Source organism: Mesorhizobium sp. WSM4898 (assembly GCF_029625845.1).
Classification (GTDB): Bacteria; Pseudomonadota; Alphaproteobacteria; order Rhizobiales; family Rhizobiaceae; genus Mesorhizobium.
The window spans coordinates 1-54,452 of record NZ_JARTVQ010000002.1 but is presented as its reverse complement, the minus strand read 5'-3'; the positions used below and the strand labels follow the sequence as shown (position 1 = coordinate 54,452).

The following is a 54,452-nucleotide window of genomic DNA, read 5'->3' as shown; positions in this document are numbered from 1 at the left end:
GCCGGGCGGCCGTCCGCCAGTTTCGGAATGACAAGGCCGAGATGAAATCTCATGATGCCGCGAAAGGGGCCGCGGTGGGGCGGGATGTGCTTGCGCGGCGCCAGGAATGAAACAGCCGCCGATTTGACCTCGGGGCACTCCGACAGCAACCGGCTGAGGGTAGGCATCTTCCCAAGGTTTTCCGGGATCGTCATGTCGTAAGCCTTGAGCACGAACATGCGCCAATCGAGGCCGTCATTGGCCGAAATCTCGGCCTGTTCCGGCATGATGTCGTGAAAACGCGGCACCCGGTTCAGTTGCACCGACAGCGCTTCATCGCGAATACTCTGCCAGACGGCCGCGAACTTTGTGGCGTTGGGAAAATGCGTGGAGGCATCAAGAATCGCCGGTGCATCTATGCGTTTTTCATAGATACGACGCACCAGATCGCTTCCAAGATCGTAGACGTTCGACATCGCATCGCCTCGACCATGTTATAATATAGTGCACGATTGCTTTCAGCTATGGGTCACGGAGATTTGTTCCGAGGCGTCAGCCAGACGTTCGGTTTTGTATCACGCGTCTTGGATGTCATCTGCGGACCAGTCGTGACGCCTCGATGACTTCGGGCGTCGTGCTGTCGATCGTGGCGTCTCAGCGCCAGCGGCTGGTCGGCTGCAGCCGCCGTCGTGCACCTCAGGACACACCGGGGGCGATTGGGCCGCTGCGCGGCGTCCTGTGATCAAAGAGGTTGCCAGAACGCACAAAGCCCCGCCGGCAACTTGCCAGCGAGGCATTTGTTGGAACCCGATCGTCAATCAGTGGCGATCGTGTCCGCGGCCGCCGCTCTGGTGGCCGTTGTTTGCGGCACCCAGGCACTGGCTCCAGTAATCATCGTGATTGCTGCAAGAAGTGATGGTCTGCTGCTGAGCATAAGCCGCACCGGACAAGCTGAAAACCGCGACAGTAGCCAGAATTGCATTACGAATAATGTTGGTCATTTGAGTTTCCCTTTGCTCTGATTTCCGGCAGTGCCGGTCAACGCCGTTTTTGCAGCGATCATGTTTCGATCTGATGGTGCGCAATTTCGGCTTTGTTTCGAGGAGGCAACGGCACACGCTCCCTGGCGTGGGATGCCTGGGACAACTCCGATCACCTCAAAACCTTCTGACCAGCTTGGTTGTGTGCGAGCGTTTCAGGGGCAACTGTTTGGTTACAGCCCGTGAGCTTGCGTGCGACGCGGCGGAAACAATCATCGACCATCTAGTACCGATCGAAAGCAGCCGAAGATCGCTCGCGGGACGGCTTCGGCACATGGAAGGATGATGAGCCATGTCGATTTTAAAAACGCTCAACCGCATGGGAGCGGCCCTGAAATATGCGCATGATGCCCAAAAAACGACGCGGATGCTGAACAGCCCGCCGCGCGAAATGCAAATGGATTTTGGCTGGGCAGTTATGCCGACCACCAAATATCTTTCTTCCAACACTTGGGACGGTATCTGACGAAGTTTCAGCGTAGAGCCGGCTAAGCCGCCCTTGTTCGGCAGGAGGACAATTCCGCAGCGTGCCGATGCCGTCGCCGACGGAGCCGCAGAGGTCAAGGCGAAGCTGGCCCAAGTCGATCTTGCTGCGCGATTCCTGGCCCATACGATGGAAACCCTGCACGGCGATTCCTACCGGATTGAGATCGACCCACGCCACTGGCTTCGTCTTGGTTCGGGTGGAGAATGTTTGGCGGCGGAAATAGACGGGCTGCTGATCGATACTCTTCGGACGAGGCTCGGCTGCTCAGGTGGCCCGGCTATTCCTTGTACGGAACAATATACCTGACATTGCTGTCGCCGCGCGTAACCGTAACTGTCGTATAGCCGGCTGGCAAAGAGCCCGTGATGGTCGGATCGACGACCTGGCATCGGCCGACCATTCTTCCGCTAGGAGCGCCGGCGAGTTCAGCTTCCAATGTGACACGGCATTCGTTGAGGGAGGCGAAAACCCGAGGCGCCGTATTAAGCGGTTTGCAGATCGAAGCCTCGCCTGGGCTGCACAAAAGCAAAACCATCACCGCTGCGGTAGCCGGGTCCATCGTCGAAGCTCCTTTGTGGAGCTTTAAACGCTCGCGAAATCCCTTTGTTTCAGATGTCGCTAAAATACGAGGCAATTCCCGGCGACCTCGGTGGCCGGGCCTGTCGATCCTCGGGAACAAGACGCGTTAGTTCGCTGTTATTATTAGCAGAGGCTAATACGATGCCTTTTAGCGTCACCAGTGCGACTTCGGATGCTGTTCTCGAAGCCAGGAACACTGACGCTGAGATCCTTGGAATCGTCGACCTCGCCAACAAGACTGATGCCAAGATCGGCACCATGCGCCTGGGGCAAGCTATCCAGTTCGTTGCGAATGCATCCGTGCTTGGATACGGAGTTCGCGGAGCGATGGTGTTTTACGGAAAAGCAGGAACACCGAGCCTCAGGGCGAGAGAATGTGAGCAGTTGTGGGCGCTATATGGTTTCGCACTCCTTGAGCCATAATGTCTGGCTCGATGGAGCGCTGGAAGGCGTTCACGTTATGAAAAGCGCGAACGGATGACAGGAGCCGCCCACGGATTCTCAGAGCGGGCCATTTCGCGGTCACCGTCGGCCGTAATACGCAGTCGCTATTTGACGCTTATTGGATGATTTGCCGGGAGAGGGTGCTAAGTCGCTGACATCTGCTGGTACGCCCAAGGGGAATCGAACCCCTGTTACCGCCGTGAAAGGGCATGATTTTCGAGGCTTTGCGTTCGCGCTGGTTCGCTGAAATCCAGGATTTCTGGGCTTTTCATTCATTTCGGTTCGCTGCTGTACACCGGGGTTTATTCGACCTATATTCGACGTGTTTTCAAAACCGCAAGGCGGGAACACGATGGCCAAGACCCTCAGGGAAGCCCCGATCACCACTGCCAGCGCACGTTCAAAGTTGCCTGCTGGCGAATACGCTCGTCGCCTCGATGCCGATGCTGCGGTCTGGTATCGCCGGGGCAAACGGGGAGGGGTCTGGTTCGCTCGCTGGCGTAACCATGGGCCGGGCGCGAACTATCTGCAGGCGCCAGTCGGGCCAGCAAACGACGTCAACGACAAGCTCACGGACGGCGTGCTAACGTTCGCTCAGGCGGAAGCTCAGGCTCGCCAGATCGTCACCAAGGCCAGACAGGAAGCGAAGGCTGCAGCTGCCGGTCCTGCGCTGACCGTGCGCCTTGCTGTTGAAAGCTACATTGCCGAGCGAGATGCAAGGGAAAGCCGCAGGAAGGGCCGCCCGGTGCGCTCAGATGCCGGGCAACGATTGCGGCGCTATATACTCGGTCAGGACAAGCGAGGCAGTCGGGGAGCCGTGGCTGCGGCGCCGCTGGCCGATGTCGGCCTGCATGCTCTCAAGGAAAGTGACCTTCTGAACTGGCGCAAGTTGCTGCCAGACGATTTGAAGGGCTCGACCGAGCAGCGCCTCATCAACGACCTCAAGGCCGCTCTCAACGGCGCCTATGCTGCGCATCGGGAGCATTTGGATCCGACATTGCCGGCGGTCATCAAGCAAGGCCTCAAGGCTGAGAAGATGGACACCGACGAAGCAGCGCCGCTTGCCCGAGACAATCAGATCCTATCAGCCGCGCAAGTCGGCAAGTTGCTCGCCGCCGCTCGTGAAATCGACATCGAAGGGAATTGGAATGGCGATCTGTTTCGGCTGGTGGTCGTGCTTGCGGCAACCGGTGCCCGGTTCTCCCAGATCACCCGCATGAAGGTTGGCGACGTGCAGCGGGCACAGTCGCGCCTCATGGTTCCAAGCTCCCGCAAGGGCCGTGGCGGCAAGATCGCCAGTGTACCGGTGCCGGTCGGGAAGGATGTGATGGACGCGCTGCTGCCGGCAACGACGGGCAGGGGCAATGATGAGATCTTGATGGAGCGGTGGCGCAGCAAGCAGGTTGCGGGCTCGATTGGATGGGAGCGCGCCGGCCGTGGCGCATGGCAGTTCGCCAGTGAAATGCAGCGCCCTTGGTATGAGATCCGGGCCAGGGCAAAGATGCCGACCGTGATCCCCTACAGCCTGCGGCACAGCTCGATCGTGCGAGGCATCAGGGCAAATCTGCCGATACGGCTTGTCGCTGCGCTGCACGACACGTCTGTGCCAATGATCGAGCGCCACTATGGCCGATGGATTGCCGATGGCCTCGAAGACCTTGCGGCGGCGGCAGTGGTTCCGCTGGTGCCTGCCCAGAGCAATGGAAATGTCATCCAGATCGCAGGTCGGTCGTGACCGACTTGGACAAGTTGAGACTGCTGTACGTGCACTTCGGCATCGAGCCAACCGCCGACGGCTTCATCGGACTCCTGACGGCACTCCTGGTGAAACCCGAGCAGGGCTTTCGGCCGCACAAGCGCCACAGGAGTGGCCGTCCGCGGGACTACGGGAAAGACATCGCATTAATCCTCGATGCCGATCGCGTCATTACTGAGCGGCAGTGTTCCGATAGGGCAGCCGTGCGGATCCTGGTCACCTCGAGGCGATTCAATCACTGGAACGATGAGAATAGGCGGACGCTTGAAGATCGATTGTACGGGGCGCGCCGGGACGAAGAACTCACGCTCTTGGTGCAGAAGGCCCGCAAGGAAGCTCGCGCCCGAGGGGTCGGCCTTTATGTCGTCGGCCATGAGGGGAGCATTACCGTCGAAGCCCAGCAAATCCCGACTGAAGACCCAAGGGTGCAGGCACAGCCGCCGAAACGGAGCGACCCGCAGTCGGAAGACGAGTTGACGGCCGAAGAATGCGAAGTGCTGGCCGCAGCCAGAGCCATGTTCCAGGCCGACGGGGAGATTTCCAAGCGTGAGCGTGATGCCATGAGCCTGGCACGATCCCACTTGACCAAAGCCTATCGACGCCAATCGCCGCGATAGAGTTAAGGGCAGATCCGCCAAGGCTGAGCGGGCTTCCGAGCGCAAAGATCTCCAGCGGCAGATAGAAATCCAGCCCCACATGCGGGCGCTTTTTAATTTCCACGGAACTTTTTTTGCGCGTCAGAATTTTTTCGGCGCTCCCTCCCTACCGTCGTCCGCGATCTTTAACGGCTCGCGGAGCGTCGTGATGAACGAAATCGAGAAACTCGGCTTTTCCGTCGAGGAAGCAGCGAAAGTGTCCGGCATCGGCCGCACGCTGATTTTTTCCGCAATCGGCAATGGACAGCTTCTAGCCCGAAAATTCGGCCGGCGCACGGTCATCCTGCGTGAAGACCTGGAAGCGTTCCTTCGTGCGTTGCCCGCCCGGTCCCTGAAAGACCGAGACGGTATCAATGACAATAAGGCCTCGGCGAAGGGCGACGGCACGCTGACGGTGACCGGATGACGCTGCCTTCCTCCGGCGGGCTGAGCATCGCCCAGATCCTCGCCGAGACCGGCGACAGCTTCCATCCCGACTGATTTTTATGGCAAGTCATGGCGTCTTGTAGAACAGGTAGACGCGAGAACGGCAGGCACGTCGTTTGCTTCGATGACAACGATGCTGCACCCTTGTGGATCGGCATCGTTGCGTTAGGCAGCGTGGCTGACGATCTCCTCCGGCACGGCAACGGTGGCCTGCTCAGCGCGTCAGGCCGCGTCCAGCGCAGCACTTTGACAACGCAAGCCGGCGAAAAGCGTGAGCTGCAGATCGTGGCCGATGCCATCGTCAGCGCACGCATGGTGTGTCCGAGCGGCGGAAAGAGGGGAGCGGCATGACCAAGCACCCCTCCAAGATCGACGCGGCCGCCCGCTTCCTGGTCGCGACACCTTTCCAGGCCCGGCCGAAGCCGCTTCTCCCGGCGTTGCGAAAGACATTTGGCCTGAGCGCCGCTGAAGCGATCGAGGCCATTCGTCAGAGCCATGAACTGCGGAGGGCGACGTAGGTGCGGCCGGTCGTCAAACTCAACAAGGACGGCTCCGAGCGCCTGATGCTCGGCTACGTCATCTTGAAAGAGAAGCCGGCTCACAAGACAACCAAGCCCTTTTCGATTCAGCTTCTGCGCCTGCGTGAAGTCGAGAAGGTCATCAAGGATCGCCACGGCGGCATGATCCCGGATCCAGAAGATACCGACGATCGCGAAACCTGCCTCAACTACGTCAAGGCCGCGGCCTTTTCCCCATCGGGGCAGGACATGTTCAATTGGTGCCGGAAATGGGCGCCGTGGCTGCTCGATGCCGAACTCACTGATATTCTCGCTCAAGCCAGCCGTCACAGTCGCATGATGGCTGCGGATGGTGTCGCCGGGCTTCTGGCGGTGACGATGGCCGAGCGTGATCGGCTTCGGCTTAAGACGATCGGCGCGTGCGACATTTCCAAGGAGGAGCGGGCGAACCTCGCGAAAGAGCGGAAGCGGGACCGCGATCGAAGCAAGAAAGCGGAGGGCAGAAAGGCGCGCGGCTGCAAAGATCGCGAGTCCTACGAGGCCGAGTCCGCTGAGCATCTGGAGCCTTGGAACGCCGAGGGCATCAGCCGACGGACGTGGTTCTACAGGAAGGCGAGGACCGATTGCACAAGTCCGTCGCGAGTAGATGTTCCTAGGAACGGCGACACACCTGTGCAAAGGGATGCCAAGACGGACGGCGACCCAGTTGTGTCATCGAAGCAGGAGGCTGCGGCATGATCCTCCAGAGGGACGCACTGCCATCTCCCGTTCCTCGCTCCTTGCCACTCGCGGCTGGCGAAGCCGACCGCGCGAGAGGGTCTGGGGGATCATCCCCCAGCAGGGGTGCCAGGGGCTTGGGTCCCTGGGAGTTGCGACGAACGTGTGCGAGGAGGAAAGCAGCGTGACGAAAATGTGCAGACACAATGACGAAAAAGCATGTACGCACGTATGTACACAGGCCGAGATATTCCGTTCCCGATCGATCCGGAGATTCGTTTTATCCGGCAGACTGCGCGCATTCTTGAGCGCCGGCAGGGCGAACGTGCGGTGCGGTTCTGGCGGATGGAGTGCCAGCGCCTATACGCTCGGCTTCAGGTGCAGGGGCTGGCCGATGCTGAGATTCGGGCATACGTCGATCGTTTCGCCGAAGCCGTTCAGGCAGAAATGAGGCGAGCCGCCGAGGCCGAAAGGCAACGGCGCAGCTACGGTGGCGCGGCATGACCGTCGTCGTCTTTCAATGGTCCGGAGGCTAGGCTGTATCCGTTCGACGGGAGAAAAGACGCTCGCCAAGCCGACCCTCCGCTCGGCCCAGTCTTACCGAGGCCAGGTGACGGACGCCCTGATCCGGCAAATGTCGGCGCTGGCATTGGCGTGGCGGAGCAGGACCAACATCTCGGCGCCTTTCCAAGCTGCCATCCAGGCCGAGATCATTCGTCTCACTCATCGAATTAATCGGCGCCGGCGGGGATGTTGCGTGACGAGCCAGGCCACGATCGGGATCACACTAACCGCGAGAACCGAAACTGCGGCCTAGTGTGTAAACCGGACATGCGGTCAGGGAGGTTGAGGCGGAGCGAGAATTGGAACCCGGCATTCGGATTAGCGACGGCCCCCTTCGCGTCGATCTGAAGGCCGGAAGAGGCGCGCCACGGCAAAGGCCGCGGTCAGAGCCGGCGCGAACCGAAACGGAGGTAACGGCACGGCACCTGGCGAGCCGACGCAAGGCGACGAAGCTCGAAGCCAAGAGAGCGCAAAGGCGCCTATCTGTCGAGGGCGGAGGAAGACGGCACGGTGATGACGGTCGACGGAATCATCTCGAGGAGGTCCCGCGAAGAGTGCATAATCCGAGCGCGGCCGCGCATGCTCGAATGGTGCGATGGCGGCGGAGGGAAGGAAGCGCCGATAAACGTGCCGACTGCTTCGCCCCCAGCCAATCTGAAGAAATTGCGCGGCGCCTCGACTCCGGCCGGTGGTCGAACTAGCTGCGCCCTACGATTCCCGAGAAGAGCCTGGAACGGCGTCTTCGTGCCTTCTGCTGTCCTTCTCCCGGAATGAAGGGCTCTTCGATCTCTGCCTTGGTCGCCTAGTTGGCCTGAAGAAGGCACGGCAGATCAGACATGCACAGTGCAAGCGAGGAAATTCCTTCTGGAACCAACTCCGCAACCAGCCTTTTTCAGTCCGTGCGAGATAGTAGTCGATCGAACTCCCACATCTTTCCCCCTTGATCAGCGGGTTGCGTGTCGCCGCCAATCAGCAATCGTCGCTGCCCCGAGACTTCACCATCCTGCTCATGGGCCGCGGCCCCCCGCATGCGCTTTCAGAATTTATGGGGGCGCATGTGTGTACCTTGGGAACGGTATCAATGGAGAGCGAGGCCCATGAGCAACGAGGAAAGCCAGGTCAAATGCGCGCCACTTAAAAATCCGCGTCACCAAGCCTATGTGGATGGCCTGCCCGCCTATAAGGCGTACCTCGAAGCTGGCTACAAATGCAGTGTCCGGGCCGCTGCACAGTCATGGTCCCCTCCGGCCCGCGCCAAGCGCGAATGGACGCAGCTTTTCAATCTGATCAACCAATACATCTTCAAGTGCTTCACTGTCCTGTGCGAACTTGCTGTCATGTCGCCAGAGGGGAGAGGGAAAAACAGGCACAAGCTGCACGGCGTCAAGCTGATGCGCCCAAGCCTCATGCGCGATCGCCGAAGAGTCGCCGAGCGCTTGCAATCCGTGGGATACGAGATGCGATGCCTGCGCTGAAGGATGCACGCTGGGAGCAGTTTTGTCAGTTCAAGGCAGAAGGCATGCCGGCCTATCAGGCATACCTGAAAGCAGGGTACAAATGCACCGAAGAGGCAGCCATCGCCAACTCTGCGAGGCTGATGAGGAAGGATAACATTCGGGCGCGGCTTAAGGAGCTTATCGACGATCTGGCCGACAAGATGGTCGTGACGCGGGAATCGTTGGTCGCCGAGTACGATCAGATAATTGCCGCCGCACACCGGGAAAAGCAGTACGGTGCCGCAGCGACGGCTTTGGCGGCCAAGGCGAAGATCACCGGCCACGACATCCAGCGGAGCCTAAACGTCAACCTGACTGGCACCTTCAGCCAGCTTACCGACGACGAGCTGCGCTTCGAGGTGGCCTCGATGATCAACGAGGCGCGGGCGATCAAGGGCCAGCCGCCGCTGGCGCTGCCGGCGAAGAAATCAGAGCACTGAGAGTTCTATCTCCTGTTATGCCGGGTAAATGGGGGGCCAAGACGGCCTGGGGCGTGGGGTAATCCGGTTGGAGCCCTCTAGCTTTTCGGGTGGCCTTCGCTCCTACGGTGCGAACCCCTTGCGCTTGGTGAGGATGGGCCAGGTGACCTTCCCGCCGACCACGCCTAAAGCGCCCACATTGCGAGTGCCCTCTCCGCTCCAATCCGGTCGTCCCTGATTCTGAGGACCGCCTGCCGCGTCAAGCCCGTGACCTTGGCTATGGCTGATGCACCAGCCCCTGTACCCAGCATTGCAACCACCGTGTCGAATGCCTTACGGTCGTAGCTCGGCTTCCTGCCACGGTACGACCTGGGGTCGGACTTGGCGCCCTCAATGCCTGCCTTCTGGGCTTCCTTGGCTGCGACCGCCTGTGCTTCAGCCGTTGCTGCCATGAAGGCTATCAGCGCGTCCCGAACGGCCTGCTGGATGGGGTCTTTGGTCGCTCCGTCGAACACCATGGCATTGACAACGGTCTTGACCACCACACCCTCACGCATGAAATGCCGGATGCTATCCGACACGTCCCTATAGTCGCGGCCCAGCCGGTCGACCCAGCGCACCACAAGCGTGTCACCAGGACGAAGGATGTCGAACAGCCGCTTTCCTTGAGGTCGCTCCGCCAGCTTCGTCGAGATGCCGGATACACCATGATCGGCAATCTCTTGATCAATCTTGAAACCTGCCAGCTCGGCCTGCCTGCGTTGATGCTCAAGCGTCTGGTCGGCAGTCGAGACACGGGCATAAAAGACGGTCTTGGTCACAGGACGACATCTATCCGAAAGGGTTGTGTCCGTTGAATATCCTGTCGGTTGATCCAAGTCAACCCTAACGGACACTTCTTCGGACCCCATTTCCGTTGATCGATAGGCTATACCTCAGCGTACATTGCTGCGCTTCTTCCTCGGGGAATTTCGGATGGAGGGGCCACGAAGCGCCGCTCCTGCGATGGTCGGCACCTGGCTCTCGGCCTTGTGGCAGACCGGGGCAGGGTCGAGCAGTTCTCGTTTCGACAGTGCAGCTGGCTCGGCCTCATGAGGCCCGGGATGGCTGAACCCCAATTGGCGGGCTCGGCGCATCCACTGCGATGCTGACACCAGGGCGGTCTAGCAACAATGTCGCGATCGCGGTCTGATCGTCAGACGGACGGGCCAGCTCGCCTGCGCAATTGTACCAGATCGTTCAGGGCGCGAAGCTCGAGCATCTTCGCATCCTGACTACGGGCAGTCTCTATCGCGCGTTCAAGCGCCTCAGTGGCTGCCTTGGGGCCACTTCCCGACTGTAGAAGAAGGGCCGCTTCAATCCGGTGGAGTTCCGCGTCGAAGAAGTGCACGTTTACGGCCGTGCTGCTGACGACCGCCTCGTTGATATGGCGAAGCCCCTCGCTTGGCTGCCCTGCTTTGCCGCAGGCGTCGGCGAGAAGCCCGAGAGCATAGCCCCGAAACAGCTCCGCACCTGTTGCGGCGTACGCCTGGATTCCCTCGTTCAGCATGTTGATCCCTGCATCGGTTGAGCCTTGCTCGGCAACGGCCCAGCCCCGAAGAATGGTACCCCAGGACATCCAGTACAAAAGGTTATTCTCGGTAGCTATCGCAACGGTGCTCGTCGCGAGCTCCTCAGCAATTTCTGGCTGACGGAGGCCCTGATGGACAGCTGCCGACATACAGAGTGCATAGGTGAGGCTTAGCGGATGCGCGAGCGTTTCTGCCAAACGGATTGCTTCGCGGCTTCGCTCAACTGCACACTCGGAGTTACCCACGCACCATTCGAGCCAGGCAAGATTGGCAAGGCCAGCGACACCAGCATCGGATCCGTACGCAACGACGTTTCTGCGCGACAACGCTGGATCGTAGTCGCCGATGGCAGCCTCGAGCTGCCTTCTACTTGCCGTGAATTCGCCGAGGCAGAAGAGACACCAGCCGAGGGCGCGTCGAGCCTCGACTCGAATTGAGCGATCATTACCCCGGTCTGCCACCTCAAGGAGTTGTTCACCGATTTCTCGTGCCGCTTGAACAGGTCCTCGCACCTGGTAGTACGACTGCAAACCTCGAAGGGCAGCCGCGAGCTGTGGCGTATCTCCGATTGTCTGGCACAGCAAACGCGCCCTCGCATAGATGTGCTCAGCCTCAGAAGCGGCCCAACCTCTGATCGCGGTCAGCGCGGTGCCAAGCCCGATCAAGAGCGAGGCTTCCTGTTGCTGGCGCTGGCGAGAGGAAGAAAGGCTCATGATAGCAGCCAATGCTTTTCGGAAGTGAGCTTCTGCCTCGAGGTTTGTATAGCGGCTCAGTGCCCGTTCGCCGGCTGTTTGCCAGTAGTCTATGGCGCGCTCTGTATCTCCAGCGAGGTTGAGATGCCCAGCTATCAGCTCCGGTTGCCGCTCGGCGAAATCCGGGAACTGAACAACCAACGCCTCGGCGGCCCGCAGATGATAGCGGCGCCGTGAGCTTCGAAGCAGAGATTGGTAGGCTGCCTCCTGAATGAGTGCATGCTTGAAAGAATACGAAGCCTGCGGAGGAATACCACGCTGTAACAGAATCTGACGGTCGACCAGCTGGGATAGAGCGCTCAGCAGCTCTGTCTCAGAAGCCAACGTGACTGCCTTCAGCAACTCGAACGGAAACTCGCGGCCAAGAGTTGCCGCGATCTGCGCGGTCGCTTTGATGGAATTCAGCCGATCTAGTCGGGCCATCAGGGAGTCGCGCAGCGTTACAGGGATAGTAGCCTCGTCGAGGAGGGCGGGAGTCGCCGCGCTATCGCTGGCCTGCGCAGATTCAATAACGGTCTTCGTTAATTCCTCCACGAATAGCGGCACGCCGTCAGCCCGTTCAATCAGCTGACTGAGCAACGCCGGTGATAGCTCGGTTCCTTTGGTCAGGTTGGCAATGATCTCGTTGGTCTCACCAGAGGAGAGGCGCGAAAGCGTAAATCGCATAGCGTAAGAGGGATCGACCCAAGGTTGCACGAACTCCTGCCGAAACGTCAGGAGGAGAAATAGCTTCGCGGTTGGAACTAGCTGAAGAAGTTGCTTGATGACGTCGAGCGTGGAGGGATCGGCCCAATGGAGATCCTCAACGACAAGAATAACTGGGCGACGCTCCGTCTCTCGAAGCAACCAGGTCAGCAGGATTTCAATCGTCCTCTCCCGCCGCCTCCGAGGCAGCATATTGGTCGTGTCCAATCCGGCAGGAGTCGGAAGCGACAGCAGAGAGGCAATCAGAGGCAGCGCTTCTTCCACCCGAAAGGGCGATTGCTTTAGCGACGTTTCAAGTTTCGCGAGTCTTTCGGCCGCGCCATCCGACGAGGCAATTGAAAGATGCCGATGCAGCAAATCAATAATCGGGAGGAACGCGCTGTCGGACGAATGCGGCACGCAGTTACACGCAAGCATTGAATGCTCGTCGGCTATGCTGGCGTGAAAAGCATGTACGAGGCGTGACTTGCCAAATCCTGGGTCGCCGCAAATTGACGCCACTTGACCCTTGCCCTGCAGTACGCGCTCCCAACCTTCTCTGAGGCGTGCCAACTCGCGTGTGCGTCCAACGAGGGGAGTAAGGTCTCGGACTTCAAATGCATCCTGCCACGTGAAGGCTGATTCAGCCAACGGTACATAGACTCGAATCGGACGCGAAATGCCTTTGACGTGGCGCTCTCCCAAAGCGCGACATTCAAATCGATGCTTGACCAGAGCGTATGTGGCATCGCTGATGAGTACCGTCTGGGGCGCAGCGAGCGCTTGCAGACGAGCTGCGAGATTGGGAGTTTCGCCGACGATAGAATAAATCTCCCGTTCAGATCCACTGGGGAGATCGCCAGCAACCACCAATCCGGTATGAATGCCGATGCGAACCTGCAAGCTGGCATCAGCGCAATCGACCATTTCAGTGCTACGTTGCTGGAAACGTGAGATGATTTCAATCGCAGCGCGCACAGCCATTACCGGATCGTCGTCGCTTGCACCGGGATAGCCGAAGTAGATGAGAAGACCGTCCCCGAAGTAGGAAGCTATCCACCCGCCACAATGGCGGACCACCTCATCGCAAGTGGATCGATAGGTAGCAAAAAGGTCCCGGAGATCCTCGGGGTCGAGTTGCTCCGACAAAGCAGTTGACCCGACGATGTCGCAAAACACGACGGTGATCTGCCTGCGCTCTGCGGAGGCGAGTGCGGCGGCGTCGGACAGGGGCGAAGGTGCGCTCGTCAGGGGTGCTCCGCAGTTGCCGCAGAACCGCATACCAACCCCATTCTCGAACCGACACTGAGGACAGCGCATACGGAGCGTCTCCAGCTTATGGACCTGTGGGTGCCCGTCCCGAGAAATGGGTTTGTGGCCGGGTTCGTGCGACTCCAAAGGTTGTCGAAGCCCTCTTGGAACCACGATGTGGATCCGGCGACATCATAGCCGCGGCGGCTTATGTTAGAAACTCCGAATGGACTCTGACCGAGCCGTTTATGCCGACGTGCGAAAGCGCGCGCGCTGGTCGTCGCGTGAAATCATCAACTCGATCTTTTACGCCCTGGAATTGCGAGCACTCTAAGCCGAAACCAGGCTCGGGGCACCGATTGACGCAAAACGAGGCGCTGACTCCAGGGCTGCCCGTCAGAGCGCCAGCGGCGCCGCGTTGGATTTCCCTAACGAGAGGTGCTATTCTTGCGGAGGAGGACCTGAAGTTGCCACCTGTTCTGAACTCACCCCTAAGCATAACCTTGTCAATAACCCAGACGTGCAATTTAGAGTGCAAGCATTGTTATGCAGATTGCCAGATCAGCGAAGCGCCTGCCGAAGTTACTACTGACGAATGGCAGAGGTTTCTCGATTACTTGGTCAGCAATGATTTTATTTCCGTTTATTTCGAAGGTGGGGAACCTCTTTTTCGGCCAGATTTTCTTCAAATTTTGGCGCACTGCGCTCGCCGCATGATGACTATGTTGCGGAGCAACGGAACCCTCATCAATCGCGAGATGGCGCATCGCCTAAAGCAGATCGGCATAGGCCGTGTGCTCATCGACCTGATGGGAGCGAGAGCCGAGACGCACGATTATTTCACCGGAGTTAGCGGGAGCTTCCAGAAAGCTTGCGAAGCGGTCAGCTACCTGCTCGAGGCTGGCATCGATACTGATGTGCTCACGATCCTAAACCGGAGGAATATGCACGAACTGCAAGAGTATTTGGAACTTGCACACGAGCTCGGTGTTGCCCGCGCAGGAATTCTGCGTCTCTATCCTCTGGGGCGAGCTAAGTCCCGCTGGCGTGAGTTGGCGATGTCCCTGCAAGAGCAGATGGCTGTGCTCAACTCGCTTGCACCACCATCTGGGCTTACCGTGATGAAGTCGTGGCATCCCAATGACCGAAACTGCTGCTGGCAGGCTGCTGCGGTAGATCCATTCGGCCGGTCGATTGGGTGCGCTTATCTCCGCGAGTACGTCGATTACGGCAATATTCGCGAGGTGCCGTTCCTCACCACTTGGGAGCACGCCCTCTACCGAGAACTGCGCTCCGGTGTGGTCGAAAAGTCCTGCCCGACCTGCGATGCCGTTGAAGGAACGCGCGGAGGATGCCGCTCGGCAGCCTATGCCTATCATGGTCGTTGGGGGGCGCCTGATCCGTTCTGCTCGACATTGAATGATGGAGTCGACTTGCGTGTCTTACCGTCGCGTCTCCTTTCGAAAGGTCGAAAACCTGCGTATTCGCCCCATCGATGAGATGGGTATCTGCATCGTGTTCACCCCAGAGAACCCGAGGCTATACACCCTCAATTCGTCTGCGTGGCTTATAATGGAATTGTGCGACGGGCGGAGTTGGAGGTCGCTGGAGCGTAGCTATTTTGCTACAATCGAACCTTCGCGCTCGCGCGAAGTGGCACGGCTTGAACTGCGGCGGGGGATTGAGGATCTCATTCAGCAGGGCGTCATAGAGCCTGTAGAACCGGCTTGAAGCGCCGAAGAAACCATTCGCGACCAGGAGGACTTCCTAGTGGCACGCAAACCGACTATCGAACAGGTCAAGCGCTTGGTACGTCGGCAAGGCATTCCGGCGCCACCGGCGGTAGAGCCGGTTGTCGTTGAAGTTCGCACGCACGGGGCTATTTCATTTACACCGTGCGAGCCGGCTGTTCCCTACGCCCTGGGTTGTATTCTGATTGAATGGACATTTGGCATTCCTTACCAGGATGTGCCCGCATTCCATCAATTCCTGGCAGACAATGAAGCTTTCATTCGGCAGATGGTGGAAAAGGTTGACGGTGTGAGGTATTTGGGAACGTATTGGTCAATTGGCTACCAATATCATTACAGAACCTTTTGGTCATACGATTCAGAATCGGCGATAGAAGCTCTGAAAGACGCCATACGAATGTCGCCTAATCTTTCTGAAGCAATCACACAGCTTCGGTCTTACTGGTCGAAAGATCCATCCCGGAGCGAGTTCAAATACCAGCCAGCGTCTTTGATTACTGCCAAGAAGCTTGAAGATTACACTAAAGAGAATCCGGTGGTCGGTATGGGACTGGTCGCGCCGGTGCAGGCGCGAAAACGACCGAGAACTAAAAAATAGATCGCGGACGTTTACTAGGGGTGGACTCATCAAAGACAAGCTTTTGTAACTTGCTGATCTGCAAGGCTGAGTCGACGGGAAGATTGTTGTAGAGATCGATACCCTCTTCCTTTGATTTGCATCGAATAAGTAGATCCGGCTCGCAACAATCTGCTGACCTTCCACGTTAGCTGCGTGTTACGAAGACCGATCGAGGTATATCGAAGGCCTACGAAGTGCAGGCCTGGAATAGTCCAGGCTAAATGGTGCCAAGCCGACAACCCCGCCGGTGTCGGCGAGGTGGTGTGGGGCGGCAGATGCCGAACCGACAAATGGCAGCTACGCGCCCAAAAATCGACCGTTCACCTACGGACCTTAGCCGCGTGAAAGCCGAATCCCTTTTGAGGGCGCACTCCGGAACTACGGCAAAAGATCCGTAACAGCGAGCCCACTTCCGTCCATTGCCATAGGAAGCTGGCATGTTCGTGAATGATTTTCCAAGAACCGGCGATGCGCCTTAGCACGATGGTTTGCCGGCTCGAGGAGTCGACCTTTGTGCCATCGATCTTGATGCCAGTCATGCGCGAAAGCCCCTCGATGCAGTTCATCGGCGGCAGCATGGAAAATACCAGTACGGGCACTGTGACGGGAACGGTTACCAGCGGCACAACGGGCAATTGATGCTTAGCTATGGCTTCGTTTAGGTAATCATCGCGCTGTTGCGCTTGGCCAAAAACCGGCTAAGAGAGTTCGGCTACCTAGTGCCACGAGCGGAGATACTGCATGCCGGAAGACAGCCGAAGCCAATTGATCGAGCTCACCGCCGACATCGTGTCTGCCTACGTCGGCAACAACCCCGTGCCGGTTGCGTCTCTCCCGGAATTGATCACGAGCGTGAACTTGTCTCTTTCGAAGATCGAGGGATCGGCCAAACCCGAGACGCCGGCCCAGGCTCCCGCGGTCAATCCGAAGCGATCCGTGTTCCCGGATTACATCATCTGCCTCGAGGACGGGAAGAAGTTCAAGTCGCTGAAGCGGCACCTGTCGACCGACCACGGCCTGACACCGGACGAATACCGGGCCAAATGGGGTCTGAAGCCGGACTACCCGATGGTAGCGCCTAACTATGCCGCCCAGCGATCTGAATTGGCTAAGGCCAGTGGGCTTGGTCGGAAGCCGGCGGCCAAGCCGGTCAAGAAGGCGAGCGCGAGGCGAAAGGCCACCTAACGACAGAATTGCGGCGGGGCTTCAGCCGACGGCGTCAGTACTGTTCAGACTGCAGATCCGGATCAACCAACCTCCGCCGACCTGACGCTCAAAGACACTGAGCGAGGTGCCGTTGCCGACTGCCTCCCCTTCCGAGTAGGTGGCCAGTGTCCAGGCGAGATCTCCTGATCTGCCCGCTTCGATTACTTGAAGAGTCTTGTTAGGCCCGGCATGTTGAACCCAAGTGCCGTGCAACGCCTCGATTGCCGCTCGGCCGCGCGCTGGAGGCCCGTAAGGTGAATGCACTTCCGCATCATCCGTAAAAATGGCAGCGCAGCCGGCAGCATCCCCTGATCGGTACGCGGCGACATACAGGTCCCAAATCTCCTGTAGATCATCGAAGACCGACATCGTTTCCTCCTTGCCTATCGAACTAGTGTAGCGACAGCCCAGAATGCGACTAGGTCCTACGGACCAGTCATTCATCCCGCCAGATCACCCGCTTCTCCCATCGGATCTGGACTAGCCGCCGATATCGGATCGTGTGCGCCTGCTCTCCGGTCGGATGGAATAGCTGCGCGCTCAGCCCTCCCAGCTCTTGCACTGCTGGCAGCGCACCTTGTCCCGCACGTCGTCGATCGTGACGTTGCCGATCACTTCCCGCAACTCGTTCGGTTTGTAGTACCGGGGTGACGTTGCAGCGGGCGCAGCGAATGCCCGCCACCTGCCCGGCGTCAAGGGCGTGCGTCAGGGTCCACGGGGGCGCCTCTCGGCCACTTTTCCGGTTGCTCGGGCTTTCACTCGAATTGAGAACATATTCCCATCCGGTCGAGGGGCCGCTTGACTCTTTTGTTCTCATTTTGTTCACTGTTGCCCATGAGCGACGAAATCAGACTGCCGCGACCCGAATACGCCACTCCGGCCGGCGTCCAGCACCACGTTTGCGAGCACGACGGGTGCAGCAAGGATGCGGGTTAGGGTTTCGCCAAGCCGAAGCAGGCGCCGCATTGGTTCTGCTTTGAGCACCGGACGGAAGGCGAGAAATTCCTATAGGAGCGTGACCGTCCCGCCATCAATTCGTGCATGAACTGGAAAACGCGGCCGACCAGATAGCGGACGCTTCGCGGGCCGATTTGCAAGTGCTGCTGCGGAGGGCCGCACTGCTGCTCAGAAACGTCGGCGTGTTTTGTCTGCGTAAGCGTTCCGTTATTCCGTTAGCAGCTACTAAAAAGATCAGGGGACGATCGCGCGCGCCTATCAATGACAGGCGGAACGAATTTCCTTGCTGAGCTTTCTGGGTGCATGGCCAAGATGCCACCAATCGAACCGCCCCTGCTTCCTGAAGGTTGCCCCGACCGCTCAGTCAACTGCGAGGTTGCGCTCGATCCCGTGTTTGAAGCTTTGGTGAAGGCTTGCCTTGAGAGAGGCTGGTCGGCGCAGGAAGTCTCGGAAACGCTACTCAAACTCGCGACAGAACACGCAGAGAGGATTTTGGGGCGCGAACGAGTAACCGCTCGACTATACCGTTGGCGCATTAGCACCGTGGTGGACACGTACGTCAGCCAATTTCTCGGCCGATTTAGATGAACGGTGGGCTCGCCGCTGGATACCTTTCTGGCCGCCTCGAGGCCGGTGCGGTGCACGTTCGTGACTTGGGATCGCTATCACCGTTTTGTCGGCGCGCGCGCCGACGGCGCCAGCATGCAGCGGGCCAGCGAGAAGCGCCAGAGTGCGAGAGGCGTGTCGGCGTAGGACCCGCCCTCGCGTCGCCCTCGATAACGAGCTGGAAGTGGTACTGCCCATGAGATGATCAAGCTACGTTGCGTCCGTGAAAGTTCGGCCGCCGGACACAAGTACCTTCACATGCGCCCCCTTTGCCGGACACGTCGATAGACATATGACTGTTCTTAATTTCGTTCGTCGATATTCCCTTTAGATGGCGAGAAAGTGCCCCTTGAAATGGGCTTCGACCGGAAAGTTGCCCCTTAGAGCCCGATAGTCAGTCCGTGAGGACGGCGCATGTCAGCGGGATCAGTCCGCGCCGTAGGATCTCATCAAGGGCTTCTTTCGACGGAAGCCAACCGCGCTGTCTATTGAACAGGTCCGGAGCCGGGCAACTTCTAATCCTTCAGTGGGTCGACGGCCTCGACTTGGCGCAGGACTTCATAAGGGTCGAAGCCCACCACCTTGGCCAGTTCGAGAAACTCAACGAGGTCCAAACGGCGATCGCCATTTTCAATGTTCGCGATGAACGGTTGATAGCGATGGAGAGCTTTGGCGACAGCTGCCTGCGTCAATCCTGCCTGCTTTCGCTTCTCGGTCAGCAGCTCAGCAAGTCGCCGATGGCGGTCCGAATGCAGGGTTTTGGCCATCCGCTCGTCGAGCAAATTTCGCTTCGACGTTGCGGTAATCCGAATTTCATTTTATCCAAAAACCGGATATTCTGTCGACGCAAGTTGAAGCAATGGGCGTGTAAGCTCGGGCAAGGCGCTAGTCTGACTGCTCTCGCCGCTCGCGCCCTGGTTTCATTAACGCGGGGCAGTTCGTGCACAGCGGATCTAATTTGTTCGCCATGGGACCAAACTGATGACCGGGCGGGCGCGCGGTCGCCTCATCGAGGCCAGTGTCATCATCGGCGCCATTCTGGCGATCTGGGCCGATACGAAGTTCTCGCCGTACCAGCGCTGCATCCGCGGCCACATGCGTCACCGCGCGTTCCTCGCTGAAGTGGCTGGGTCGCCATTCGGAGCGCGCTACCACGCCGAGCACATCTGTGAGGTTCTCGTCGATTAGTGAGGAGGCTGATGAAAACTCTGGTCCTATCTCTTGTCGCCGCACTCCTGGCTGCCACCACCTCGGGTCGAGCATTTGCGGGGTGTGCCAATTATGTCGATGGCTCACTTGATGGGCCGGCACCCCACGCCACCATCTGCTTCGGGGGCAGTTGTGAAAAAACAACCGTCGAGTTTGATTGCGCCAATATTCACGGGTTTCAGAAGGGTTATGCAAACGGGTGGAGAGTGTACGTTGACGCGGATCGCAAGCCCGCTGTCGTCACCGTTTTCCGTCCCGTGCGCGTCCCAGAATCAGACTTGGGCAAAGTTACCTGTGAGGGAGACTGCTTCACGCTTCCTAGGTGATATGTGCTCGCTCGAGAGTGGCCCTGCACCGGACAGCCGCGACAGTTAATTCAATGCCCCGTATGACACCGCATCAAAGGATTGTACTCGCTGGAAAGCTCGAAAGCCGCGCTGAAACGGCTGAAGGACTGAGTTCGGAGAAAAGAACAGCGCTTCGCCGCGCGGCTCACAACCTCCTGGCAGTGAACGCAATGGAAGCGGCCAAGCATCGCCAGATTTTCAAAGAAGCTTCCAAAGTAAGCTGGCCGGAGGTGCGCAGCGAACTCGGCTATCGACATATGGTGCAGCTCGCGGACGTTTTCGAAGGGTGGGCATTAGACAGCCGGATGACGCCTGAATGGACAGCCAAGCTTGCGGGATGGGCAGGGTCAATGCGCACGTTGGCCGAGGAGGTCGGACCGGATTGGGACCCACCAAAGCCGGAGCGGAGCCTCTCGCTGGTCGGGTTCATCGGTCGCAACCTGATGGACGAGTAAGGGGTTCAATATTTTGCACCTTCGGCCTACTTGTAGATGGCAGAGGGCTCGTGTCTGCTTTGCGCCTCATACCTGCCGTTAAAGCCAAGTTTGCTTGGCCTACAAGCGGACATCGGATGATCCGCCATAAGGTGTTGTCGCGGATTTGAAGTAGGGTTTCGCCTCGCTTCGCCTCGGAAGGTGAGAGAAAGCGCACGATCATTCGTCGGACTGACGATCCAGATGAGAGTCAATTTTCCGCTCTCCCCTTGTCATTCGGAAAACTAAGTAGATTTTGAGCCAACGCTCTGGATGGAGCGGCAATCGAGGGTGAACCCTCCGCTCAAAGGATCGATCTCATGCGAAAACTGATTTCCGCCGCCCTGGTTGCGCTCGCAGCGACGGCCAGTCCTGGAATGGCTCATGCCGACGAGAAGAAGGTCGTCATCGCTTACCAAACCGGGGCTAATCCCTATAATCTTGGCATCGCCAACGGCGACCTTGCCAAGAAAACCGGCTGGAACATCGAATTCCGCCGCTTCAATTCAGGCGCCGACATTTTCGCAGCTATCGCTTCCGGCGACGTCCAGATCGGCGATGTCGGATCGAGCCCGTTCTCGGCTGCCGTCAGCAAGGGCCTCGATGTGAAGGCGTTCTACATCTCGTCCGTCTCTCGCGACGGCGAGGCGCTGGTGGTGCGCCCAGAAATCAAGTCGCCGGCGGATTTGCGCGGCAAGAAGCTCGCCGCCGCACCGGTGTCGACCGACCATTACCAGCTTCTGGCCGTGCTCAAGCAGGAAGGCATCTCCGAAAGGGAAACCCAGGTCATAGCCATCCCGCAGCCCGAGATCGTCGCGGCCTGGAAGCGCGGCGACATCGACGGCGGCTTCGTTTGGGATCCAGCACTGTCCGAACTCAAGAAGAACGGCAAGGTCCTGCTCACGGCCGGCCAAGTTGCTGATCGCGGCGCGCCCACCTTTAGCGCGCTGGTCGTCACCGGCGCATTCGCCAAGGCCAATCCGGAGTTCCTCGGCCAGTATGTCAGGCTGATCGACGGCTACAACCAGGCCTATCTGAGCAACCCGGCCGCCTGGGGGCCAGACTCCGAGAGCGCCAAGCTGATCGCGAAATTGCAGGGCGGCACAGCGGCCGAGAATTCGGAGCAGTTGAAGACGACGGTCGTCCCGCCGCTCGACGAACAGGTCTCAGACAAATGGCTGGGCGGCGGCGAGAAGAGCGCGGTGGCGAAAATCCTCAAGGACACCGCGGGCTTCCTGAAGGACCAGCACAAGATCACCTCGATCAAGGACAGCTACGCGGCCTTCGCCGATCCGCAATATGCGGCAGTGGCCAAGGCCTCGAACTAGCAATCCCTGAAGGAAACGCCGATCTGGCTGGCACGCCAGCCAGATCGCCTGGAGGCCACCATGCTTCGAATCCGCGATGCCAGCGTCACCTTTCCGGCTTCCGATGGCCAGGACGTGCATGCGCTCGATCACGTCTCCCTCGATATCGCTCCCGCTTCCATCGTTGTCGCGGTCGGCGCTTCCGGCTGCGGCAAGTCGACATTGCTGAACGCGATCGCCGGCTTCCTGCCGCTCACCGAAGGCTCGATCACGCTGGACGGACAGGAAATCGCGACGCCGGGCGGCGATCGCGGCGTCGTGTTCCAGAAAGACACCCTGCTGCCGTGGGCCAATGTGCTGGACAACGTCGCGCTCGGCCTGAAGTACCGGGGCGTGTCGCGCATCGAACGCCATGAGCGCTCGAGGCACCTTCTTGAACTGGTCGGGCTCGCCGATTTCGCCGAAAAGCCACCCTACGAACTGTCGGGCGGGATGCGCCAGCGCGTCGGCATCGCCCGGGCGCTGGCCACTGATCCGAAAATCCTTTTGATGGACGAGCCATTCGGCGCCCTCGACAGTCTGACGCGCGAGACCATGCAGCAGCTTCTGGCCTCCGTCTGGGTCAAGACCAACAAGCAGATCCTGTTCATCACCCATTCGATCGAGGAAGCCCTCACACTCGGCACGACCATCGTCGTGATGTCGCCCCGGCCGGGCCGTATCGTCGCCCGCTTCGACGCCGATTTCGTGCGCGATTTCGCCGAGAGCGGCGATATCGGGCCGATCCAGTCCCACCCGCGCTTCATCGAGCTGCGGCAGGAAATCCGCTCGCTCATCCACCAGCCGGAAGGCGCCCGCAGAGGAGCCTTGCAATGACGCTCGCCGCCAATTCCCAAACCCCGTTTCCTCCCGCCACGGCTCAGCGGAGGCCGTCCCCCCGGCCGCGCAGCTCAGCATCGGCAAGGACGTTCGGCATCAGCCTGGTGACGTTGGCGGCGCTGATCGCATTGTGGGTACTCGCCGCGCAATTCGGCTGGGCATCGCCGCTGTTCCTGCCGTCGCCGGCCGACGTGCTGACCCAGTTCAACGCCGTCGCGGCCGATGGCTATGCCAATGGCACGCTGCTCGACCACACGCTGGCAAGCCTCGGCCGCATTGCCGCGGCCCTCGGCGTCGGCATTATCGTCGGCATTCCGCTTGGCCTGCTCATGGGGCTCAATCGTTGGGTCAAGGGCATCTTCAGCGTGCCGATCGATCTCTACTGGGGCTTGCCGCCGCTGGCCTACCTGCCGCTGCTGATCATATGGCTCGGTATCGGCGAAACCTCCAAGATCGTTCTCCTGTCGCTGTCGACCTTCGCCCCGATCTGCTTTGCGGCACAGGCGGGCGTGCGATCGGTGCCCGTCGAACGTATCAACGCCGCGCTGTCCCTCGGCGCCAACCGGCTGCAACTCTTCACCAGCATCATCCTGCCGTCCGCTTTGCCGGAGATCTTGACCGGCCTGAAGATCGCTATCGGCGCCGGACTGTCGACGCTGGTCGCGGCCGAGCTGATCGCAGCCCAGTCGGGGCTCGGCTACATGATCATGTCGGCGGCCAATTTCCTCGCGACCGACGTCGTGTTCGTCGGCCTCATCGTCATCGCCGTGCTCGCCTTCGCCTTCACCAGCGGCATGCGTTGGCTGGAACATCGCCTGATCCCCTGGAAAGGCAAGCTCTGAGGCTTGCTCCCGTAGATTCCGCAATCATTGAAGGAGACAATCCGATGTCCGGCAACAGCACCCGCCCGCTCGATATCTACTGGTACCTGCCGACCCATGGCGACGGCCCCTATCTCGGCACCGACGAGCGGCACCGGCCGGCAACCTTCGGCTATCTCAAGGAAATTGCGCAAGCCACCGATCGGCTTGGCTTCAAGGGCGTGCTCCTGCCAACCGGAACACGGTGTGAGGACGCCTGGATCGTGGCCGCCGGGCTGATCCCTCTGACCGAACGGCTGAAATTCCTGGTGGCGCTGAGGCCGGGGAGCGGGACGCCGGCACTGTTCGCGCGCCATGCGGCCACGCTGGACCGCATTTCCGGCGGCCGGGTGCTGCTCAACGTCGTTACCGGCGCTGATCCGGCCGACCTTGCCGGCGACGGCAACAAGCTCGGTCATGACGAGCGCTATGCCCAGACTGATGAATTCCTCACGATCTGGCGCCGTATCCTTTCCGGTGAGCCGGCGGATTTCGAGGGAAAGTATCTATCTGCTCACGGCACCGACATTTCTTTCCCGCCGGTCCAGCAACCCTATCCGCCACTGTGGTTCGGCGGGTCTTCGGAGGCGGGCATCGAGGTCGCTGCCAAACACACGGACGTGTATCTGAGTTGGGGTGAACCCGTCGAGCAAGTGAAGGAGAAGTTCGACAGGGTCAGGGCACGAGCGGCGGCTCAAGGTCGCAAGATCCGCTTCGGATTGCGCATAAACCTGATCGTGCGTGAAACGGAGGAGGAGGCTTGGGCGGCGGCGGATCGACTGATCAGCCGCGTCACCGACGACGTGATCGCTGAAGCCCAGCATCAATTCACCAAGGTTTCGGAGTCGGTCGGGCAAAAGCGCATCTCCGCTCTGCACCAGGGACGCCGCGATAAGCTGGTCATAGCCCCCAATCTATGGGCTGGGCTGGGTCTCGTCCGAGGAGGTGCCGGTACCGCGCTTGTCGGAAGTGCGGAAAGCGTTGCCACCCGTATCCGTGAATATCAAGAGATAGGGGTGGAGACGGTTATTGCCTCGGCCTATCCGCATCTGGAGGAAGCTTTCAATGTTGCCGAGCTGCTGTTTCCACGGCTCGGACTGCAGGGTGAGTTGCCCCTCAAGGAGCGCGGCTGGGATCTGGAGTTTGGGCGCGGCCGGGGCGCCGGAGTAGCGGCGTCTTAGGCAGGTCGATTTCTTGCCTACAGGAGAGAAGTGGTCCACGCAGCATCGCTGGTGCCGTGCCAGGCCCGCTTACGTCTGAGTTTGACCATCGGAGTTCGGCTTATGTCAAATCCATCAATCGTCGGTTTTTCGGGGAACTTCAGCCGACCCTCGAAGACCCGCGCTTTCGTCGACCTCGTCGTTCGGAACATCGCCAGCCGCCACCACCTTTCCCATCGAACCTATGATATCGAGGATGTCGGTCCGTCGCTAGGGGCCGCCAAATGGCAGCGCGACCTCGACGCGCAAGCCCAAACCGTAGTTGCAGATGTTGTCGCCGCGGACGTGCTCGTCGTCGGCTCTCCGACATACAAGGGTAGCTATACCGGGCTGTTCAAGCATTTTTTCGACTTGCTTGATCCAACGGCCTTGAGAGGTAAGCCCGTGCTTCTCACAGCCACCGGGGGCGGCGAGCGCCATGCCCTTGTAGTTGAGCATCAACTCAGGCCGCTATTTGGCTTCTTCGAGGCTTTCGCGCTGCCCACAGCCGTGTACGCGACCGACAAAGACTTCACCGATGGTGTGCTTCGGTCCGAACTGATCCTGAAGCGAGCGGCGCAGGCGGTTGATGAAATCGCGGTTCTGCTAGCCACCAGATCCGGTCTCAGAATAGCCGCCGAATAAATCCATGCCGCGGTGCTTCAGCGGGAAGTGTAGCGTCTCGCCTTCCGGGTCGCGGCAAGGGGGCGTAAAGGCAGTTCTTTGCCGATCAGCCGAAAAGCCGACTGTCTGCTGGCGGCCCCTGGGCAGCCGTTTTCGGCGATCGTCGTCTTTCAGTCGGGGCGCGATCAGCGCCTGCTTTGCCGATCCGCCATGCTTGAGCAGATAGGGTGCCAGACGTGCGTTCATCTGCTCGACGAGCTTGGCGTAGTAAGTTCTGCCCACAAGCCCGAGTGGCTCAAGCCGGGCTTGGTGGGTCGGGTCAAGTTCCTCAAGGGCGAGGAGAAGCTTCGCCATGCGCCGTTGAAGGACTTTCGCGAGGCTGATTAGACAAGGCGGCCGGACCTCTGCGGCGACCGATGCGACCTCAAGTCTGAAGATTAGCAATCTCTGATGTGGTATTCAGGCTATGAGGGGATTTGGATGACGCAGTCGCGGTATTTCGCATTGGCGTGGCTCGCACTCCTCGGCAATGCCGCCCACGAATGGTATAGCGCCTGATGACGTTCTATCGGTCGCTGACCCCGCACATGAGTTTCGAGGCCTATCACAGATTTCGGCGGACGTGCTTTTTCGCCCCGGCGGGGACAGGTTCAATCGAGCGAAGACAGAAGAACATTCACATCGCATCGGGTGGCGCGAAGAAGCAGTTTTCGTCTTCCTCCGTGGGGTGTAGGCAGATGTGGAAGTTGCCATCCCCCGAGGGGATGACGACATCGTACGGCACGAAGTAGCGGTCCTGATGAGTGACTTTCTGATGGTCGCCCGGTCGTAGGATAACCACAAAGCCATCTGGCCTGGGCGTCACAGTTGAACTGGGAATTTTCCCGCAGTCGCCAGTGAGCGGGTCGCCGTGGCAGCAAGCTGGTGGATAGCCCCAATTCCGATCCGGGCCGTGGGCCAACGCCGCACTTCCCTGAACTGCCGCAGCCGTCGCGATCACGCCTGCAAAGCAGTTCACCTGTCTTCTGCCGACCGCATGCATCGACGTGGCCGCCCTCAACGGCATCTGATGTCGTCAAGGCCATTATACACCATTAGTCGCCGCTAATATATGCTGGAAGCGAGCGCCTATCGGATGTATCTTCCTCCTTATCGGCGGAGGGATGCCGAAATGCGGGGTTTGTTCGCAAGCTTCCTACTCTTGCTATGTGCCGTCACAACAGCGCATGGCGGTGCGCTCCACAACGCGGCCAAGAGCGGAGACCTTAAGGCAATTGCGGCCGCACTCGATGCAGGCGCTGACATCGAGGAGCAGGAGAAGGGAGCAACACCGCTGTTCTTGGCGGTGCGAAGCGGCCACATCGAGGCGGCGGAACTGCTGATCAAGCGCGGGGCCGAGGTGAACAAGGAGGCGGCGCTCGGCCGGCCGATCACCGTTGCCGTTCTGAAGAAAGCCGCCGACATGATCCGGCTGCTGCTGGCGCATGGTGCCGATGCCAACGGCAGGACGCGGGGTGAACCGATGCTGATCCTCGCGGTCGCGAGTGGCTGCCTCGATTGCGTCAAGGCGCTGGTCGAGGCTGGCGCCGACGTCAACGCCATCTGGGTCCAGGGCGATCCCAATCAACGGCCGGGCATCATCACGGCCTACCATCTGGCAAAGCACGACGATCATGAGGACATCGCCGCCTACCTTTTGGAGCATGGCGTCGTCATCCTGAAGCCGGAGCCGATTTCCGCCCGGCTTGCGAAAGGCGATCCCATCAAAGGCGGGGCCTTTTTTGAAAGCACCTGCGCACCCTGCCATGTCGTGCGGCCAAAGGAACTTCCTACCATCGGGCCGAACCTATGGAACGTCGTCGGGCGGGACAAGGCATCGACGAAGTTCGAGCGTTACTCCAAGACCCTGCTGGGCTGGGAGGGAAACTGGACCTACGAGGACTTGAACATCTTCCTGGCCGGTCCCACGCTGACGACGCCCGGCGTCAACATGGATATTCGCGGGGTGCCTGAAGAGGCCGACCGGTTGAACGTGATCGCCTATCTCAGAACGCTCGCCGACACACCGGTGCCACTGCCGTAGGGGGTGTGCGTTTAGCACGGCCATGTGTAGGTTGATCCTCACCCTTGCCTTCGTGCTCACCTGTGCCCTGTGTCCGCAGCAGAGCATTGGTCTGCTGAGGACGGCGACACGCTGTGGCACAACAAAAAACGAATTCAATTGCTCGGTTTTGATGCCCCCGAACTTTCGCAGGTGTGTTTTGATGCCGCTGACAAGATCTGGCCCTGCGGCAAGTATGCGCGTGACCACATCCAACATCTTATTGCCTCAGGCGATGTATCCTGCATCATCGAAGGTAAGGAAGATTATAACGACGACGTCGGGGTCTGCTTCGTGGGAGGCATCGATCTCGGACGGGACCTGGTGAAACACGGATTGGCGATGGCCGACACTCGATACCTTGCCGAGGAGCAAGAAGCTCGCATTGCCAAACGCAACTTGTGGGCAGGGACCGTTAGCAAGCGGCGATAGCAGCTACGGGCGTCCATCCCCGATCATACCTTTGTCTGGTTATGGCTCTTAATTATGCTGGCGCATGTCACCCGGACCACGCGCAGCGTGTCGATCAGCTTCGACAGGTCAAGCGCAATCCTTCCAGTTCTTCATCTCGCGATAGATGAGCAGAAGCATTAGCATCTCTGCCGTGCCCGGCGCGGCATTCTTGGGTAGCCTCGTCTCGAGTGCTTGGAGCTGCCAGCGCCGCAATCCCGGCCAGGAAATGACGGCGACTCTGGATGATTTGCATCTCCACGTCTCCCCTTGAGACAAATCGGATCAGGTTTTCAGCTCACTCTTCAACTCGTCGAGGAAGCGCCAGTCCGTTCCGTATGCGATGATCTGTTGCGGGCTCGATTTGATCATGCCCGTCTCCTGCATGCGCAGTGTGTAGAATCGCAGGGAGTCTTCAGGATTGAATTCCCGCCAGCGGTCGTACCGGATATCCTTCAGCGTTTGCAGCGCGTAGTCATACGATGGGACGAAATCGCGATGGATCATCTGCCGGGCCACCCTTTCCGGATCCGACACGCAGAGGTCGGCGGCCTTCAGGATGGATCGCAACACCCGCTTGGTCGCCACCGGATACCTATTCACGTAATCCATCGTCGCGGAGATCATGCAGCAGAAATACTGTGACCATGGGCGGTCGACGGCATTGTTGAGGATGGTGTGGCCGATCTTCTTGGCGCGCAGCTCCTGCGGCTGGGGCGGCGTGCCGAGGAATGCGTCGATCTTCCCCTGGACGAAGAGTTCCGTGGGCTTGACGCCCTCAGTCAAGACCCACTGGATATCGTTGACGGGATCGAGCCCGACATAGGCGGACATGAGGGACAGCCACACGTGTCGCGAGTTGTTGAAACCATCAACGCCCACCCTCTTGCCCCGCAGATCCGTGACGCTGCGGATGCTCTCCTTGGCGATCAGTTCAAGGCATCCTGAGTGCAATCCGGTTAGCACCTTGATCGGCACGCCGGCATCGATCGACGCGATTTGGTTCGGCGGAAAGTTGACCGAGAAATCGGTCTCACCGCGTGCGATCCACTCCGATTGGTCGACGTTCCTGTCGCCTTCCACGTAGCGAACGTCTGTGAAGCCCTCTGCGCGCATCAGTTCCCCGGCGATGTAAGCGCCTGCCCAGCAGTAGGAACCACCAATCCACCGTGGCAGACGAACCGTGGTCGTTTCCAGCGTCGGTTCCGCATGGAGTGAGCTCGGAAAGCCGATGATACCGGCGGCGCCTGCCACTGCAGCGCCGGCCAGGAATCGGCGGCGGGTTTGGATGATCTGCATCGGAAGGCTCCTATTCCGAATTGCAAAGGGCAAATCTGGCCGGAACCAGCAAAAGAGGCTTCGGCAGAGGCAGATGGTCTTGTGAGCGCGACGAGTAGTTGTGGGTTCTAGCGCGCCCAGTCCGATGCGGGAGTCTTGCGCTCTCAGTCGCCGGGTCATTGGCCGCCGACGATATGCCACGATACGCCCAATTTGTGTTGGCTGCGAGCGCAAAACTTACTCGCGCCAAACGTCACGCGAGGGAGACCGCCTCCCGCTGTTGCGAGTGCCACTTTGAGTCTACTGCGGCCTGCATCGGATCAGCTTGAGATCTGAACGTCCGTTATCACTCTTCGGAAACCAAAAGCTGCCATTCCGCTGTCGTGAGGAGTTTCGGGCGCCGGCAGGCGTACGAAAGTCCCCGAGGAAGGAACCCGCGGGCCACAGGCGATGGCTATGGGGATTTCGATTTTCGGCCGATGTCGGCGATGGCGCGACCGCCGTCGGGAAGCTCTGGGGTGAATGCGGACAGACCGCTTCGCTGCGCCTCCGCGCGGTGTTGTCGGGACGGTGGGCGGCTGGGCGAGGCTCTGTCGGAGCCTGCAGCTGAAGGCTGAACCATTCCATGCCGGGTCATGGCATGCTGCTCTCGGTCGACGGGGAAACCGTGTGGCGGTCCGCGCGGCTGCCTCCATCGTTCGAACACCTCGATCACGATCATGCGGCCGCCACAGCAGCGGCATGGCGGGCGGAAGTTGTCCGGTTCGTGCGTGGTGTCATCGTCGGACGGTGCGGCGACGTTCAGGAGTTCACGAGCAAGCGCGAGGCTGGCCTTGCGGGCGGAGCCTGCGAGCAGCCCATAGTGACGGATGCGGTGGAACCCACGTGGCAGGACATGGAGCAGGAAGCGGCGGACGAACTCGTCGGTGGCGAGCGTCATGACCTGCTGCTGGTCTGCGCTAGGGCGACGATAATCCTTGTAGCGGAGAGTGACGCGGTCCTCGTCGAAACGGATGAGGCGTCGGTTCGAGATGGCGACACGGTGCGTGTAGCGCGACAGGTAGGCGAGCACCGCCTCCGGGCCGGCGAAGGGTGCCTTGGCGTAGACCACCCAGCGCTTCCTCTCGACGGGAGCGAGGTGGCGCAGGAATGCCCGCCGGTCGGTGAGGTGCGCCATCGATCGGAAGAAGACGAGCCGGCCGGCGTCGCCAGCCCGACCAGACGGGTGAGGAAGAGGCGGCGGAACAGCTTGCCGAGTACCCGCACCGGAAGCAGGAATGCCGGGCGCGACGATACCCAGCGGCTTCCGCCGAGTGCAATGCCGCCGCCCGGCACGATCATGTGCACGTGCGGATGGTGCGTCATCGCCGAACCCCAGGTGTGAAGCACGGCGGTGATGCCGATGCGTGCGCCGAGATGCTTCGGATCTGCCGCGATCGTCAGCATCGTCTCCGACGCTGCCTTGAACAGCAGGTCGTAGACCGCCGCCTTGTTGTGGAAGGCGACGTCGGCGACCTCGGCCGGCAGCGTGAACACGACGTGGAAGGAGCCGACCGGCAGCAGGTCGGCCTCGCGCTCGACAAGCCATGTCCGCGCCGTGGCACCCTGGCACTTCGGGCAGTGCCGGTTGCGGCAGGAATTGTAGGCGATGCGCCACTGGCCGCAGTCCTCGCAGGCCTCGACGTGACCACCAAGGGCCGCGGTGCGGCAGTGCTCGATCGCCGACATGACCTTGAGCTGGGCGAGGCTCAGATGCCCGGCATGGGCGACCCGGTAGGCGGGCCCGGCAGTGCGGAAGATGTCGGCAACCTCGATCGAGGCGCGCACGCTCAGCCGTCGGCTGAGATCTCTTCCGGCTTGAAGAGGGGCTCGTGACGGTGCGCACCGTGCGGGTGGCAACCTTGGTGTAGAAGGCGGTGCTGTTGAGCTTGGCGTGCCCGAGCAGGACCTGGATGATCCGGATGTCGGTGCCGTCCTCCAGCAGGTGGGTGGCGAAGCTGTGGCGCAGCGTGTGCAGTCCGACCCGCTTGGCGATGTTGGCGGCCTGTGCTGCCTCGACGACCACGCGATAGAGCTGGCGGGTGCTGATCGGCTTCATCGCATGCTGCCCCGTAAACAGCCAGCCGTCGCGATGCATCACCCCCTGCTGGCGTCCGACCTTTCACCACTGACGCAGCAACAAGAGCAAGTCTTGCGACAGCATGGCGTTCCGGTATCGTCCGCCCTTGCCGCGCTCGACACGTAGCAGCATCCGCTCGCTGTCGACGTCGGCGACCTTCAGCATCGCCACCTCGGCCACGCGCAAGCCTGCGCCATAGGCGACCGAGAGCGCGGCCTGGTGCTTGAGGCAGATGGTGGCGTTGAGCAGCCGGGCGACCTCGTCGCGGCTCAGCACCACCGGCAGCTTGCGCGGGTGCGCCAGACGAACGAGCTTGCGCGCCAGATCGGGACGATCGACCGTATGCGTGAAGAAGAAGCGCAGCGCCGACACGATGCTGTTCATCGTCGGAACCGGCACGCCGTCGTCCTGCTGCTCGATCTGGAACCGGCGCAGGTCGTCGGTGGTCACTGTATCCGGCGACCGGCCGAGGAACGTCGCCAGGCGTCCGATGTCGCGGAGATAGTTGCGCTGCGTCTCCTGTGAGAAACGTCGCATGTTCATGTCGTCGATCAGTCGCTGACGCAGTGGACTGATAGGTGCATCAAGAACAGGATAGGGCATGGTCGGGCTCCTTGTTGAAGAAGCCCGTGATGCTCTGCCGCTGCCGAACCCCGCTCAACGCGGGCGCGACGTCCGGCTCGTGATCTCTACCTCACCCCACGCGCCCATCCCGCGCAGCGGGTTCGTTCGTCGGCCCCAAAGACGTCATGGCTGCTTCGCGCCTCAGTGCCTTCTTTCGGTGGAAATCTTGCGATGATCCTGAAACCTGCGTTCGTTCATCGGTGCGACGGCCAGGCGGACGGCCCTGTCCGATCCTACGATCATTGACATGCTAGCAACACGTCCACGTGGACAGGCCCGAGGGTCGGAATTTCGTACCGGCCCTCAGCAGACAGCCGAAGCGCGAAGACCCACCGCCGCCTCCCCACAGCGGCAACGCTCGCAGCCGCCAAGAAATCCAGAGAGCGTCGCCTAATCCGTTGCCTTTTGGGTGCTGCTCCGGCCAACTACCATCTTGGCTCCGGCTGATAAGCCATTTGAGCGATCACCTTCGTTGCGTCTCCGCGCCGTTGGTACTTCCCTATCAATCCCTTCTCGTCGTCCTCCGAGACCGAGCTAACGCGGTACAGTTTCCACATTTTGTCTTTCGTTGGCGAGAGACGGTATGTTCTGCCATTGGCGCGGCAAAACCAGTGAGGAGATTTCTGGAGCTGCGCCCACTTGCAGTCAGCGCCCGACAGGAGGCGCTGTTCGCGAGCCACTCGATCCTCTTCCCTCAATCTCTGATACCTCTCCTGTTGCTCCGCCCGAAGCCGCTCCTCTTCCCGCTCCACGTGGTCTCTGAGCAGGCCGATGATGGCCGGCAGCTCGGTACCCTCGGCCCTTTCCTTCTCGTAGATCGCGAGACACCCTGGGCGAAGCTCCTCTTTTGGGTACGAGAAGTATTCCTCGTCCTCGAACGCTCTCATGCGCTGGTCGACATCCGTCGTCGTCACCTGTGGCCCCGGCATGTCATTGATGAAATCGCGCAGAGCCTCGATTGGTACCCAACAAGCCAAGGCGGATTTGAGAAGGACCTCGCGTTGCCCGTCCCATTTCCTCCAGATTGAGTTGCTCCGATCGATGCGCCTGACGATCTCCTGCGCCAACCTAATCACAGAATAGGGATCGCGGATGTGGCGCAGGGACGGGCTCTTCACGTAGGCAAAGAGGAGCTCCTTAACAATCGAAATCCGTTCGTCTTCTCTCATCATACCTGTCCTCCCTCCGGCACAACGTCCAATTAAGCCCACCGCTGTGGCGCTGTTTTGAAAATTACCAGGGGATCGCTTCTCATAGTTGGCCAGCGCGCCCGACTGCAAAATTTCCGCGTATTTCGACGAGATATTCATTGCATCTTGACATCTCAAATGGGCTATTGATTCATCCTTTCTCTGAATTCTGGAGTTCCCGCATGTCGGAAAAGAGGATGAAATTCGTGAAACTTGCCGAGGCTAGGACCCAAGCGGCGTTGGAAGCTATTCGGAAAATTGGGAATCTTTCGAACAGGCGAGCCTACGAATTCGATGACGGCGACGTAAAGAAGATGATCAAGGCGCTGCGAGATGCGACGTCAGACATCGAACGGAAGTTCGGATCCACTTCGGCAGCCGAGAAGGACGTCTTCAAACTTTAGGATTTCTGCGATGAGCTTCGAACGCCTGACAATCCAAGATGACAGATTTCTGATCAACCGCCTTATCGGACAGGCGCCGCGATATACGCTCGTCCGCGAGTTTTTCATGAACGCGCAGGAAAGTGCAACGTTGGCACCGGAGGGCCAGCGATTCGTTCGCATTTACCCGACGCTGATCGAAGGTGTTCGAAAGCTAACGTTCTGGAATACGGGTCCGGGAATGGATGCAGTAGAGCTTCGGACGGCAACGAACATCTCTGCCTCCATCAACAAACAGATGTCGCTCAGTGGGAACTTCGGCATCGGTGCTAAGGTTTCCGGCCTGACTGTCTCGCCAGCGGGTATCCGCTATCGTTCCTGCAAGAACGGCGTGGTTCACGAGGTCACGATAGGATTCGACCAAGAAGCTGACACGTTTGTTCGCTTCGTCTACGAGGTTGAGGGAAGACAGGAGTCCGTTTTCGACGTCACCCAGGCGGTTCGAAAGACGGCCGATCTCTCCTTTGACTGGACGGAGGTCGTGCTCATAGGCGAGGACGATGACCACGACACGATATCAGAGCCAATCGGCAAGGGAATCCGCGTCGATCGCAGCTATGTTGCAACCCAAATTTTTCGGCGCTTCGCGGAATTTCGACCTGGCGTTAGGGTGATTTTGGATGTCTCCGTGACAAAAGGGGGAGGGCGCGATGAAACGGGAAGGACGCGCACCCTCAAAACGCTGCAGGACGTCGTCTCGCAACTCCCGAACGCTGAAATCGTCGCCTGTCCCGAGACAGGCGTGAAGATTCAATACCTGCACGACCCGAAGCACGCGAATTACAGTCACTCTATTAGCGCGCTCAACAACCCAGCGACCTCATCGACCTCGTTCTGCGCACTAGTTCATAGAGGTGAGCGATACGATTTCCGCACTGGGAAGAAATGGTCCGCAGTCGCCCCAAATTACGGAATTCCTTTCGGATCCACCGTCCTCACGGTCGAGATATACCTCCCGGACGATTCAGCTCTTCCGAACCAATATCGCGACGCCCTCACGACCGTCGAGGAGCGCAATCCGATTACTACCGATGACTACGCGGTGAAGGTCCGAGAATTAATGCCCGAGTGGGTCAAAGATGTGATCAGAGAGGCGCACCCACCAAGGGACGAGAACCTCGATGATCTGCAGAAGGATCTTCAGAAGCTACTCGACGAGTTCCGCTTGCCGACTTCGACATACATAAAGTCACACAAGGCGCCCGAGCGCACCGAAACCAGTGATTTCGGACTCGACGAGGCCCGCTCGGCCGAAGTCGATCCGATTGACGTTGACGAAGATCGCTTCCTTCGCGGCGAGCGGAACTTCGGGCAGAGGGCGACGGAGAAGAAGGTCCGAAAGGCGCCAGAGGGCGCGAAGCTCTCCAAAGAGGCGCAGGCACTCGAGCGTGCGCCAACGATCGAGATATTGGACGATCCCGCAGAAATTGACGAGAAGCAGATGAAGGGTCGCGCCGCGCGCTTCTATAAGGATGCACAGACACTTTTCATCAACGGGCTTTATTCGGCGGTCGACAGGATGATTGCAGAGCTCGAGATACACTTTGTGGGGCAGGCAGAGGGAGAGGCGCTTCGCAGCATCGTCTTGAGAGCGGCGCAGCGATCCATGGCGTACCGCGTGGGCAAAGCCACCTGTTACGCGATCAGCAAACGGCTGGTGGACGGATGGTCGCTCGAAGATCTCGACCGGGCAACCTCTCCAGAGTCTCTTTCTCTCGCTGCCGATGACTACCGCCAGAGCCTGACTACGGCCCGAAAGTGGATCAGCGCCGAGGTCAAGGCGCATGGATTTGCCGTCGCCGAACCAGAGGTGGCGTAGGGCCCCTGCTTCGGGAAGCGCAAAAGGCAAGCCAACCCCTACTGGATCCGTTCTCATTACCGCAACGCGCTGACGCATTACAGTCGTCCGTCACGCCGTAAGGAAGCCTGGAAAGGCGCGCTCGAGCCTTTCTACCGGCTCTTTCCGGCGAAGAAGAGCGCCTTGGATGCATCTATTGTTCGAAGGCCGTCGTGCAGACCTCCTCCCTGAGAGCGAAGGTCTGATTTAGGTCCATAGAGAAGCTCGCAGCCAGTCTGCGGCGCCCTGCTGGCGACTTCTGCTGCCTTCTACCCACTGAAGGGTGCCCTGAAGACCCAGAGACATGTGAGCAACCGTCCGCATGGGCAGGCTTTATCGGACGTCCTGAACCGCAGCCCAATCGCGTCCAATAAGGTCTGTTGACGTTTGGACGTATTTGACTCAAAAGTCTAAATGCTATTGGACATTGGAGGGTGGGGTGCAGGTCGGTTACGCGAGAACCTCAACAGAAGAACAGGTGGCTGGTCTGGAGGCACAGGTTCGAGACCTCCAGGCCGCGGGTTGCGAGGAAGTCTATTCGGAGCAAGTGTCGGCTCTAGGAGATCGAAAGGAATTGGACCGCGCCCTGAAGTTCCTCCGCAAGGGTGATACGTTGGTGATCACGAAGATTGATCGCCTCGCGCGCAACACGCGCACGCTGAGCGATCTTGTCGATGGTCTACATGGAAGGGGTGTCGGTCTGAAGGTGTTGCAATTCGGCAAGGACACGTTGGACACGACGGGAGCTTACGGTCGGCTGATGCTGAACATGTTCGCCGCTTTCGCCGAGTTCGAGCGAGACCTGATGAGAGAACGACAGAAGGAAGGCATCGCGAAGGCAAAGGCAGAGAAGAAGTATAAAGGGCGGAAGCCGACGGCGCGAGCCAAGGCTGGCGAGGCGGTCGTCTTGTTTCAGCAGCAGAAGTCCGTGTCAGAGATCGCCACGTCTCTCGGCATCGGGCGGGGGTCGGTCTACCGAGCGCTTGCGGCTGCTGGCCTTAGATAGCCAACGGTATGCAAGTGTGCGCGGACATGCTCAAGAGCCGGCGTTGAATGAGCGCCGCCCCTGTCAGGCTCCCCCGGACATAACTTCAACCCTGAGGCGCTTCATTGCTTCCCGACCTTAGAGGAGATCTTCTCGCACCTTTTTCTCGCGAGTGACGGCAATATCTAAGCGCGGCCGTAAATGCCTCGGCTGCCAAGTCGCATTTGCGCTTGGATGCACCATTGCTCTGAATGACAATTTCAGCCTGCCTGGTCGTCAAACCGTGCTTTGCCGCAAACTCGTCTATGTCGGCTTCCGTCCAGCACGACCGCTTCAAACCTTGCATTTTATCTCCTGGTCCCGAAATCGTGAGGAGCCAACGCCGGACCGTCGATAAGGTTTCTGATCAACGCCGAGAGCCCTCAACTCGGCTGGTCGCCAGAGGCGCCTTCTCGTCGACGGCTATGGAGCGTCACCACGCTCTCGTACTCTTTCCGTTCTGGCCTCTGAATGGCAGGCAACTTACATAGCCAGGGCTATGGCCTCGGCTGGAACGCTGCCGCGCTCACGAGCCTGGAGGCTATAGAACGGCCCGGCAGCCATCTTGCTTCGGGGGGAAGTGGTGACGCACCGCCGTGCCGAGGTAGTCCGGGAGTGGGTAGCCAAAAACCCCGGACAGCGTTAACCATAGCGTCACGGCGGGCGATGGCAATTGTTGATTGGGTCAGCCCACGAAGGCGTCCGATCCCGAAACCGAGCCCGATTGCAATGCCCGTAAAGAACTTGCCAGCAGCACCTAGGGCAATGACGCGGACCTTGGCCCAAACGTCTACGCGGAGCTCTCTGAGGGCAGTGGCGATATCATCGAAGATCGCGGCCATAGCAGAGATCCTAGATCGAAACGGATTCGCTGTGAATCCTCCCGTCCTCTGGCGCGAAGGCACCAGTTCTTAGCGACTGCTGAAAGGAAGATCGCCGGGCGAGGAACCCCAAATCCTCAAGCCCGGCGAAGTTACTTCCTGATGCCCAATCAGGAAGTCCGGTGAGGCGTCACCGGCAATTTCTTCGATGTAAGGTCGATGCCAGCATTTTGGTCCCGAAGTGAGACAGGCAAGCGCTACGCTTCTAGGCGTCTGTCTCTAGCGGTTCGTGGCCCGGCTGTTCATGCAAGATCACTTGTCGCAGATCGCGCCAGTCGACCGCCTGTCCGCAGACCGGGCACTTGCGGAAATGGTCGCGTTCGTTGACGTATTCCTTGCTGGTGGCGGCGGCCGAGCGGCCTCGGACAGCTTGGTCACGTCGCCTTGTCCACAAGCGGCGTCTTCCTTGTCGGCGGTTTGTAAGGGGTCACCACTCTGACCGTATCGGCATTCACCGTGGCAGGAACGCCTAAGTTGATGGTCACTTTGCCTTCGTCTACGCGGGTGACATCGCCTCGCAGATCGATCTCCTGGCCCTGCTTAACCTTCGAGATCCGATCAACGATGGAATGGGGCTGCCCATAAGACGGGATCGACACGCTCACTCGATCCTCGGTGACGCGCCTGCGAACCTTGGCCGTGATCGCGACCTCATCGCCAATGTTAATGCCGCCCTTTGCCATGAGGTGTCTGGCGCGGCTACTGACTTCGTCAAGGTTGAGCTAATGTTTACCAGTAGAATAGATTGACGGTGGTCAGAGATAACCCGCGGAGGTCGATCCCTTCGGGGATGCAGCCGCGCGGTGGCAACCTAAAAAGCCCGTTGCTTGCGCTGATTGTCCGCGACGGGCTTTTTTGTGGAACCAAACCGATCAAGTCGCGTTGCGGACCACTGGGGACTTTTCCTATGGCCGAAACCGGGCAAGAGCTTAGCGACCGCGCGCAGGCACATAAGCAATTGATCGTGCAGTTCCTAACCCGGGAAACCGGCATCACCGAAGCCCAAGCGCGCGACCTCGTAGACATGATCGGCAATGCCCCGGCTTCGCTCCTTCGAGAGGCGCGGTTGCTGAAAAAGCTGTAGCGCGACCCACCGACAGCAGCACTGCGAAGGCCGGTCGGTTAACAGACACGCCAGTCACCCCAGGCAACGAGATTGCGGGCATCTATTCGCTCTCTGATGCCGCCGAACGAAGGGACGTATGCTGGCGGGCTCTGTGAAATGATGCAGCGAGGCGAAGGTTTCCGGACAGGGACCAAAGCATCAGCCTATCCGACTTCGGTCGCATCGGCGGACGGGAACATTCCCACCAGTGTCCCGGTTGAGTCTCGCAGCGTGTCTTTCCGGCATGAGACTCACCGCACTGGGGCGCTCCTCCCGGGAGCCCGTTCGACCCCCTCAGGCGAGCGGGCTCTTGCCTCTGAGGTTCCAACGCCACAGTCGGCATTCGCTCTCGCGCTTTGAATTATTTGATTGATCTGCTTGCGAAGGCTCAAGCCGCCGATCATCTGACGAATGTCGTAGCCTTCTTTTTTGATCTTTGTACGCACCTCACCAAAATTGGCGTAAACGCCAGACTTGGCGAGTTCGAATGCGCGCTCAAGGGTCGTTTTCCTGTGGTCCATAGCAGCGCTGAGCATACAGGAGTTTGGGGAAAGCTGCGACAACGGCTTTCGCGGCCTCAAATTTCAAACTGAGACACTACCAGCCTACATGACTGGGCATGGGTAACGGCTGGACGCTTCAGGAACTGGTCGACGAGGCGTTGGTCTTGCAGAACTATCCCGGCGACACTGCTCTCGTTGGGGAATGGGATCTCAAGGTTTGCGATCTTGAAGAAATCAGCAGCAAAACCACCGAGAACAAGTCAGCGTCGTGTCGCGCGCCAAGTGGTGCTGGATGTTTTTGCGCACGAGCCCCCGGCCCATGGAAACGGTACGTTGAAAGACGCAGTTCAGTTGCCGGGTCGATGACGATCGGCAATGGCTTGGCGCGTCTTTAGCTAGTCATTAGGACAACAACGTTGAACGCACGAACACGATCGTCCGTTTAATTAGGTACATGTCTGCACGTATGACGCGGGACGCAAATCTGAGTCACGGCGAAAGGAACCAGTTCGGCTGCTTTGCGCCGCCGTCCGGCCATTGGAGCTAGCTTGCCCGACGGCCGTAAGCAGACTTCGCTGCTCAAAAGGCGAGAACGATGCACAGAGACGAAGTTAAGGGCGCAGCGAAGGAGCTCCGCGGCTAGGTATTCAGCCACGCCTCAGCGCGGGAATCAAAGCAGGATCAAGGCTTCGGTCGGCGTTAATCGTGGAAGCCGCTGCTGGGGACAGAAAAGCGACTGGCGACGTTACTGGACGGCCAAGGTCATCGCCGGTGATGCATTGGCACAGTGAATCGTCGCTGCTAGAGACCGCTACTTTGCACTCCAAGGCGAAGCCGGACCGAAGCCTCTAGGTCTTTGGCAAAACCAAGCGCGAACTGAAGAACCGTCGTTTCATTCGAAGCGACAGATCCTTGGCCCTCGATAGCGATCGGCAGTTCTATTTTGCCGGCGGGTGAGGTCACGCGAACATTAAATAAAAGCTGGCCACCGGGCCGCTCCTCAACTGTTATCAATTCGACAGTTGCCATTGTTACTCTCCCACTCGTCACCCGAATCCCTCACCTCGGTTGGCTGGGAATTGCAGTTTTTCGGCTCTAGTTCGGTCGATACCTTGGGCCAACGAGGGGCTCGTTCAAATCAGGCGATTGCGTTCCGCGAGTTCGCGTGCCCGCCTCAGAGTGCCGTCAGTGTCAGCGATCCTGCGCCTTGTTGCTTCGTCGGTTCTAATCGTCAGCCGAGCTGAGATAATCTTGGGTGACTTGGTGACCGCCTCGATCACCAGGGGCGGTGCATCCGGTGTTTTCAAGGTTCTCATTGGTATTATCCTTTCAACTGAATGACTGCAGGAGCAGTCGACATTCGGCGGTTGCTCCACATGACCGGCCCAGAAGCCCTGAACCGTATTGTGGGCCTGCCAATTAGGATTCCCGGCCGGCCACTTCCCGCCGCTTGGCGTCCTGAATGTTCATTTCGCCAACAATCTTTTCCGCCCGGCGCGTCTTGATACCGACCATCATCTTCTTCTCGAACTCGGCGGGCTGGCCGGTGAAGATGTCGAAAACGGTCCAGCTGTTCGGCTCGTCCATCCGAAGCGCGTAGCGGTTTGCCATGCTCGCATCCTTCTCGTTTTCGCCTCTCCACGAATGCCGACCGAGTTCAGGCTTTTAAGATGACAAAAACCGAGGCCAGCAAAGCGGTAATCCAGAGCGCGACACACACCTTTAAGGCGAATGGACCATATGAAGAGAGTGCCGCACCCATGCGCGTCCCCATCATCAAATTTGCGCTAGTCCGCGCCGTCGCCATACTCAGCTGCGCCTTGGTGCCAAGCTTGCCGAAACCGCGGTGCAGTTCATGCTTGGAGGACACTCCGGATGTGCTCAACATGCCAGGCTTGGTGGTTGGCGCGGCTGTCGGGCGACCAAGCCTTAATGGCAATTTCTTTCGCGTGGCGGAACGGGTTCGCATACCCTTTCTATAGACTGCTTTCCTAGCGATAGATAGGAGAAGCGAAATTATTTGCCAACCCCGCAGATAATTCGTCGAAATAATTGCGGAAACGGGGAAAATTTTGCGTGGAACGAGGAAAAATTCTGCCGCTTTTTGAGCGATGCATTTGAGTTTTTATTTGACCAATAAAATAAAAACGCGGAAGCACCTTGTTCCCAGCGCAATTGGGGCGCATATATAAGTTCGTTGATTTTTGTCGAGGTCATGCGTGAAGCCTCGCCATCCGTATCCGAATTTTCGATAGCGAATGCATTGCGCTGCTCCCGGCGCGGCATCTCGCTACGTTCGTACCCTGAAGATGATCCCGCGCTGACCAAGGATGTACGAGCGGCATCCGAGATTGTTTCGCCGGTTGGCTGGAACTGAAGCAGTCGCCGCATGCGCACGTTTCCGCAGAGAGCCGCAAGTGACCACTCGCACTACGTCGACCGTCGTTCGCTTCAATGCAGCGTTTTTGCTGCCCGGCTTCGATGCGCCGCAACCGGCTGGAGAGTATCGTGTCGATCTTGATGAGGAGGCTCTCGAAAGCGCTTCCCACACCGCTTGGCGCCGCGTGGCCGCGTTCATTCACCTGCCAGCGATCTCCTTGAGGGGGTCCAAGGAACAAATGGTGCAGATTGAGCCGGCATTACTCGAGGCGGCGCTCGACAAGGACCGGAGACAACCATGACCACCCTCATGCAACGCAAAGCACGACCCATCCAGCACGGAGCCCCGGCACGCCTTTTTGACATCGGACAGGCGGTCCGGTTGAAGGGCGGTCTCGGCGTCGGTCCAAAGACCGGCGAAATCTACCGTGTCACTCGTACCCTGCCTCCGAGGGGAAACTCGCCGCAATATCGCATCCGCAGCGACGCCGAACCGCACGAGCGGGTTGTCACGGAGGACAGGCTGGAACCGGTCGCCGAAGTATCGCACGGCGGCATAAGGCTCATCGAAAGGACGTTCGGACATGGCCAAGGGACAGAAACGCTCGAACAGAGAGATCAGGAAGCCGAAGCAGGAAAAGCTTCCGCTGAAGCCTGAGAGTGCGTTCGGCCAAATCAAGGGCGCCGGCGGCACCCACGCCCAAAGCAAGAGCAAGGGCTGACGGCAGGATGGTCGTGCGCGACGAACTCGGATGAAGGTCGTGATCCAATTCTATCGCACGCGCGTTGCCGACGACGCGCACGCCGTCGTCGGCCGTGAGACCGTGGACGCGGCCGACCTCGACGCGGCGATCGAGATCGCGCGGCTTCTGGCGAGGACACTGAACATGCCCCAATGGCCAGATGCCGTCGCCATTGCCGACGCCGAGGGTGCGACGGTCTATTCCAGCGTTATTGCTGCGCAGGGTGACATGGACAAAGGGCCGGCATCATGAACGCCAGCAACCATCGCACCGATGCAGCTCGCGAATTATCCCCTAATCCAGGCGAGGACAATGCGGCCGGCGCGCAGGCATGCGACTTTGGGGATCATCAATATGGCCGCCGCGTCGAAGTCGATCGTTCCTGGACCGTCTATCACGTCTTCACGGGCATTCCAGCGCATGTGAACGGCGCCTCCATGATCGGGCTCAGCCGTTCGGAAGCGACGAGAAGCATGCTGTCCCTCAACTTTTGCAACAGGGAGCGCCGCAAGCAGAGGATCGCCGCGCGCTTCTTCGTTGCTCCCGAGACACCGGCAGATCAGTCATGACGCTCGCGTTCCCGAACCGAAGTTCCGATCAGGAGCGTAACGGCGTCTACTTCATCGGTCATGACGGCATGTTTCAAATCCGTTTCTTCATCGAGGCCGAGGCTCTGGCCAAAAACGGCATTGTCCTGGGTGGGAAGGCTAGCGTGGAGACGGCCTATCTTTCGGCATTCGATGGCCTGCGAACCTCCATCCAGCACGTGGCAGGCAAGGTTTATGCGCGCCACCGCCGCGACTCCTACACTTTGACCGCCGCCGATTTCAGGTAGCAGCATCGGTTGCGGTCAAAGCGGGTGAACAATCGACCCGCCGCGCTCGTCTTTCCATACAATTGGGCGTAGGGTGCACGATGGCTGGCAAAAAATTCCGGGTTCCCGTGGTTGTCTATGTCGCCGGTCCGATCGGCTTCACTCTGATTGAATCCGTTGCACAGGCCTCGGATTTCCTGTTTGACCATTGGCAAGGAAACGACAGCCTGGCTTGGACCGACGCGATGAAGCGCTGCGCCGAAGATGGTGCTGCCGATGACGCGAGTGTCGCATTCCTCACCGCGCTTGAGGGGGCGGGGATCGGGTACGACCGCACGGTTGAGATTTACTGAGCTTGGCGAACGACTGCGCGGTTTGAAGCCGCGCGCTGGCCGGGTAGCGACAGCTAGCATTCGGCGCCTTGCGGACTACCAGATAGGGAGAGTTCGAATGGCGATGAAGCCAAACTATCGATACGAGCGGAGTCAACGAGACAAGGCCAAGGCGGCCAAGAAAGAAGCCAAGCTTGCCGGGAAAGCTGCGAAGGAGAAACCCATAGAGCAGAAAGAGGCGCGAGAGCCTGCTGCTGACGAAAGCTGAGGCATGGCGATGACGCAGCGCGAGACAGACAGCTTCGAAATCGACGTGGAATGTCCCCGTTGCCATCATCAGGCAAAGACCGTCGTCGGCTGGATTCGTACTCACACCCAGATGGAATGCTCCAACTGCGGCGACATCATTGACATTGAGAGCAAAAACTTCAGGTCGCACGAACAGCGCTAGGAAAGCTCTATGATACCGTCCGAGCCGCGGTCGCCGCGCCTAGCCGTTCTGATCGATGCCGACAATGCCTCCGCCAAGATCGCCGACGGGCTGTTCGAGGAGATCGCCAAGATTGGCGAGGCCAGCGTGCGTCGCATCTACGGCGATTTTTCAAGCTCGCGCTCGAAAGCGTGGGCCGACGTTCTTTCGAAGCACGCAATCATACCCCAGCAGCAATTCGCCTACACAACAGGCAAGAACGCCTCCGACATCACCCTCGTCATCGACGCGATGGACCTGCTCCATAGCGGTCGGTTCGACGGTTTCTGCCTGGTTTCCTCCGACAGTGATTTTACCCGGCTGGCCGCCCGCATCCGCGAGCAGGGCATCGACGTCTTCGGCTTCGGCGAACAGAAGACGCCCGAGAGTTTCCGACAGGCATGCCGGCGATTTGTCTATACCGAGAATCTGCTTCCGTCTGCGCCGGGCAACGAACCTGAGGCGGTATCGAGCGTGAAGCCATTGCAACCGCCCTCAGCGGCCGTGCCGATCATTCGGAAGATCATCGCGCAGATGGAAAGCGAGGATGGCTGGGTTCCGCTCGGTGCGGTCGGCACGCAGCTTGCCAATCTGGCCTCCGACTTCGATCCCCGCACCTTTGGTTTTCGCAAGCTAAGCGATCTCGTCCGCAAGACGAACGCGTTCGAAATCGACCGCCCGGAGGGCGGGACGTTGCGCATAAGAATCAAACCGCAGGCAGCGCGAAGGGGAGGGCGGAAGGCGTGACCGGTACGGCGCAGCTATCCGAGTCCTTGCAGGTTGGCTATTTATCGACCGTCTGGCTTTTCCATGCTCGCCCGGTCCTGTTCGGTGCGCAGCTGGTCGAGCAGATCGATCAAGGCTTCGCCTTCGGGCGAGCCAGGCCCGCGGGCCATGAACGTCTCGATGTCAACCTCGGAGGGTTGACCGCCCGAAGCCCGGTTTGGCTCATGCCTCACGAAAATCTCATCGCGCTCGCCGACCTTGACGACCAGCCAGCGGTCGCCGTTGGAACTTGTGTAGAATGCCCGTGACGGGTTTGACATGGCGGACCTCCTTTGACCTGTCTGCAAACGGCATCACGCTGGTCGTCTATTCATGTCGGTTGGCCAGGTAACTACCCTCGGCGTGGGGATAGATATATCCCGCGTGTCCCTCGGCAAGCCCGCTCCGTTATTGCCCCACCAGGATACCAGCCTCGCGCGCAGCCAAAGCGAACGCCCGCCGAACGCTCGATATGGGCTTTTTGTCCGCGCTGGCATCGTGGCAAGCCTGGAGCGCGGCGCGATGTGACGGTCCACGCTTGCCCGGCCACTTCCGAAGCAGAAATGACGAGCATTCGTAAACGTCAGTGATGATCGTCTCGGCGCCTTGAGCACTGGCCCGAACAGTCACCGGCTGAGTGAATTTGGGATTTTGCATCGCTGTCCTTAGGGCATTGACGCCTGGATAGCGAGGCAATTCCACGTTCCGCCCCAATTCGCGCGGGGAACCTCCCAGTTCGCCGTCAAGCCGTTTTGTTGACGCGAGGTGTTTCTCCTGGTCGAGGATCTGCTGAGCAGCTTATGCGTCTTATCGTGCTCGAGCTCCTGCGCCCATTCCCCAAAGAGCCGGCCGGGCAATGTCATGGGTGCTCAACCGCCTGGCAGGCCGCCAGCAAGCCGGCATTCGCGATCGGGCCGCCGACTTCCAAGCGAGGCCCTTCGATAACGTCGTATTTCTCGCCGGAAGTCTTCTTGCCGGTCGACTTGAACACCTGTTCGATTTTCGTGAGCTGACCCTTCGTTTCCTTAAAGTGGTCCTCCGCGGGGGAATTGGCATGGAGAAAGAGCGGACGCAACGAATGGTTCTGTGTCACCACCCGGCCTGGTGACTTTCCGCCACTCGCGGTGATCGTCCCGCCATTCAGGTCGGATGGTGGATTACGCAATCAGCTGCCGAGTGCCATTCCAGAACCGACTCGCCAGCTGGAAGGCCGTCGGTCTTGAAAGGCGAGAATTAGTGCCGGCCGCGCCTTGTTTAGAACACTGAACGGGTCTATGTTGCAAATATCGATCTTGTCTGTCGAACTTTGTTTCTGACGCGAAACGCGTCTTCGGCGATCTTCTCCTCTCAAAATCGATCTGAACCGTTTGCCGTGTGTCTTGCACGGCAAGCAATTTTCTATGGATGATTGAAAGGAAATCGCCATGAATACGGGAACCGTAAAGTTCTTCAATTCGACCAAAGGCTTCGGCTTCATCGAGCAGGGTGGCGGCCAGCCGGACGTGTTCGTCCACATCTCCGCTGTCGAGCGGGCCGGTCTGCGCTCACTGGTCGAGGGCCAGAAACTCAGCTTCGAACTCGTGAAGGACAACCGTAACGGCAAATTCGCGGCCGAGAACCTGCAAGCCGCATAAATTATTGCGCTCTGGCCGTTGACCACGGATGTACTGGCACAGGCCACAGAGCGCAGATCAGAGAGGTCGGGCAAGCCCGGCCTTTTTTTGTTTTCCGATTTGGAGAGCGCATCATGCGACACCCCGATATACCGCAAGGAATATTCAAGCCCAAGCCGACCGCGATCGAGACAAGGCAGGACGCCACAGCCAGGGCCGCCCGCCAAATTATCGACGGTGAAGACGCCGCGCGAGAACAGAAGACCGAGCGGTTAAGGCTGGCGAGGCTTGCCAGGGAGGCAACAAATACGTACACGCCGACGGCGAAGAAGCCAACGAACGGGCGTAAGCACGGCTAGGTGTATCAGCGATACGATCACAACAACGGGCAGGAAGCTGCGACGGGTTTGACTTTCGGGCGCCGGCCTCCAACGGCCCGGCCAAGTCATCTTGGTAGCTGCGGCCTCCGGTCTGTCCTCGCTCGCGACCTTGTGAGAGGTCGCGGCTTCACCGGACATAGTTCAAACCCTACGGCTATCATTGCTTCCCGACCTTAGAGGGGATCTTCTCGCGCCTTTTCGAATAACTGCACTGTCTGAGCGCGGCCATAAATGCCTCGGCTGCCAGGTCGCATTTGCGCTTGGATGGACCGTTGCTCTGGATGACAATTTCGGCCTGCCTGGTTGTCAGACCATGCTTTGCCGCAAACTCGTCTATGTCGGCTTCCGTCCAGCACGACCGCTTCAAACCTTGCATTTTATCTCCTGGTCCCGAAATCGTGAGGAGCCAACGCCGGACCGTCGATAAGGTTTCTGATCAACGCCGAGAGCCCTCAACTCGGCTGGTCGCCAGAGGCGCCTTCTCGTCGACGGCTATGGAGCGTCACCACGCTCTCGTACTCTTTCCGTTCTGGCCTCTGAATGGCAGGCAACTTACATAGCCAGGGCTATGGCCTCGGCTGGAACGCTGCCGCGCTCACGAGCCTGGAGGCTATAGAACGGCCCGGCAGCCATCTTGCTTCGGGGGGAAGTGGTGACGCACCGCCGTGCCGAGGTAGTCCGGGAGTGGGTAGCCAAAAACCCCGGACAGCGTTAACCATAGCGTCACGGCGGGCGATGGCAATTGTTGATTGGGTCAGCCCACGAAGGCGTCCGATCCCGAAACCGAGCCCGATTGCAATGCCCGTAAAGAACTTGCCAGCAGCACCTAGGGCAATGACGCGGACCCTGGCCCAAACGTCTACGCGGAGCTCTCTGAGGGCAGTGGCGATATCATCGAAGATCGCGTCCATAGGCTGGCGTTTTCGCACCAGTTTGGCGACTGCTGAAAGAGATCGCCGGGCGAGGAACCCCAAATCCTCAAGCCCGGCGTAGTTACTTCCTGATGCCCAATCAGGAAGTCCGGTGAGGCGTTACCGGCAATTTCTTCGATGCAAGGTCGATGCCAGCATTCCCGTCCTAAAACGACACAGATGTGTTTGGTCTCAGCCGGCCAAGGCGTGCTGCGCGTATGCTTTCATGATCGGCATACAGGCTCCCTTCGCGAGCAATCAGGGGAGCGGGATCGGCTTGTCGCTGAGTGTGCGCAAGTAGGCGATCAGGTTGACCCGTTCAGTCTCGTCCGGAACGCCAGGCGTCTCCATCTTAACGCCGGGCGTGGTGAGCATGGGCCCGAAAAGATATCTGTTCAGGTCCTCATACGTCCACACCCACACACCTTCCCAGCCCAGCAAGGCATCGGAATAATCCATTTTTGCCGTGGAAGCCTTGTCGCGGCCGACTACCCCCCACAAGTTCGGTCCCGTTTTGCTCCCTCCCTGGGGCTCGCCATTGTGGCAACCGTGACACACATGGGTGAAGTAGGTTCGGCCATTCTCGACGTCGGCAGCAGCCAACTTCATCGAGATCGGAGCCGGTGTGGGCAAGACGACGCCGTGCGACATGAGATAGTCAGCGATTTCGCGTTGCCCCTTGCGTTTTGCGAGATGGATCGGTGTCTTGCCGTCCTTTGTCCTCGCATTCACGTCCGCGCCGGCCTCGACCAGTGCCTTAACGCAATCGATGCAACCGAGATTGACCGCGATGTGGATAGCGTTTTCGCGGCTGCGCTTCGAATTTGGATTCGCGCCGTTCGTCCAGCAACAGATTGATCAGGTCGATCCTGCGTTTTGCCAAAGCTGGCATGAGCGCAGGACCCAAAACACGGTGTCGGGGCGGCGTTGACGTCCGCACCGCGTTCAATGAGCATTTTTGCCGCTGCAAAATGCCCACCCTTGACCGCAAGATAGAGTGGTGTCGCTTTCCCGTCACTCTCATCGACGCCTGCACCTGCGTCGAGAGCTGCCGTGATCGCCCCGATATCGCCCTTCATAGCGGCGTCGTGGATGGCGGCGGCATACGATGCCGTCGGAACGGGCAGAAGCAGTAACAGAATGAAAAGCAAAACGTCGCGCATTCGGCATCCCCTGTGCAAACCGGAGGACGTGGCACGCTTCGAGAAGCGCAGAGTCTAGTGTGAATGCCAAATCGCGGCAAGGTATTTCAGTAACTGCTAACGGAACCGAAGCCGCCATTCGAGATTGAATCAAATTGGAGTTTTGCGTTGGGGTTCGTATGCGTAAGCCTGCCGGCGAAGCCCGGCTGTACTTTATTAGGCCTCTTGAGCCAATCCAGGTTGAAACACCGCCAGTCAGCGATGATTGGCTGCACGAAATCAAATACGACGGCTACAGAATCCAGGTCATCCTCGACGGGGCCGGCGCGCGCGCCTTCTCCCGCCATGGGCACGACTGGTCGCAAAGGTATTGGCCTATCGTCGCTGCGGCCGAGAAGCTGCCCGCCAAGGCCTTCATCCTTGACGGGGAGATGATCGCGCCGGAGCCGGATGGACGACCGAACTTTCACCGGATGCATTCGCGGATGGTGTGGAATGCCGAACAGCTTGCATTCGTCGCTTTCGACATCCTGCACCTCGACGGCCAGGATCTTCGTTCCCTGCCGCTGATGGAGCGCAAGGCCAAGCTCTGGAACCTGATTAAGCCGGCCAAGGGGATCATTCAATACGGCGATCATGTAGAGGGCAATGGCGCCGCGTTCTTCGAAGCCGTCGAGCAGATGGCCCTTGAAGGAATGGTCTCGAAGCGACGCGAAAGGCCCTATCGAAGCGGGAAGTGTCGGCGACTTCAAGCTTCTGGGCATCGGACGCGAGCCTGGGAAGCCTGCTGTGGCGATCATGGCGCGCGGTGGCCGATATGCCGGCACCGCGTTCATAACGCTGCCCAGCGGCCTCAGGGAACGGCTTTTGGAAGCGTGTCCAGGAGGCCAGCGCGCCAAAGCCCGCGCAGCGGGTGCCGAGCGCCTTTGCCGATGCTGTCGAGTGGGTTAAGCCAGGCATCACGGGCCGGGTAAGATTCCTTCGCGGCGAGCATACGCTACGCCATGCGACACTACAGGACTTCGAGGAAGGAACCTAAGGCAGCCTCGCCGCGTCCCGACAGCAGGCCGAGCGCCATGACCGCGTCGCCTGAGTCCGTTTCCTTGGGACGCGCTTTAGGTCTTCACATAAACTGGCGTTTCTACCCATCGGCTTGATACTGTGGTATGTAGATGCCGCAATTCCATTGGTGGGACCACGGATATTCCGCTCTACCGTGCAGGCTGCCCCAGCGCAGCTGGCGTGGTACGGATCGTCCGGCGCAAATGACGATCGATCAGGGAGGTATGCCATGCGCGCAATCGCACTTTTGATCGCCTCGTCGGCCACGATCTTCATTGCAAGTCCTTCGCTGGCGCAGGATGTCGCCGCAGGCGAGAAGGTCTTCACCAAGTGCAAGGTCTGCCACATTGCAGACCAGGACCAGAACAAGGTCGGCCCGTCTCTGCACGGCGTCATCGGGCGCACCGCGGGCACGCATCCCGGTTTCACTTATTCCATGGCCATGACCGAGGCCGGAAAATCCGGCATCAAATGGGATGAGCCTAGGCTGACAAAGTACCTTCAGGACCCGAGGGGGACGGTCAAGGGTACGAAGATGGCGTTTCCCGGCCTCAAGAACGATCAGGACGTGGCCAACGTCATTGCTTACCTAAAACAGTTTTCCAAGTAATCGGGCCATTCCAGGCCCCTGTCTGTGGCGCCGGCTCGCCCCGACCGAAGGCGGCCGGGGATGGCGGCCGCGAGGCGCGAAGGCAACTCGCCCAAAGAGTTTCAGACGAGGTTGACAGCGTTTTCGAAGTTATCTTCGACGCTGCAGCACCGCGAGGCAGGTTGGCCGGCTGACATGCAAAGGAGAAATGCCGTCACCCCAGGCAACGGGGGCGGGCATCTACCCACTCTTCAAATCCGGAGCCAATGTGCGATAGCGGGCTCTATGTTTCACGGTGTGGACCTATGCGCGCGGTGACAGGGCTTCAGTCGTACCTAGCGCCGGCTGTGTGCCCGAACTCGGAACGAATGGATAGAGGCACCGTTGAAAAGGGGTGCCGGCAGCTCCCGGTAACGGCGGTTGAGCGCAAGCATCGGCTCCAGCGCTTGGCGGGTTCGCGCTGGAGCCGTCTTGCTAGGAGTGAAGGAAATGCAAGACCCTCGCAACAGTGTCCTGGAAGCTCGTTGGCTTCTCGCCGTGCCCGCTTCGCTTGCCCTGACTGTGCTGCTGGCAGGGCTGTTGCTTTCCTGACGGACGCGGCCGCTTGCACCTTGCCGTGGGAGTAGACGACGCTGCATCTGCCCAGGCTTGGAACGGGTAAGAGGCCCCGGCCTGCTCCCCACGTCCCCACCCACCCCGCGACAGGCCGGGTCCTCCTGCCCCAAGCTAGGCCCCGCCGTCTCTCCGACCTCGGGGAACGTTCGGACCGGCGAGCGGTTATGAACTCGGCGGCACGGTTGGTGTCCCAGTTCTATCCGAGTCGCCTGATAAGCAGCAACGGAGCCCGCTCGACCCTCCCGCGAGCGGGCTCTTGCCTTTCCAGCAATCATGTCTTCACAACATTTGATAAAATAGTCGGGAACCGAGCCCGGTTCCTGTAAGTTTATGCGCACCGCCGGTAACAGCCAAATGGATATCGGCGGCTGAGAGACAGCTCCCTTCTGCGACTGGAGGCGGTATGTACCCTGTCAATCCCTTCACGCGCACCTCTATAACAACGACTTTCAGCTAGTCGCCGAGGGAAGCTATCGACCGTTCCTGTCAGAAATTGCGTGAAACCAGGCCGCTGGTAACCCGCACCGGTTAAGCCACCTTATCACCCGGAATGCGGTCGGGATATCTGACACCAGTGATGAATGGCGGGTCGTGGTAGAGGAATGCGGTGTAGGCACGATCAGCCGCACATTCAGGGAGGGGTGCCAGCCTTTAACTTTGCCGAAGCCCAGATGATGCGGCGTGGCCTTCATAAGATGACAGACAACTGATCATCGGGCGGCCTGCATCCCGTTGGCGGATAGTGGAACAAAGGCCGTCAGACCGTGCCTCCCCGCAAACTCCCCAAGGTCGTAGGCTTCCTCCCAACACGACCGCTTCAAACCTTGCATTTTCGCTCCCGTGGTATCGAAGGTGACGAGGCAATGCGAGAATCGCCGCTCGGTGCGATGGGTATTTCTCGCTGGCCCTTTGGACGGTCATAAGGCCGCGTTGCCTTCTTGCTTTTTCTGAAGTTGGTCGCGCCGACGGGGCAGGGGAGCTCCCATGCTCGGTCGCGACAGGTGTTTCTTTTGGCTTCGGCACGGCAAAAAACGTTCTCACCGGCTTTCCGTCGTTGCATGCCGCCTAATTCTACCTACTCTTGCGAGCGGCAGCTGCCCGCGCCGGCGCCTCCTGGATGTTGGCGGCGCCGCCCATGTCACCATTCTTGGTACGGCCCGCCCCCGGTCCTGCTCCAATATCGGCGCCCGTCATCGGATCGGAAGCGGGGTCCGAGAGTGTCCGCTCCGCCATATTGGCCGCGAGCTTCTTGTCCTTGGCATTTAGCTTGATAGTCGCCATCCCGTCACCGCCGTCGGCGGGCATCACCTCTTCGAGATTGTCGATGCGGTCCCATTCGCCTCCCGAGTTCCAGGGTCCCGTGGCGTCTCCTTCGCCTTGCGAGGTGTTGACGTACATGCTGGCATATTTCTCGATGCCCGGCAGTTTGCCCGTCGGGAAGTTGTTCTCTATCGCGTACAGCGCTTTCTCGAAAGACTTCTGGTGGGCGACTTCGCGCGTCATCAGAAAGCCGAGGGCATCCTTGACGCCGGGATCATCGGTGATGTTGATCAGTCGCTCGTACACAATCTTGGCACGAGCTTCGGCCGCGATGTTGGAGCGCAGGTCCACCGTTGGTTCGCCGCGAGAATCGATGTAGGCGGCGGTCCAAGGCACTCCGGCCGAGTCGCACAATGCGGGTCCGCCGCCAAACAGGATTGACTCCTTGGCCGTTGTGCCGCTGGCGCCAACCATCAAATACAGCTCGGCTTCCTTCATCTGTCCCTCGGCAAGCTGCGCCTTGAGCCCCTTGTTCAGCATTGTGACAATAGATCCGACCACCTCGAGGTGGCTTAGTTCTTCGGTCGCAATGTCGAGCAACATGTCTTTCCGGCCGACATCATCCTCGCCCAGCCCCTGGGTGAAGTAGCGCATAGCGGCGGCCAACTCGCCATCGGCTCCGCCGAATTGCTCCATTATCATGCATGCCAGTTTCGGATTCGGCTCCGACACACGGACGGTGTATTGCAGTCGCTTATTGTGCATGAACATGAGTTTTCTCCAGGGTTGGGGTTCCCCGAACCGTCCATCAGCGGGAATGTTCCCTCGCACAGTTCGATTGCAAATAGACTGGCCGGCAGCGCCTGATCGGTGCAAACGTCGCACCCGGGTCAGACCGGCGCGGAGAGCGGCAGGCGAAGGGCGCTGTCTGCGCTATAAGTCCAAGACTAACTACCAAGGCGCCAGCGAAATCGCCGAGGCAAAGGAAGTCCCGTGCCGTTCCCGAGGCAGACATAGCTTGCGAGGCTGAGCGGCGTTTAGCCATAGGCTGGCATCAGCGATGTCTTCTCACAACAAAGGAGAGCTACTACCAGACCTTGATGAGTACCTTGCCCTTGGCACGTCCTGTTCGACGCCAGAGCCTCATTGGTCGCTTCAAATGGAAAGACCCTGTCGACGACCGGTCGGATCGCTCCTGATTCGGCATCACGTGGTCATCAGGAAGCACCAGGTGAAAGCCCGGTGGAGCCCCGGCGCCGGCCTGGCGAACTAGGGGGCCGCCGCACTTGCAAGATAGCTAATTTCTACCTCAAAAGGACAGGGCCTGATCGCGTACCTCTCGGTTCGTCCATCGATCAGGAATATAATCCTCGCTGGTGCGGCGACCTCATTTTTGGAGCAACCGGCCAGTTCGCGGATGCCATGTTCGGCTTAACCCGCGACCGCGAGCCCAACAGCGATACCACGTATGTTCGCCGGTGTGGCTTTGGGGGTGGCCACCGGGCCTTGCCGGCAGGGGTAAGAGCCGGCGAGCCACTATATGCGCAGCTGCTAATAATGAAATTCAACCAAAAAGCGCTCATCGACCTGCGATGCGAGGCAGCGTGGCCACTGGCTTCTTACGCCTCGCTAAGCGGATGCCAATATTCGGCAGAATCCGATAACCCGCCGCTCGGTGTGCCCCCACACCCAGCGGCGGGCTAAGGTGACCGGCGCCTTTTCTCGTGGGGGAGAATTGCCTGAGTCCCGGCGCCGGCCTGGCGAACGAAAGGTCCGCCGCACATGCAAGATAGCTAATGTCTACCTCAAAAGGACATGGCGTGATCGCGTAACCTCTTGGCAATCGGCTGGAGATCAGGAATATAATCCTCACCCGTGCGGCGACCCCACTTCACGAGGATCGCCATGACAATGAAGTTTCCCTTCACGGAAGACCCGCTCGGCAAAAAGCTGGAGGCCGGGACGGGCCTGTCTGTCTGTTGCCTCACTTGTCGGCGGTCGGCGGTGCTGGACGTTGCCGCACTGGTTAGCGGCTCGGGCCGGACCATGGATGCCTGCACTGGGATTTGGTGAAGGCCATCTTCTGCCACGAGTGCCGCGCCGCCGGCCGTCAGAACCGAAACCTTCAGTTCACCAATCATGCAGTGACGCCGGATAAGCGGAAAGGGTGAACGTCTAGTCCTTAGCCCGAACGGGCAGAAGCAGAGCATAAACGGCCAGAGCAGCCATCACAAGGCTTGCGACCATCCGGTAGTGTCTCAGTTTGAATTTTCGGAGCCATGGGACATCAGCCTCAGCGGAACTCTCTCACCACCTCGATAGGCTCGACGATAGCGGCGTTGAACGCATCAAGCTCTCCCGCAGGTATCGAGTATTCTCGTAGCGCCCGCCCACCTGCCTCCTGCACGTCGTATTGCTCCAGGAAGTCACGCCGCACCTCAAAGCGC

63 protein-coding genes and 5 pseudogenes (1 of these 68 running past the window's edge) are annotated in these 54,452 nt (G+C 59.5%); 43 read left to right on the top strand and 25 right to left on the bottom strand.

Annotated elements, in window-relative coordinates:
- Positions 1-455 carry the 5' portion of an aspartyl/asparaginyl beta-hydroxylase domain-containing protein gene (locus tag P9228_RS07730; RefSeq protein WP_095826126.1) on the bottom strand. It extends 232 nt beyond the left edge of the window, so the window shows 455 of its 687 coding nt (coding positions 1-455); the start codon lies at positions 453-455; its stop codon lies beyond the left edge, outside the window.
- Between the two features lie 342 nt (positions 456-797).
- Entirely contained in the window at positions 798-980 is a 183-nt protein-coding gene (locus tag P9228_RS07725) for a hypothetical protein (protein ID WP_127325767.1), read from the bottom strand.
- A 331-nt stretch (positions 981-1,311) separates the two neighbouring features.
- Between P9228_RS07725 and P9228_RS07720 the strand changes: the two genes are divergently transcribed.
- The 12 genes from P9228_RS07720 to P9228_RS07665 all read left to right on the top strand — a co-directional run bounded on the left by P9228_RS07720 (position 1,312) and on the right by P9228_RS07665 (position 9,102).
- Positions 1,312-1,485 carry a hypothetical protein gene (locus P9228_RS07720; RefSeq protein WP_095829885.1) on the top strand — a complete coding sequence of 58 codons (174 nt, stop codon included), beginning with the start codon at positions 1,312-1,314 and terminating at the stop codon, positions 1,483-1,485.
- A 33-nt stretch (positions 1,486-1,518) separates the two neighbouring features.
- Positions 1,519-1,812 carry a hypothetical protein gene (locus P9228_RS07715; protein ID WP_170950197.1) on the top strand — a complete coding sequence of 98 codons (294 nt, stop codon included), beginning with the start codon at positions 1,519-1,521 and terminating at the stop codon, positions 1,810-1,812.
- Between the two features lie 414 nt (positions 1,813-2,226).
- A complete protein-coding gene (locus P9228_RS07710; protein ID WP_067328039.1) occupies positions 2,227-2,508 on the top strand; it encodes a hypothetical protein in 282 nt (93 codons plus the stop codon).
- A 373-nt stretch (positions 2,509-2,881) separates the two neighbouring features.
- The gene (locus tag P9228_RS07705) at positions 2,882-4,264 is read left to right on the top strand and encodes an integrase (RefSeq protein WP_278052947.1); all 1,383 of its coding nucleotides are present in this window, start codon (positions 2,882-2,884) and stop codon (positions 4,262-4,264) included.
- Positions 4,261-4,902 carry a hypothetical protein gene (locus tag P9228_RS07700; RefSeq protein WP_278052946.1) on the top strand — a complete coding sequence of 214 codons (642 nt, stop codon included), beginning with the start codon at positions 4,261-4,263 and terminating at the stop codon, positions 4,900-4,902. The genes P9228_RS07705 and P9228_RS07700 overlap by 4 nt, the downstream gene beginning before the upstream one ends.
- Before the next feature lie 187 nt (positions 4,903-5,089).
- Entirely contained in the window at positions 5,090-5,347 is a 258-nt protein-coding gene (locus P9228_RS07695; protein WP_179294621.1) for a helix-turn-helix domain-containing protein, read from the top strand.
- Positions 5,348-5,511: 164 nt separating this feature from the next.
- Positions 5,512-5,718 carry a hypothetical protein gene (locus P9228_RS07690; protein WP_278052945.1) on the top strand — a complete coding sequence of 69 codons (207 nt, stop codon included), beginning with the start codon at positions 5,512-5,514 and terminating at the stop codon, positions 5,716-5,718.
- Positions 5,715-5,885, top strand: coding sequence for a hypothetical protein (locus P9228_RS07685; protein ID WP_179294620.1), 171 nt, complete (start codon positions 5,715-5,717; stop codon positions 5,883-5,885). The genes P9228_RS07690 and P9228_RS07685 overlap by 4 nt, the downstream gene beginning before the upstream one ends.
- A complete protein-coding gene (locus P9228_RS07680) occupies positions 5,886-6,623 on the top strand; it encodes a hypothetical protein (protein WP_278052944.1) in 738 nt (245 codons plus the stop codon).
- A 198-nt stretch (positions 6,624-6,821) separates the two neighbouring features.
- Positions 6,822-7,106 (top strand): DUF6074 family protein, encoded by a 285-nt coding sequence (locus tag P9228_RS07675; protein WP_278052943.1) that lies wholly within the window; start codon positions 6,822-6,824, stop codon positions 7,104-7,106.
- A gap of 1,157 nt (positions 7,107-8,263) precedes the next feature.
- Complete coding sequence (locus tag P9228_RS07670) at positions 8,264-8,641, top strand: hypothetical protein (protein ID WP_278052942.1); 378 nt, start codon at positions 8,264-8,266, stop codon at positions 8,639-8,641.
- Entirely contained in the window at positions 8,629-9,102 is a 474-nt protein-coding gene (locus tag P9228_RS07665; RefSeq protein ID WP_278052941.1) for a terminase small subunit, read from the top strand. Before P9228_RS07670 ends, P9228_RS07665 begins: the two co-directional genes overlap by 13 nt.
- A 164-nt stretch (positions 9,103-9,266) precedes the next feature.
- On the opposite strand, the gene P9228_RS07660 is transcribed toward P9228_RS07665, so the two are convergent.
- Both P9228_RS07660 and P9228_RS07655 read right to left on the bottom strand, forming a co-directional pair.
- Positions 9,267-9,902 carry a recombinase family protein gene (locus P9228_RS07660; protein ID WP_278052940.1) on the bottom strand — a complete coding sequence of 212 codons (636 nt, stop codon included), beginning with the start codon at positions 9,900-9,902 and terminating at the stop codon, positions 9,267-9,269.
- A 374-nt stretch (positions 9,903-10,276) separates the two neighbouring features.
- Positions 10,277-13,369 carry an adenylate/guanylate cyclase domain-containing protein gene (locus P9228_RS07655; RefSeq protein ID WP_278052939.1) on the bottom strand — a complete coding sequence of 1,031 codons (3,093 nt, stop codon included), beginning with the start codon at positions 13,367-13,369 and terminating at the stop codon, positions 10,277-10,279.
- A 329-nt stretch (positions 13,370-13,698) separates the two neighbouring features.
- Here P9228_RS07655 and P9228_RS07650 point away from each other — a divergent pair, with 329 nt between their 5' ends.
- The 4 genes from P9228_RS07650 (at position 13,699) to P9228_RS07635 (ending at position 16,894) form a co-directional block, all read left to right on the top strand.
- Positions 13,699-14,838, top strand: coding sequence for a radical SAM protein (locus P9228_RS07650; RefSeq protein WP_278052938.1), 1,140 nt, complete (start codon positions 13,699-13,701; stop codon positions 14,836-14,838).
- A 271-nt stretch (positions 14,839-15,109) separates the two neighbouring features.
- The gene (locus P9228_RS07645) at positions 15,110-15,688 is read left to right on the top strand and encodes a hypothetical protein (RefSeq protein ID WP_278052937.1); all 579 of its coding nucleotides are present in this window, start codon (positions 15,110-15,112) and stop codon (positions 15,686-15,688) included.
- Between the two features lie 468 nt (positions 15,689-16,156).
- Complete coding sequence (locus P9228_RS07640) at positions 16,157-16,348, top strand: hypothetical protein (protein ID WP_278052936.1); 192 nt, start codon at positions 16,157-16,159, stop codon at positions 16,346-16,348.
- Positions 16,349-16,450: 102 nt separating this feature from the next.
- On the top strand, positions 16,451-16,894 hold the full coding sequence (locus tag P9228_RS07635) for a MucR family transcriptional regulator (RefSeq protein WP_278052935.1): 444 nt from the start codon (positions 16,451-16,453) through the stop codon (positions 16,892-16,894).
- Between the two features lie 21 nt (positions 16,895-16,915).
- Here the strand turns inward: P9228_RS07635 and P9228_RS07630 are convergent, their stop codons facing one another.
- Complete coding sequence (locus tag P9228_RS07630) at positions 16,916-17,284, bottom strand: nuclear transport factor 2 family protein (protein WP_278052934.1); 369 nt, start codon at positions 17,282-17,284, stop codon at positions 16,916-16,918.
- A gap of 1,191 nt (positions 17,285-18,475) precedes the next feature.
- Here P9228_RS07630 and P9228_RS30975 point away from each other — a divergent pair.
- Positions 18,476-18,568 (top strand): annotated as a pseudogene (locus P9228_RS30975) (thermonuclease family protein); the annotation flags it as partial.
- A 425-nt stretch (positions 18,569-18,993) separates the two neighbouring features.
- Here P9228_RS30975 and P9228_RS07625 read toward each other — a convergent pair.
- Positions 18,994-19,245, bottom strand: coding sequence for a helix-turn-helix transcriptional regulator (locus tag P9228_RS07625; protein ID WP_278052933.1), 252 nt, complete (start codon positions 19,243-19,245; stop codon positions 18,994-18,996).
- A gap of 214 nt (positions 19,246-19,459) precedes the next feature.
- Here P9228_RS07625 and P9228_RS07620 point away from each other — a divergent pair, with 214 nt between their 5' ends.
- The 8 genes and pseudogenes from P9228_RS07620 to P9228_RS07585 all read left to right on the top strand — a co-directional run.
- Positions 19,460-19,666, top strand: coding sequence for a hypothetical protein (locus P9228_RS07620; RefSeq protein ID WP_278052932.1), 207 nt, complete (start codon positions 19,460-19,462; stop codon positions 19,664-19,666).
- 409 nt (positions 19,667-20,075) lie between these two features.
- Positions 20,076-20,489 carry a hypothetical protein gene (locus tag P9228_RS07615; protein ID WP_278052931.1) on the top strand — a complete coding sequence of 138 codons (414 nt, stop codon included), beginning with the start codon at positions 20,076-20,078 and terminating at the stop codon, positions 20,487-20,489.
- Between the two features lie 338 nt (positions 20,490-20,827).
- Positions 20,828-21,835 carry a taurine ABC transporter substrate-binding protein gene (tauA, locus tag P9228_RS07610; RefSeq protein ID WP_278052930.1) on the top strand — a complete coding sequence of 336 codons (1,008 nt, stop codon included), beginning with the start codon at positions 20,828-20,830 and terminating at the stop codon, positions 21,833-21,835.
- A gap of 60 nt (positions 21,836-21,895) precedes the next feature.
- On the top strand, positions 21,896-22,690 hold the full coding sequence (locus P9228_RS07605) for an ABC transporter ATP-binding protein (protein WP_278052929.1): 795 nt from the start codon (positions 21,896-21,898) through the stop codon (positions 22,688-22,690).
- Positions 22,687-23,535: an ABC transporter permease subunit gene (locus tag P9228_RS07600; RefSeq protein WP_278052928.1), complete on the top strand. Its 849-nt coding sequence runs from the start codon at positions 22,687-22,689 to the stop codon at positions 23,533-23,535. The genes P9228_RS07605 and P9228_RS07600 overlap by 4 nt, the downstream gene beginning before the upstream one ends.
- Positions 23,536-23,579: 44 nt before the next feature.
- Positions 23,580-24,734, top strand: coding sequence for an FMNH2-dependent alkanesulfonate monooxygenase (ssuD, locus tag P9228_RS07595; protein ID WP_278052927.1), 1,155 nt, complete (start codon positions 23,580-23,582; stop codon positions 24,732-24,734).
- Between the two features lie 102 nt (positions 24,735-24,836).
- Positions 24,837-25,397: an FMN reductase gene (gene msuE, locus P9228_RS07590; protein ID WP_278052926.1), complete on the top strand. Its 561-nt coding sequence runs from the start codon at positions 24,837-24,839 to the stop codon at positions 25,395-25,397.
- 261 nt (positions 25,398-25,658) lie between these two features.
- Positions 25,659-25,763, top strand: a pseudogene (locus tag P9228_RS07585) (ATP-dependent DNA ligase); the annotation flags it as partial.
- Positions 25,764-26,052: 289 nt separating this feature from the next.
- Here P9228_RS07585 and P9228_RS07580 read toward each other — a convergent pair.
- Positions 26,053-26,418: a hypothetical protein gene (locus tag P9228_RS07580; RefSeq protein WP_278052925.1), complete on the bottom strand. Its 366-nt coding sequence runs from the start codon at positions 26,416-26,418 to the stop codon at positions 26,053-26,055.
- A gap of 129 nt (positions 26,419-26,547) precedes the next feature.
- Here P9228_RS07580 and P9228_RS07575 point away from each other — a divergent pair, with 129 nt between their 5' ends.
- The gene (locus P9228_RS07575; RefSeq protein ID WP_278052924.1) at positions 26,548-27,459 is read left to right on the top strand and encodes an ankyrin repeat domain-containing protein; all 912 of its coding nucleotides are present in this window, start codon (positions 26,548-26,550) and stop codon (positions 27,457-27,459) included.
- Positions 27,460-27,528: 69 nt separating this feature from the next.
- Entirely contained in the window at positions 27,529-27,909 is a 381-nt protein-coding gene (locus tag P9228_RS07570; protein ID WP_278052923.1) for a thermonuclease family protein, read from the top strand.
- 303 nt (positions 27,910-28,212) lie between these two features.
- Here P9228_RS07570 and P9228_RS07565 read toward each other — a convergent pair whose 3' ends face one another.
- The 4 genes and pseudogenes from P9228_RS07565 to P9228_RS07550 all read right to left on the bottom strand — a co-directional run bounded on the left by P9228_RS07565 (position 28,213) and on the right by P9228_RS07550 (position 33,120).
- The gene (locus P9228_RS07565) at positions 28,213-29,226 is read right to left on the bottom strand and encodes an ABC transporter substrate-binding protein (RefSeq protein ID WP_278052922.1); all 1,014 of its coding nucleotides are present in this window, start codon (positions 29,224-29,226) and stop codon (positions 28,213-28,215) included.
- Between the two features lie 673 nt (positions 29,227-29,899).
- A pseudogene (locus P9228_RS07560) lies at positions 29,900-31,032 on the bottom strand (IS91 family transposase); the annotation flags it as partial.
- Positions 31,033-31,034: 2 nt separating this feature from the next.
- Positions 31,035-31,927 (bottom strand): annotated as a pseudogene (locus tag P9228_RS07555) (site-specific integrase).
- A gap of 446 nt (positions 31,928-32,373) precedes the next feature.
- A complete protein-coding gene (locus tag P9228_RS07550) occupies positions 32,374-33,120 on the bottom strand; it encodes a hypothetical protein (protein WP_278052921.1) in 747 nt (248 codons plus the stop codon).
- A gap of 215 nt (positions 33,121-33,335) precedes the next feature.
- Between P9228_RS07550 and P9228_RS07545 the strand changes: the two genes are divergently transcribed.
- The 3 genes from P9228_RS07545 (at position 33,336) to P9228_RS07535 (ending at position 36,424) form a co-directional block, all read left to right on the top strand.
- Complete coding sequence (locus tag P9228_RS07545) at positions 33,336-33,542, top strand: hypothetical protein (protein ID WP_278052920.1); 207 nt, start codon at positions 33,336-33,338, stop codon at positions 33,540-33,542.
- A gap of 10 nt (positions 33,543-33,552) precedes the next feature.
- Complete coding sequence (locus P9228_RS07540) at positions 33,553-35,400, top strand: hypothetical protein (RefSeq protein WP_278052919.1); 1,848 nt, start codon at positions 33,553-33,555, stop codon at positions 35,398-35,400.
- A 457-nt stretch (positions 35,401-35,857) separates the two neighbouring features.
- Positions 35,858-36,424, top strand: coding sequence for a recombinase family protein (locus P9228_RS07535; RefSeq protein WP_278052918.1), 567 nt, complete (start codon positions 35,858-35,860; stop codon positions 36,422-36,424).
- Between the two features lie 1,273 nt (positions 36,425-37,697).
- On the opposite strand, the gene P9228_RS07530 is transcribed toward P9228_RS07535, so the two are convergent.
- A complete protein-coding gene (locus P9228_RS07530; RefSeq protein ID WP_278052917.1) occupies positions 37,698-38,006 on the bottom strand; it encodes a hypothetical protein in 309 nt (102 codons plus the stop codon).
- A 107-nt stretch (positions 38,007-38,113) separates the two neighbouring features.
- Here P9228_RS07530 and P9228_RS07525 point away from each other — a divergent pair, with 107 nt between their 5' ends.
- Positions 38,114-38,407, top strand: a complete 294-nt coding sequence (locus P9228_RS07525; protein WP_278052916.1) for a hypothetical protein — start codon at positions 38,114-38,116, stop codon at positions 38,405-38,407.
- A 1,325-nt stretch (positions 38,408-39,732) separates the two neighbouring features.
- On the opposite strand, the gene P9228_RS07520 is transcribed toward P9228_RS07525, so the two are convergent.
- The 4 genes from P9228_RS07520 to P9228_RS07505 form a co-directional block, all read right to left on the bottom strand.
- Positions 39,733-39,960, bottom strand: coding sequence for a hypothetical protein (locus P9228_RS07520; RefSeq protein WP_278052915.1), 228 nt, complete (start codon positions 39,958-39,960; stop codon positions 39,733-39,735).
- Positions 39,961-40,350: 390 nt separating this feature from the next.
- Complete coding sequence (locus P9228_RS07515) at positions 40,351-40,542, bottom strand: hypothetical protein (RefSeq protein ID WP_066995571.1); 192 nt, start codon at positions 40,540-40,542, stop codon at positions 40,351-40,353.
- Positions 40,543-40,588: 46 nt separating this feature from the next.
- Positions 40,589-40,819: a hypothetical protein gene (locus P9228_RS07510; RefSeq protein ID WP_278052914.1), complete on the bottom strand. Its 231-nt coding sequence runs from the start codon at positions 40,817-40,819 to the stop codon at positions 40,589-40,591.
- Positions 40,820-40,947: 128 nt separating this feature from the next.
- A complete protein-coding gene (locus tag P9228_RS07505) occupies positions 40,948-41,322 on the bottom strand; it encodes a hypothetical protein (RefSeq protein ID WP_278052913.1) in 375 nt (124 codons plus the stop codon).
- A 26-nt stretch (positions 41,323-41,348) separates the two neighbouring features.
- Between P9228_RS07505 and P9228_RS07500 the strand changes: the two genes are divergently transcribed.
- From P9228_RS07500 to P9228_RS07460, 9 genes are all read left to right on the top strand, one after another.
- Positions 41,349-41,612 carry a hypothetical protein gene (locus P9228_RS07500; RefSeq protein ID WP_278052912.1) on the top strand — a complete coding sequence of 88 codons (264 nt, stop codon included), beginning with the start codon at positions 41,349-41,351 and terminating at the stop codon, positions 41,610-41,612.
- Positions 41,609-41,968 carry a hypothetical protein gene (locus tag P9228_RS07495; RefSeq protein WP_278052911.1) on the top strand — a complete coding sequence of 120 codons (360 nt, stop codon included), beginning with the start codon at positions 41,609-41,611 and terminating at the stop codon, positions 41,966-41,968. The genes P9228_RS07500 and P9228_RS07495 overlap by 4 nt, the downstream gene beginning before the upstream one ends.
- 94 nt (positions 41,969-42,062) lie before the next feature.
- A complete protein-coding gene (locus P9228_RS07490; RefSeq protein WP_278052910.1) occupies positions 42,063-42,305 on the top strand; it encodes a hypothetical protein in 243 nt (80 codons plus the stop codon).
- The gene (locus P9228_RS07485; protein ID WP_278052909.1) at positions 42,302-42,622 is read left to right on the top strand and encodes a hypothetical protein; all 321 of its coding nucleotides are present in this window, start codon (positions 42,302-42,304) and stop codon (positions 42,620-42,622) included. The genes P9228_RS07490 and P9228_RS07485 overlap by 4 nt, the downstream gene beginning before the upstream one ends.
- A complete protein-coding gene (locus P9228_RS07480; RefSeq protein WP_278052908.1) occupies positions 42,619-42,888 on the top strand; it encodes a DUF1488 domain-containing protein in 270 nt (89 codons plus the stop codon). The genes P9228_RS07485 and P9228_RS07480 overlap by 4 nt, the downstream gene beginning before the upstream one ends.
- A gap of 80 nt (positions 42,889-42,968) precedes the next feature.
- Positions 42,969-43,220 carry a DUF982 domain-containing protein gene (locus P9228_RS07475; RefSeq protein WP_095833000.1) on the top strand — a complete coding sequence of 84 codons (252 nt, stop codon included), beginning with the start codon at positions 42,969-42,971 and terminating at the stop codon, positions 43,218-43,220.
- Positions 43,221-43,317: 97 nt separating this feature from the next.
- Complete coding sequence (locus P9228_RS07470; RefSeq protein WP_170950436.1) at positions 43,318-43,467, top strand: hypothetical protein; 150 nt, start codon at positions 43,318-43,320, stop codon at positions 43,465-43,467.
- Between the two features lie 3 nt (positions 43,468-43,470).
- On the top strand, positions 43,471-43,650 hold the full coding sequence (locus tag P9228_RS07465) for a hypothetical protein (protein WP_278052907.1): 180 nt from the start codon (positions 43,471-43,473) through the stop codon (positions 43,648-43,650).
- 12 nt (positions 43,651-43,662) lie between these two features.
- Positions 43,663-44,415 carry an NYN domain-containing protein gene (locus P9228_RS07460; protein WP_066995625.1) on the top strand — a complete coding sequence of 251 codons (753 nt, stop codon included), beginning with the start codon at positions 43,663-43,665 and terminating at the stop codon, positions 44,413-44,415.
- Between the two features lie 41 nt (positions 44,416-44,456).
- Here P9228_RS07460 and P9228_RS07455 read toward each other — a convergent pair whose 3' ends face one another.
- From P9228_RS07455 to P9228_RS30970, 3 genes are all read right to left on the bottom strand, one after another.
- Positions 44,457-44,714 carry a hypothetical protein gene (locus P9228_RS07455; protein WP_066995590.1) on the bottom strand — a complete coding sequence of 86 codons (258 nt, stop codon included), beginning with the start codon at positions 44,712-44,714 and terminating at the stop codon, positions 44,457-44,459.
- 127 nt (positions 44,715-44,841) lie between these two features.
- Positions 44,842-45,090 (bottom strand): DUF982 domain-containing protein, encoded by a 249-nt coding sequence (locus P9228_RS07450; RefSeq protein ID WP_095825941.1) that lies wholly within the window; start codon positions 45,088-45,090, stop codon positions 44,842-44,844.
- 202 nt (positions 45,091-45,292) lie between these two features.
- Positions 45,293-45,598 (bottom strand): DUF892 family protein, encoded by a 306-nt coding sequence (locus P9228_RS30970; protein ID WP_336618935.1) that lies wholly within the window; start codon positions 45,596-45,598, stop codon positions 45,293-45,295.
- A 259-nt stretch (positions 45,599-45,857) separates the two neighbouring features.
- On the opposite strand from P9228_RS30970, the gene P9228_RS07440 reads away from it, so the two are divergent.
- Complete coding sequence (locus P9228_RS07440) at positions 45,858-46,067, top strand: cold-shock protein (RefSeq protein WP_066999092.1); 210 nt, start codon at positions 45,858-45,860, stop codon at positions 46,065-46,067.
- 516 nt (positions 46,068-46,583) lie between these two features.
- Here the strand turns inward: P9228_RS07440 and P9228_RS07435 are convergent.
- The 3 genes from P9228_RS07435 to P9228_RS07425 all read right to left on the bottom strand — a co-directional run bounded on the left by P9228_RS07435 (position 46,584) and on the right by P9228_RS07425 (position 48,500).
- Positions 46,584-46,802 carry a hypothetical protein gene (locus P9228_RS07435; RefSeq protein ID WP_278052906.1) on the bottom strand — a complete coding sequence of 73 codons (219 nt, stop codon included), beginning with the start codon at positions 46,800-46,802 and terminating at the stop codon, positions 46,584-46,586.
- Between the two features lie 793 nt (positions 46,803-47,595).
- Positions 47,596-48,129: an ankyrin repeat domain-containing protein gene (locus P9228_RS07430; protein WP_278054022.1), complete on the bottom strand. Its 534-nt coding sequence runs from the start codon at positions 48,127-48,129 to the stop codon at positions 47,596-47,598.
- Positions 48,066-48,500 (bottom strand): ankyrin repeat domain-containing protein, encoded by a 435-nt coding sequence (locus tag P9228_RS07425; protein WP_278052905.1) that lies wholly within the window; start codon positions 48,498-48,500, stop codon positions 48,066-48,068. Before P9228_RS07425 ends, P9228_RS07430 begins: the two co-directional genes overlap by 64 nt.
- Positions 48,501-48,658: 158 nt before the next feature.
- Between P9228_RS07425 and P9228_RS07420 the strand changes: the two genes are divergently transcribed.
- Both P9228_RS07420 and P9228_RS07415 read left to right on the top strand, forming a co-directional pair.
- Positions 48,659-49,453: an RNA ligase family protein gene (locus P9228_RS07420; protein ID WP_278052904.1), complete on the top strand. Its 795-nt coding sequence runs from the start codon at positions 48,659-48,661 to the stop codon at positions 49,451-49,453.
- A gap of 317 nt (positions 49,454-49,770) precedes the next feature.
- Positions 49,771-50,151 carry a cytochrome c family protein gene (locus P9228_RS07415; RefSeq protein WP_278052903.1) on the top strand — a complete coding sequence of 127 codons (381 nt, stop codon included), beginning with the start codon at positions 49,771-49,773 and terminating at the stop codon, positions 50,149-50,151.
- Between the two features lie 1,665 nt (positions 50,152-51,816).
- Here P9228_RS07415 and P9228_RS07410 read toward each other — a convergent pair.
- From P9228_RS07410 to P9228_RS07400, 3 genes and pseudogenes are all read right to left on the bottom strand, one after another.
- Positions 51,817-52,776 carry a manganese catalase family protein gene (locus P9228_RS07410; RefSeq protein ID WP_278052902.1) on the bottom strand — a complete coding sequence of 320 codons (960 nt, stop codon included), beginning with the start codon at positions 52,774-52,776 and terminating at the stop codon, positions 51,817-51,819.
- 316 nt (positions 52,777-53,092) lie between these two features.
- Positions 53,093-53,207: pseudogene (locus P9228_RS07405) on the bottom strand (zinc-binding dehydrogenase); the annotation flags it as partial.
- A gap of 603 nt (positions 53,208-53,810) precedes the next feature.
- Positions 53,811-54,146 (bottom strand): hypothetical protein, encoded by a 336-nt coding sequence (locus tag P9228_RS07400; protein ID WP_278052901.1) that lies wholly within the window; start codon positions 54,144-54,146, stop codon positions 53,811-53,813.
- Positions 54,147-54,452 lie beyond the last annotated feature (306 nt).

Bases quoted from the DNA above. Each gene is read 5' to 3' on its own strand.
- P9228_RS07655 (WP_278052939.1), bottom strand. From the start codon at position 13,369: ATGCGGTTCTGCGGCAACTGCGGAGCACCCCTGACGAGCGCACCTTCG.
- P9228_RS07600 (WP_278052928.1), top strand. From the start codon at position 22,687: ATGACGCTCGCCGCCAATTCCCAAACCCCGTTTCCTCCCGCCACGGCT.
- P9228_RS07615 (WP_278052931.1), top strand. From the start codon at position 20,076: ATGACACCGCATCAAAGGATTGTACTCGCTGGAAAGCTCGAAAGCCGC.
- P9228_RS07540 (WP_278052919.1), top strand. From the start codon at position 33,553: ATGAGCTTCGAACGCCTGACAATCCAAGATGACAGATTTCTGATCAAC.
- P9228_RS07410 (WP_278052902.1), bottom strand. From the start codon at position 52,776: ATGTTCATGCACAATAAGCGACTGCAATACACCGTCCGTGTGTCGGAG.
- P9228_RS07685 (WP_179294620.1), top strand. From the start codon at position 5,715: ATGACCAAGCACCCCTCCAAGATCGACGCGGCCGCCCGCTTCCTGGTC.
- P9228_RS07640 (WP_278052936.1), top strand. From the start codon at position 16,157: ATGATTTTCCAAGAACCGGCGATGCGCCTTAGCACGATGGTTTGCCGG.
- P9228_RS07725 (WP_127325767.1), bottom strand. From the start codon at position 980: ATGACCAACATTATTCGTAATGCAATTCTGGCTACTGTCGCGGTTTTC.
- P9228_RS07550 (WP_278052921.1), bottom strand. From the start codon at position 33,120: ATGATGAGAGAAGACGAACGGATTTCGATTGTTAAGGAGCTCCTCTTT.
- P9228_RS07720 (WP_095829885.1), top strand. From the start codon at position 1,312: ATGTCGATTTTAAAAACGCTCAACCGCATGGGAGCGGCCCTGAAATAT.
- P9228_RS07470 (WP_170950436.1), top strand. From the start codon at position 43,318: ATGGCGATGAAGCCAAACTATCGATACGAGCGGAGTCAACGAGACAAG.
- P9228_RS07490 (WP_278052910.1), top strand. From the start codon at position 42,063: ATGAAGGTCGTGATCCAATTCTATCGCACGCGCGTTGCCGACGACGCG.
- P9228_RS07620 (WP_278052932.1), top strand. From the start codon at position 19,460: ATGACCGGGCGGGCGCGCGGTCGCCTCATCGAGGCCAGTGTCATCATC.
- ssuD (WP_278052927.1), top strand. From the start codon at position 23,580: ATGTCCGGCAACAGCACCCGCCCGCTCGATATCTACTGGTACCTGCCG.
- P9228_RS07665 (WP_278052941.1), top strand. From the start codon at position 8,629: ATGCCTGCGCTGAAGGATGCACGCTGGGAGCAGTTTTGTCAGTTCAAG.
- P9228_RS07450 (WP_095825941.1), bottom strand. From the start codon at position 45,090: ATGCAAAATCCCAAATTCACTCAGCCGGTGACTGTTCGGGCCAGTGCT.
- P9228_RS07505 (WP_278052913.1), bottom strand. From the start codon at position 41,322: ATGCGGCGACTGCTTCAGTTCCAGCCAACCGGCGAAACAATCTCGGAT.
- P9228_RS07605 (WP_278052929.1), top strand. From the start codon at position 21,896: ATGCTTCGAATCCGCGATGCCAGCGTCACCTTTCCGGCTTCCGATGGC.
- P9228_RS07530 (WP_278052917.1), bottom strand. From the start codon at position 38,006: ATGGCAAAGGGCGGCATTAACATTGGCGATGAGGTCGCGATCACGGCC.
- P9228_RS07435 (WP_278052906.1), bottom strand. From the start codon at position 46,802: ATGCAAGGTTTGAAGCGGTCGTGCTGGACGGAAGCCGACATAGACGAG.
- P9228_RS07625 (WP_278052933.1), bottom strand. From the start codon at position 19,245: ATGGCCAAAACCCTGCATTCGGACCGCCATCGGCGACTTGCTGAGCTG.
- P9228_RS07455 (WP_066995590.1), bottom strand. From the start codon at position 44,714: ATGTCAAACCCGTCACGGGCATTCTACACAAGTTCCAACGGCGACCGC.
- P9228_RS07695 (WP_179294621.1), top strand. From the start codon at position 5,090: ATGAACGAAATCGAGAAACTCGGCTTTTCCGTCGAGGAAGCAGCGAAA.
- P9228_RS07710 (WP_067328039.1), top strand. From the start codon at position 2,227: ATGCCTTTTAGCGTCACCAGTGCGACTTCGGATGCTGTTCTCGAAGCC.
- P9228_RS07465 (WP_278052907.1), top strand. From the start codon at position 43,471: ATGGCGATGACGCAGCGCGAGACAGACAGCTTCGAAATCGACGTGGAA.
- P9228_RS07475 (WP_095833000.1), top strand. From the start codon at position 42,969: ATGGCTGGCAAAAAATTCCGGGTTCCCGTGGTTGTCTATGTCGCCGGT.
- P9228_RS07670 (WP_278052942.1), top strand. From the start codon at position 8,264: ATGAGCAACGAGGAAAGCCAGGTCAAATGCGCGCCACTTAAAAATCCG.
- P9228_RS07580 (WP_278052925.1), bottom strand. From the start codon at position 26,418: ATGCATGCGGTCGGCAGAAGACAGGTGAACTGCTTTGCAGGCGTGATC.
- P9228_RS07565 (WP_278052922.1), bottom strand. From the start codon at position 29,226: ATGCAGATCATCCAAACCCGCCGCCGATTCCTGGCCGGCGCTGCAGTG.
- P9228_RS07495 (WP_278052911.1), top strand. From the start codon at position 41,609: ATGACCACCCTCATGCAACGCAAAGCACGACCCATCCAGCACGGAGCC.
- P9228_RS07515 (WP_066995571.1), bottom strand. From the start codon at position 40,542: ATGGCAAACCGCTACGCGCTTCGGATGGACGAGCCGAACAGCTGGACC.
- P9228_RS07480 (WP_278052908.1), top strand. From the start codon at position 42,619: ATGACGCTCGCGTTCCCGAACCGAAGTTCCGATCAGGAGCGTAACGGC.
- P9228_RS07400 (WP_278052901.1), bottom strand. From the start codon at position 54,146: ATGATTGGTGAACTGAAGGTTTCGGTTCTGACGGCCGGCGGCGCGGCA.
- P9228_RS07510 (WP_278052914.1), bottom strand. From the start codon at position 40,819: ATGTTGAGCACATCCGGAGTGTCCTCCAAGCATGAACTGCACCGCGGT.
- P9228_RS07440 (WP_066999092.1), top strand. From the start codon at position 45,858: ATGAATACGGGAACCGTAAAGTTCTTCAATTCGACCAAAGGCTTCGGC.
- P9228_RS07630 (WP_278052934.1), bottom strand. From the start codon at position 17,284: ATGTCGGTCTTCGATGATCTACAGGAGATTTGGGACCTGTATGTCGCC.
- P9228_RS07425 (WP_278052905.1), bottom strand. From the start codon at position 48,500: ATGCGCGACGTTTTGCTTTTCATTCTGTTACTGCTTCTGCCCGTTCCG.
- P9228_RS07485 (WP_278052909.1), top strand. From the start codon at position 42,302: ATGAACGCCAGCAACCATCGCACCGATGCAGCTCGCGAATTATCCCCT.
- P9228_RS07545 (WP_278052920.1), top strand. From the start codon at position 33,336: ATGAAATTCGTGAAACTTGCCGAGGCTAGGACCCAAGCGGCGTTGGAA.
- P9228_RS07415 (WP_278052903.1), top strand. From the start codon at position 49,771: ATGCGCGCAATCGCACTTTTGATCGCCTCGTCGGCCACGATCTTCATT.
- tauA (WP_278052930.1), top strand. From the start codon at position 20,828: ATGCGAAAACTGATTTCCGCCGCCCTGGTTGCGCTCGCAGCGACGGCC.
- P9228_RS07705 (WP_278052947.1), top strand. From the start codon at position 2,882: ATGGCCAAGACCCTCAGGGAAGCCCCGATCACCACTGCCAGCGCACGT.
- P9228_RS07525 (WP_278052916.1), top strand. From the start codon at position 38,114: ATGCAGCCGCGCGGTGGCAACCTAAAAAGCCCGTTGCTTGCGCTGATT.
- P9228_RS07520 (WP_278052915.1), bottom strand. From the start codon at position 39,960: ATGGCAACTGTCGAATTGATAACAGTTGAGGAGCGGCCCGGTGGCCAG.
- P9228_RS07675 (WP_278052943.1), top strand. From the start codon at position 6,822: ATGTACGCACGTATGTACACAGGCCGAGATATTCCGTTCCCGATCGAT.
- P9228_RS07575 (WP_278052924.1), top strand. From the start codon at position 26,548: ATGCGGGGTTTGTTCGCAAGCTTCCTACTCTTGCTATGTGCCGTCACA.
- msuE (WP_278052926.1), top strand. From the start codon at position 24,837: ATGTCAAATCCATCAATCGTCGGTTTTTCGGGGAACTTCAGCCGACCC.
- P9228_RS07420 (WP_278052904.1), top strand. From the start codon at position 48,659: ATGCGTAAGCCTGCCGGCGAAGCCCGGCTGTACTTTATTAGGCCTCTT.
- P9228_RS07635 (WP_278052935.1), top strand. From the start codon at position 16,451: ATGCCGGAAGACAGCCGAAGCCAATTGATCGAGCTCACCGCCGACATC.